Here is a 54,572-nt window from a genome sequence, read left to right on the forward strand (position 1 = left end):
CGCCCTCTGAGCATCCGAGAACCTCAAAACTCACCGAAACAGTCCTGAGTGCCCAGAGCTATCAGCAACAGGGCCTGACGACCTACCGGCGCACTCATCGCTTTCTCAACACGCGCACAGGAGTGCACTTTTACACGTCATCAGACACTGAGAGGCAACACATACAAGCCACGTTGCCGCATTTCAAATATGAAGGTACAGCCTACAGAGTGATGGTCGGCCCGGCCGACTTTGCAGTCCCGGTCTATCGGTTCTACAACCGTGTTTCCGGCACTCATCTCTACACGGCCAGCGAGTCAGAGAAAAACAAGGTCATTCGAGAGCTGAGTGATGTCTACACTTTTGAAGGCGGCGCATGGTTCGCACGTCCCGATCCATATCCAGGCTGGGTGCCGGTCTATCGCTTCTTCAATCGCCAGACGGGCACCCATTTCTATACGCACAACGAAGTCGAGCGCGCCCATGTGCTGGCGACCCTGCCCCACTATGCGCTAGAAGGCGTTGCGTATTGGGTGCGCAGCGATGCTGCCGTAGACCCGCAGACCTGGCAACCGCCCGCCGGGGCAACTCCTGATGTGGGCAACTATGTGTACTTCGAGAGTCAGGCCGGCGATTTTGTTGGTCTGGGTGAACAACATCTCTGGACAGCCACCAACAGCCGCATCCAGATGATCAACCGCTATGACAAGATCCTTGAGCTCGCAGGCGAGGGTATTGCGAAGGTGGGTGGCTACCTCTTCTTTCCATCTGCACTGAGCGAATGGAAAGTAGGCTTCTACCCCAATGCAACCAGAGCCAACTGGATGTTGAACACGGCCCAGCCGAACCCTGGGCCGGGTCTCGACTTCTCGATGGGCGGCCGCGGCTGCAACGAGACAACCGGCTGGATCTACATCGACAGCGTGTCCCACGACCCGGATGGCACCCTGGCTGCATTCGAGCTGCGTTTCGAGCAACTGTGCCAGTGGAGCACCGATGTGCTTCGAGGCAAGGTCCGGTGGTCCAAGTACGACACGGTTATGCCTCCCGGCCCCGTGGTCCCGGCACCTAGCAACCTCTGGCGCCCGGCGACTGAAGCGGTGCCGAACAGTGGCAGCTTTGTCTACTTTGAGGGTGGCGCGGCCGGCAATGCGCAACAACCGAGCTATGCGCGCCTGATTCGCGGATCGGACACCCCGACCGGGCAACTGGGTTTTTCCGGCAACGGAAATGTGTTCGGTGGCCTGGTCATGCAGACCACTGCAGACGATGAAACGCTTATGTTCGCTTTTCAGTCCATGTGGTTCACACCAAGGTTGGTTCCTGGCCTCTACAGCGACGTCACTCGCACGCCCGAGCCGAATCCAGCTCGCGGGAATCTGGATTTCTTCTACCAGAAGTACAGCAATCCACAAATGTCTTTGTCTTGTGGGACGCAGTGGAGCACCGGCTGGTTTGTGGTCGACGAAGTTAGCTACTCCGGAGACTCAATCTCCAGCATCCAGATTCGTTTCGAGCGCAACTGCCTAAGCTCGCAGCAAGTGACCAGAGGAATGATCCGCTGGCAGGCAGGGGACTAACCGCCGCCGCCCTGCCTTCAGCGGGGCTTGCGCGGCGCCATCGGGCCGCGGCCCTCGATGTGGCGGAAGTTGATGCGGCCCTTGCTCAGGTCGTAGGGCGAGAGTTCGAGCGAGACCCGGTCACCCGCCAGGATGCGGATGTGGTTCTTCTTCATCTTGCCGGCGGAGTAGGCGATCAGCTGGTGACCGTTGTCCAGCGTGACGCGAAAACGGGTGTCGGGCAGCACCTCGTTGACGATGCCCATCATGTCGATCAGTTCTTCCTTGGCCATGGTGTGGTTCTCCTGGAGTCGTGGGATTCGGATCAGTTGGTACGGATCGCGGGGCGCGCGGTCTCGCGCACCCAGTCGATGCCCTGGGCCATGGCGTATCTTGCCGCGGCCTCGTGGGTAGCGAAATCTTCGGTAAAGCGCATCACGCGGTCGGTGCTGGCGCTGCCGGTGCCGCTGGCGATGGATACGAAGGCGGCAAAGCGCCCGTCCGCCAGGGCCCGTGGGCGGGCGCTGATGCGGTAACGCCCCAGGGTCAGGGGGGCGGAGGAACAAGGGGTCCGCACCACAGGGGCGGACGCGGGAAACGTCTGGATCATCAAGAACTTCTATGGGCAGGACCTGCGGCTGGGCCGCCGGCCCGACAAGGCCCGACATACACGGTGGCAGCCCCAGGGTGCCGGGGTGCCCAACTGCGCCAACCCGAAGCACCGCACCGCATCAGCGGCATCGGGGCTTTCTGGTACCAGCCCTCGGCAGAGGCATGGGAAGAGCAGCGGGGAAAAAGTGCCTCGCCGGGGGACCGCGTTGGGTGCGGTGAGGGCTTGGCTCGCGATGGAGGGGCTGGACAGACCGACCCTCTGCCGGGGTGGTGGGCCGCGCCAGGGGCGCTGCAACCGGGTCTGTCGCCCAAGGCGAAGCCGCTAATGTACCACGATGTGGAAAAAATTGCCATGTGGGGCCGGTTCAACGGCCACAGCGCAGGCGGAACTGTTCGTCGCGCGCCTTCTTGCGGTCGCGCCGGACCGAGTCCTGCTCCCTTGGCGGAAGTGGCTGGCGCGCGTAGTCGTCCAGCACAGCCACGAGGTTGTCCAGGCGCCTGCAATCTTCCGCCTTCTTCTGGGCAGCATTCGGGGGGGCGACAGGGCCGACACCGGTCGGCCGCGGCGCAACCCCCTTGGTGGGCCTGGCCAGGGCTTCCCGGTTGCGGGCAAACACGATCTGTTCGGCCAGCGAAAGGTTCGCGGGCACCGTGTGCATGCTGACGATCTCGGCGCCGCGGTGCTGGCAATGCACCACCGACCAGAACCGGCCGGCACCGCGGCAGCGGTAGAGCGTGGTGCCCTGCGCGCCCTCGACGTTCAGCGCGGTCGTGGTGTCGACCGGGTGGCCGCGCATGCCGGCCGGGCAGGGGCCATCGGTGTAGGTCACTTGGCTGGCGTTCTCGCAGCGGTGCACCGACGACGACGGCTCCGCGGTTTGCGCCGGCAGCGACTCGGCCACCGAAGCCGGACCGGCGGCAGCGGGAATGGCGGTTGCCGCAGGGGCGGGTGTCTGTGCGGACGCGGCCTCCACGGCTGGCAGCCCGGCGACCGCGGAGGGACGCGACCAAGGCCAGTTGACCAGCACGTACAGCCCCAGCACCACCACCGCGGCCAGCAACCCGATGGTCAGGCCGCTCATGCCGTCTCGCTCGGGCGGACGGAACGCGGTGTCGGATACCTGGTGCGGCGTTGGCGGCGCCAAAGGCGCGGGCCGGGAAGGCGGGATGCCGGGCGTGGTGTCCGGCCCGTTGTCGGGTTCGGGAGTTGTGTCGGGCGTCGCCATCGCAGCCACCAGGGTCGCTCACTGTTCGACCACGGTCTTGACCACCTGTCCCACCGGTGGGTCGCTGCGCCCCCAGGTGCCGTTGAGCAGCTGCAGGCGCTTTTCGGTCAGGGGCGACTGGCGGGCCAGTTCGGTGAAGCCGCCGCGCGGCAGCGGCACGGTCTGCACCACCCAGGGCCGGGCGGCCTGCTGGTCGGCCGCGGTCATGGCGCGAAAGGACTTCTCGGCCGACACCAGGCCGGGCATGGCACGGTTGCGCGCGGCGGCGTCGGCCGCGAGGTAGAGCATCACGTAGCTGTTGTTCTTCGGGCCGGTGACCACGGTGGCTTCGATTGCCTGGGACTGTCCGTTCTGCGCCTTGCGGACGCCGACGAAATGGGTCGCGGCAAAGCCGTTGATCTGGCCGCGCGTCACCTTGCCCTCGCTGGGTTGCAGGGCGTTGCGGATGATCTCGTCGTGCGTGCTGCCGGCCCGGGGCGGCATGGCGACCATGCGCAGTGCGGCGTCGCCCTGCGGTGCGACGATGGTCAGCGCCTCGGGCTCATTCTGGATGCGCCAGCCGGCCGGCGCCGTCATCGCCAGGCCCAGCCCTGCGTGGTAGAAGTTCTGGCCACGCGTCAGCCCCTGTTCGGGGCTCTCGCCGAAGCGCATGCCCCGGACCACCTGCAGGAAGCGCTGCGCGCCGTCGGAGGCGTAGCTGCCCTGGTACTTCGCGGCGTTCTGGCTGATCTGCTGCAGGCGCTGGTCGTTGCTGGGGTGGGAGGACAGCCAGTTGGCGCCCTCGGGCGCAGGGCGGCCTTCGGCGCGCGCCTCTTCGACGGCGAAGGCCTCCTGCAGCTTGAGCACCCGGATCACGTCGATCATGTTGCGCGGGTCGTAGTTGCTGCGCGCCAGGTACTCGGCGCCCAGGCTGTCGGCCTGCAGCTCCTGCTCGCGGCTGTACTTCGCGACGTACCCGGCCGCCACGCCCTGCGCCATCTGCCCGAACATCTCGGTGCCGCCCGAGACCCCGACCTTGCTCTCCAGCACCGCGCCCAGCACCGTCGCCGCCAGCACTCCCAGGCCCGCGGTCTGCTGGCGCGTGGCGCGCTGCGCGCCGTGTCGGGCGGTGACGTGGCCGATCTCGTGGCCGATCACGCCGGCCATGTCGGCCTCGCTTTCCATGTAGGCCAGGATGCCGCGCGTGATGTAGACGTAGCCGCCGGGCAGCGCGAAGGCGTTGATCTCCGGGCTGTCGAGCACGGTGAAGGTCCAGGGGATGTTGGCGCGGTGCGACTGCTTCGCCAGCTTCTGGCCGACCTCGTTCACATAGGCCTGCAGGCGCTCGTCCTTGTAGACGCCGTACTCCTTGAGCACCTCGTCGTGGGCCTTCTTGCCCTCAGCCAGTTCGGTGCGCTCGTCCATGACCGTGCGCTCGGACTGGCCGGTGACGGGGTTGACCACGGTGGTGCCGCAGCCGGCCAGCAGGGTCGCGGCCAGCAGCAGGGCGCTGGCGAGAAGTCTCGGCATTGTGGTGGGCTCCTGTCCGCGGCCTTCGCCGCCATGGAAGCCATGATAGTCAGCTCAGCGGTGCGAGGGCGCGCAGCTGCGCCAGAAAAACCGGTGGCACGTCGGCCGGCTTGCGCGTGGCGGGGTCGATGAAGACGATGCCGATCTTGCCGCGCGCGACCTCGCGGCCGGTGTCCACGCAGTCCATGCAGTAGGCCAGGTCGAGGCCGCAGCGGCTGAAATCCTGCGGCAGCATGCGCACCCGCATGGTCTCGCCGTGGAAGCCCTCGGACTTGTACTGAGCCACCAGGTCGCCCACCACGATGGGACAGCCCGCCACATTGGACTCGCGGTAACCGAGGGACTTGAAGAAGCGCACCCGCGCCTCGGACACCAGGGTCAGCAGCTGGGCGTTGTCCAGGTGCCCGCCCTGGTTGACGTGGCTGATGTAGATCTGGATCTGCGTCGAGAAGACGAAGTGCCCGGGCAGGTCGAACTGGATGCGGCTCAAGGGACTACCCGCCCGTGTTCACTTGCGGTCCGGCAGCTCGATCTTGACTTCCAGCACCTCCAGGTCGTCCTGGCGCTCCAGGTGGACCTTGATGTCGTCCTGGTTGATCTGGATGTACTTGCTGATCACGGCCACCAGCTCGCGCTGAAGGGCCGGCAGGTAGTCGGGCGTGGAGGCGTTGCGGCCGGCGCGCTCGTGCGCCAGGATGATCTGCAGGCGTTCCTTGGCGACGCTGGCGGTCTTCTTCTTCTCGCCCAGCAGAAAAGAGAGGAAGGACATGCTCATTTGCTCCCGAACAGGCGCTTGAAGAAGCCGGGCTTCTCGGCGTCGATGAAGCGCAGCGGCTTGTCCGCCCCCAGGAAGCGGTCGATGACGTCGCTGTAGGCCTCGGCCACGTCGGTGCCCTTGAGGTGGATCGCCGGTGTGCCCTGGTTGGAGGCCTGCAGCACGTTCTCGCTCTCGGGGATCACGCCGATCAGCTGGATGCGCAGGATGTCCTGGATGTCCTCCAGGCTGAGCATCTGGCCGTCGGCCACGCGGTTGGGGTTGTAACGGGTGATCAGCAGGTGTTCCTTGATCGGCTCCTTGCCCTCGATGGCGCGCTTGGTCTTGCTGCCCAGCATGCCCAGGATGCGGTCGGAGTCGCGCACGGAAGACACCTCGGGATTGGTCACCACCAGGGCCTCGTCGGCGTAGTGCATGGCCAACAGGGCACCGGTCTCGATGCCGGCCGGCGAGTCGCAGACGATGTAGTCGAAACCCATGCCGGTCAGGTCGTTCAGCACCTTCTCGACGCCTTCCTGCGTCAGGGCGTCCTTGTCGCGGGTCTGGCTGGCGGCCAGGATGAACAGGTTGTCGCAGGTCTTGTCCTTGATCAGGGCCTGGTTCAGATTGGCCTCGCCGTGGATGACGTTGACCAGGTCATAGACCACACGCCGCTCGCAACCCATGATGAGGTCGAGGTTGCGCAGGCCGACGTCGAAGTCGATGACGGCGGTCTTGTGGCCGCGCAGGGCCAGGCCGGCGGCGAAGCTGGCGCTGGTCGTGGTCTTGCCCACGCCGCCTTTGCCGGAAGTGACGACAACGATCTTGGTCATGGTGAGGGTTCCTCGGGTTCAGGGATTCAGGGATTCGATGACGAGCTTGTCGCCCTCGGGGCCGGAGACCAGGCGCACCTGCCCGGGTTTGCCGAGCACCTCGGCCGGCAGCGGGGTGTCGCTGGTGCGGTAGATACCAGCGATGGAAATCAGCTCGGGGTCCATGGACATCGCGAAGATGCGGGCCTCGGCGTTGCCGCGCGCGCCGGCAATGGCCTTGCCGCGCAGCGGCGCGTAGACGTGGATGTGGCCGTCGGCGATGACCTCGGCACCGGGGTTGACCATGGCCAGAACGACCAGGTCGCGGCCCCGCGCATAGACCTGCTGGCCGGAGCGCAGCGGCTTGTCGATGACCAGGGCGCTCGGCGGTGTGGTGGGAACAGGGGCCGGCGCGGCGGGGGCGGCCTGCTGGACGGGCGCCTCGGGCGTGCGCGCGGCGGCGCTGCGCTGCACGGTGGCGTCCTGGGCCGGCATCAGGCCGGCCAGCTCGGCGGCGGCGGTCTGGGCGTCGTTGCCACCGCGCACCGCCACCGGCTCCAGCCGGAACCGGCGCAACAGCGAGACCAGCGCGGGGAAATCGACCGGGCTGTCGGCCTGTTCGCCCGCCTGCAGCGGACCCAGGTCGACCAGCAGCGGGTCGTGGTCGAAGAAATCGGGGATGTCGCCGTAGCGCTGGGTCATTTCCTCGGCCAGCTGGCCGAGGTCGGCGGTCTTGAGCAGCAAAGCCACCAGCGGCAGCTGGGCGCTCTTGATTTCGAAACTGGTCGGGGCGCTGGCGCTGAGGACAGTGGACATGAATCCGGCGGGGAACAGATGGCCGGAAAGGGTCCGGCCAGGTCGGCGGGCAGTTTACCAGCCGACCACCGGCGGACTGGCGGCGCTGCGTGTCCACATGTGTCAGGCACACTGCGCGCCATGGACGCGCGCGATACCCCCCCTGGTTCCTCCAGCTGGCGCCCCGGGCTCTGGTGGCGCATGACCCGGCCGGCCTTCCTGCTGCTGACCGTGGTGGCCTGCGCCCTGGGCACGGCGACGGCCTCGGCCTGCGGCTGCGGGCTGGACCTCCCGCTGGCCATCGGCACCACGGCGCTGGCGGTGATGGCGCACGCCGCCGGCAACGTGCTCAACGACCTGCACGACGCGCGCAGCGGCGCCGACGCCGGCAACACCGGCGGCCTCTTTCCCTTCACCGGCGGCTCGCGCCTGATCCAAAACGGCGAAACCAGCGAGCGCGAGACCGCCGATCTGGCCAGGGCCCTGTTGCTGCTGCTGGTGCCCGGCGGCCTGCTGCTGGCGGTGAAGGCGGGGGGCGGTGTGATCGGGCTGGGGCTGGCCGGCCTGCTGCTCGTCTGGGCCTATTCGGCGCCGCCGCTGAAGCTGATGTCGCGCGGCCTGGGCGAACTCACCGTGGCGCTGGCCTGGTTCCTGGTGGTGCTGGGTGCCGATTTCGTCCAGCGGCGCCAGTTCTTCGTGATCCCGGCCAGCGTGGCCCTGAACTTCGCGGCCATGGTGGCGGCCTTGCTGCTGATCAACGGGGTGCCGGACGCCGCCGCCGACGCCCGGGTCGGCAAGCGCACGCTGGCGGTCCGGCTGGGCCCCACCGGCGCCTGGGCGCTGTACACCGCGCTCACGCTCGGGGCACACGCGTGGCTGGCGGCATCGGTGTGGCTGCTGATTCCGCCAGTGCCTGCGCTGGGGGGGCTGGTCTCGCTGCCGCTGTCGTTGTTCGCCTCGGGCTGGCTGTTCCACCACCGGCACCAGACCGTCCGTCTGCGCCCGGCCCTTGCCACGACGGTGGCGGCCACCTTGCTGCACGGCCTGGGCATGGCGGCTGGTTTTGCCTGGCTGGGCTGGAACCACTGAGAAGTTTTCAACAACTCTGTTGATAACTTTTTAAGAACACCATGGTTATCCACAATCGAAGCGGCTGTCGCCAAGTTGTTCCTTTTTCGACTGAACAGCGTCAGAACTTTTCGAACAGCGTTTTCAGGCCTCCAGTGTTTTGATTTCAAAGGAAAAAACAGGCTTGTCCACACCAGATGCCGCCCTCTACTACTACAACGAATTAGAGATATTGGAATAGTTAAACAAGATAGGGACAAAAAAAGCGCCGCCGGAAGGGGTTCCGGGGCGCTTTTTGACGGGTGTTCAGCCGCGCTGGTGGCCGTTCAGAGGGTGTGGGTGACGAGCTTGAAGTCCGGGTCTTCCGCGAAGGGCTTGATCTGGAAGCCCAGGCCCTTCATGAGCTTGAGCATGCCGGGGTTGTTGGCCAGCACCAGGCCCTCGATTTCGGCCAGCCCCTTGTCCCGGGCCTCTTCCATGATGCTGAGCATCAGGCGCGATCCCAGGCCCTTGCCGTTGAAGTCGTCGGCCACCACCAGCGAGAACTCGCAGCTCGATTTGTCCGGGTTGGTGATGTAGCGCGAGACACCCACGACGCGCTCGGTCTCGACGATCTCGCCGTCCTCGCCCGCCTTGCGCTCGCGGTGGATGGCCACCAGGGCCATCTCGCGGTCGTAGTCGATCAGGGTCAGGCGCGAGAGCATGGACGGCGGCAGCTCGGTCATGCTGGAGACGAAGCGGTAGTAGCGGCTCTCGGGCGAGAGGTTCTGCACCAGGTCCTGCAGCATCTGGGCGTCGTCCGGGTGGATCGGGCGGATGGTGTACTCGCCGCCGCCGCGCAGCGGCCAGACCTGCTCGTAGCGCGCCGGGTAGGGCAGGATGGCCAGGTGGGCGTAGTTGCGCGCCGTGGCCGGCGCGCTCTCGATCACGATGCGGGCGTCCACCGCCACCGCGCCGTCCTCGTCGACGATGATGGGGTTGATGTCCATCTCGCGCAGCTGGGGCAGCTCGCAGACCATCTCGGAGACGCGCAGCAGCACGTGTTCCAGCGCGTCCATGTCGACCGCCGAGGCGCCGCGCCACTCGCCCAGGGTGTCGGCCACGCGCGAGCGCTCGATCAGGCGGCGCGCCAGGAACTGGTTGAGCGGCGGCAGCTCCATGGCCTGGTCGCCGATCAGCTCGATCATGGTGCCTCCGGCGCCGAAGGCGACCACCGGGCCAAAGGGGTCGTCGGTCTTGAGGCCGATGTAGAGCTCGCGGCCGCGCTTGCTGCGCGCCATCTTCTGGATCGTCACGCCGTTGATCCGGGCGCCGGGCTGCAGCCTGGCCACGCTCTGGATCATGGTGTTGTAGACGTCGCGCACCGCGGTCGCGTTCATCACGTTGAGTGCCACGCCGTTGACGTCGCTCTTGTGGCTGATGTCGGGCGAGTCGATCTTCAGCGCCACCGGGTAGCCCAGCTGGGTCGCGATCATCATGGCCTCGTTGGGCGAGCGCGCCAGGATGGTCTGGGTGACCGGGATGTGGAAGGCCGAGAGCAGGGCCTTGGACTCCATCTCCGTCAGCACCTTGCGGCGCTCGGTCAGCACGTTCTCGATGATCAGGCGTGCGCCCTCGATGTCGGGGTTGGCCAGGGTGGAGAGCGGCGGCGGCGTCTGCTGCAGCAGCTGCTGGTTCTGATAGAAGCTGGCGATGTTGCCGAAGGCGCCCACCGCTGCCTCGGGCGTGCGGAAGCTTGGAATGGCGGCCTTGCCCAGCACCTCGCGCGCCTCGCCGACGGACGCATCGCCCATCCAGCAGCACAGCAGGGGCTTGTTCATGCGCGCCTTGGCCTCGGCCATCACGCGCGCCACGTCGGTGGCGTCGACGCCGGCCTTGGGCGAGTGCACCACCAGCACGCCGTCGACCGAGCGGTCCTGACCGGCGGCGTGGAGGGCGGCCAGGTAGTGTTCGGCGACGGCTTCTTCGGACAGGTCGACCAGGTCGCTCAGCGAAGCCAGCGGGGGCAGCTTGGGCTTCAGTTCGGCCATGGTCTCGGGCGAGAGCTTGCCCAGCTGCAGCGCGATCTCGCTGACCCAGTCGGCCGCCAGCACGCCGGGGCCGCCGCCGTTGGTGATGATGGCCAGCCGCTTGCCCACCGGGCGGTAGCGCGAGGCCAGGCACTTGGCGGCCGAAAACAGTTCGACGAAGGAGCGCACCCGCACCGCACCCGCACGGCGCAGGGCGGCGTCGAACACGTCGTCGCTGCCGACGATGGCACCGCTGTGAGTCTGGGCGGCTTCGTTGCCGGCGGTCTTGCGGCCGGCCTTGAGCACCACCACCGGCTTGGCGTTGGCGGCGGCGCGCAGCGCGCTCATGAAGCGGCGCGCGTTGGAGATGCCTTCAAGATAGACGACGATGCTGTGCGTTTGTGCGTCGGACGCCAGGAAATCGAGCACCTGGGCGATGTCGACCGAGGTCTTGGGGCCCAATGAGACCACGGTGGAGAAGCCGACGCCGTTCTGGGTGGCCCAGTCCAGGATGGACGAGGTCAGGGCGCCCGACTGCGACACCAGGGCCAGCGGACCGACCGCCGCCAGCGGGCCGGCGACGCTGGCGTTCAGGCCGCTGCGCGGGCGCTGGAAGCCTAGGCTGTTGGGGCCGAGCAGGTGCATGCCGTGGCGCCGCGCCACCTGGTGCATCTCGCCCGCGATCTCGGCGTTGGCACCGCTGCCCACCACCAGGGCGGCCTTGCACTTGATGCGGCCGGCCACTTCCAGCGCCGACAGGGCCTCGGCCGGCGGCAGCGCGATGATGGCCAGGTCGGCCCGGGTCTGGGCCAGGTCGGCCAGGGTGCCGCTGGTGTGGATGTCCAGGAAGACCAGTGTGCCCGAGAAGCGCTGGCCGGTCAGCGCGGCGCAGAGGGTGCGCGCGTGGGCGATCTGGCTGTCCGGGTCTTCGTGGTTGCCGGCGAAGACGGCGATGGACTCGGGCTGGAAGAGGGGGGTGAGGTAGTGTTTGTCCATATTTCTTTCAGTCGGCCCCGATGAGGACCCTGACATGTGCGGCCACGCTGCGGGCCAGGGGGCTGAGCACGTAGCCACCTTCGAGGCAGGAGATGACACGGCCGTGGCAGTGTTTTTCGGCGACTTTCATCAGTTGTTGTGTCACCCAGGCGTAGTCGGCCTCGACCAGGCCGAGGTTGCCCATGTCGTCCTCGCGGTGGGCGTCGAAGCCGGCGGAGATGTAGATCAGCTGGGGCCGGAAGGCCTCGAGTGCGGGAAGCCAGTGCTCGGTGACCGCGGCGCGGAAGGCGTCGCTGCCGGAGCGGCTGGGCAGCCCGACGTTGACCATGTTGGGGCCGGTCGCGTTCTCGCCGTTGAAGGGGTAGAGCCCCTTCTCGAAGATCGAGCACATCAGCACACGCTCGTCGCCGCGGAAGATGTCTTCGCTGCCATTGCCGTGGTGCACGTCGAAGTCGATCAGCGCCACGCGCTCCAGGTGGTGCACGTCCAGCGCGTGCCGGATGCCGACGGCCACGTTGTTGAAGAAGCAGAAGCCCATGGCGGCCGAGCGTTCGGCGTGGTGGCCGGGCGGGCGGATGTTGCAGAAGGCGGTGGGTGCTTCGCCGGCCAGCACCAGGTCGGTGGCCTGCACGGCCGCACCGGCGGCGCGCAGCGCGGCCTGCAGGGTGTGGGGGCACATGTTGGTGTCGGGGTCGACCGCGCGCAGGCCTTCGGTGGGTGCGGCATCGAAGATTTCCTTGACGTAGAGCGAGGCGTGGGCGCGGCCAAGCTGTTCCTCGGTGGCCAGCGGCGCGTCGTAGGGGACCATGTAGTCCAGCAGCCCCTTGACCAGCAGGTGGTCATTGATGGCACCCAGGCGCTCCGGGCACTCGGGGTGGTGCGCGCCCATGTCGTGGCGGGCGCAGTCGGCGTGGCTGATGAAGGCGGACAGCATGGTTCGGGTCTCCTCGGGCGGCGGATGCCTGCCGGGCGACTGCGCGCCCGTGCAGATTGACTTGTGTCAATCTAGACCCGAAGCCTGACGGCTGCCTTGACGCAACGCAACCAGAACAAGCAGGAACCCCTTGGCCCCTTTCCAGAATGCGGCGGAACTGGCTTCGCCAGGCCGCTCGCATTGCCCCCTGGGGGGTGACGCCGAAGGCGGCGCGGGGGGGGTTAACGGAGCCCGGTGAGAGAGGCTGCGACCGCCCGTTTGAACGGCGTGAAACGCTCCCCGAGTTCCACCATGCCGCGGCGCAGCCAGCGCGCGGGCACGTGTTCGCGCGTGTAGAGGGTCGCCACGGCGTGGGTGGCCATGTAGAGGCCGCGCGCCGCGCGCTGGTGGACCAGCTGGTAGCGCTCCAGCAGCTGGGGCGATGCGATGTCCTGCCCGTTCTGGTGGGCGCTGATCAAGGCTTTTGAGAGCGTGTCGATGCTGCGCAGGCCGAGATTGAAGCCGTGTGCGGTGACGGGGTGCATGCCGACCGCGGCGTCGCCCACGACGGCGAAGCGCTGGGCCACGAAGCGCCGGGCCCACACCCCCACCAGCGGGTAGGCGTGGCGTGTGCTGACCAGGCGCATGTCGCCCAACTGGCCGTCGAAGCGGCGCGTCATCTCCTGGTTGAAGGCGACGTCGTCCAGGCCCAGCAGCGGCTGGATGGCCTGGTGCGGCAGGGTCAGCACCACCGAGGAACGTGGACGGCCGCTGACCGGGTCGGGGTTCATCGGCAGCAGGGCCAGGGTCTGGCCGTGGTCGAACCACTCCCAGGCGGTTTCTTCGTGCGGCCGCTCGTGGGTCATGTTGCAGACCAGCATGGTGCGGCCGTAGTCGTGCATGTCGGCGGCGATGCCCATGGCGCGGCGGGTGCTGGAGTGGCGGCTGTCGGCGGCCACGACCAGGCGGGCCGACAGGGTCTCTCCGCCGGCCAGGGTCAGGCGGGCCGACTGCGCGTCGGTCTGGATGCCGGTGACCTGCTGGCCGCAGCGCAGCTGGGGTGCCGGTCCCTCGCCGTCGCCCATCGCGGCCTCGAACGCGGCGCGGCGGATGTGGTGGTTGGCAACCAGGAAGCCCAGCTCGGATTTCGGGCTGAGGTCGTGGCCGATGCGCATGCGCGATTGCGCCCCGCCCACGCCGCCGTCGAGCACCAGCGCGTCCTTCAACGGCGCGATGTTCTCGTCGCCGAGCCGTGGCCACAGGCCCAGCTGGCGCAGCAGCTCGGCGCTGTGCTGGGTCAGCGCGATCTCGCGGCCGTCAAAAGCGGGTTTCTGCAGCGATTCGAGGGGGCTCTGTTCGATCAGGGTGGTGCGCAGGCCGCTGCCGCGCAGCGCCCGGGCCAGGCTCAGGCCGGCCGGCCCGGCGCCCACGATGAGGAGGTCGTGTTCCATGGCGCGGCAGCTTACGTGTGTGCCACGGCCACGGGATTGACTCAGGTCAACGGGCACAAAAAAGCCCCGGCGAACCGGGGCTGTGAGGGCTGAGGAGAACCGTTCAATGAAGGCTGTGACGCATCAACTGGCCTTGGCACCGGGGCCGTCGCAGCCCATGCCGCCGCCCATGGCGCCCATGCCGCCGTGGCCGCCTTTGCCGCCCATGCGGTGTTCACCCTTCATGCCGGCGCGGTGGAAACCGCCGTGGGCCTGGGTGTCGAACACCTTCTGCTGCTCAGGCGTGAGCGCGGCGTAGAAAGTCTTGACCGCCTCGATGCGCTTGGCCATCGCGGCATCGCGCTCGGCGCGCAGCGCCTGCATCTTGTCCAGGCGCTGCGGCGTGGTCAGCTGGCTCCAGTCTTCCCGGGCCATACCGGGCGCGCCGGCCGGCGGGTTCGGCGCGGTGCCGGCGACGTAAGCGTTCCAGGCGGCTTCCTGCGAGGCGGTGATCTTCAGGGCCGACTTGAGCTGCGCCTGGTGCTCGGCGTGGCGCTTGGTCATCTGCTCCAGGCGCTGGGCGCGGCGCTCTTCCCACTGCTTGCTGTCGGCTCCGGCCTGGGTCCCCTGGCCGCGCTGGCCCATGTGCTGGGCGTGCATCTGCGGGTCCATGCCGTGGTGCTGGCCCATGCCCTGGGCGATGGCGGTGGCCGAGACGCCTGCGATGCCGGCGAGGATGGCGGCGACGACGAGGCTGCGTTTGGCGAAGGGTTTCATGCGTAGGCTCCTTGAGGTTGAGGGGGCGGACACCGGGGCGGGATGCCGGGGTGCCATGGGTTCAGTGTCATACCCCCGTGTGTACCGTTGTCTGCCCTTGTGATGCTGTCCGGTAAAGATTTGTTCCAGTACCGGCGCGCTGGGGAGCAGGGGGTTTGATCCTCGTCAAGGATGGGCCAGGTCGTCCAGGATCGGGCAGTCGGGCCGCTCGTCGCCGGGGCAGTGGCACAGCAGGGTGTGCAGGCTGCGCTGCATGGCCTGCAGCGCCTCGATGCGCTGGGCCAGGTCGTCGTGGTGCTTCTGGGCAATGCGCTTGACGCTGGCGCTGCTGCGCCGCCGGTTTTGCCACAGGCCGACCAGCTCGGTGATGGCATCCAGCCCGAAGCCCATGTCGCGCGCGCGGCGGATGAAGCGCAGCGTGTGCACGTCGGCCAGGCTGTACTGGCGGTAGTTACTGCCGGTGCGCGCCACCGCGCCCAGCAGCCCCAGCGACTCGTAGTGGCGCAGCATCTTGGGCGAGATGCCCGAGAGCTGCGCGGCGGTGCCGATGCTGACCGGCCAGCGGATGGCCGCGTCCTGAACGGCGTCGCTGTCCGAGACCGGAGTGCCGGCCGGATCGGATTTCATGCGGCGACCTGGTATCCCTCTTCCCGGATCGCGGCCGCCACCGCTTCGCGCGGCTGGGCGGTGTTCACCTCGACGAGGTTCTGCGCGCGGTCGATCTTGACCTCGGCCTGCGGGTCGAGGGTCTTGATGGCCGTCTGCACGGCGCGTTCGCAGTGGCCGCAGGTCATGCCCTGCACGGTGAAGGTCTGTTGGCTCATGGAGTGGCTCCAGTGGATTGAAAACAGCGCAATGATGCACCTTGACATGGTGTCAAGGTCAAGTGGCCTCGGTGGATACACCTTGTGGCTTGACCTTCCCATGGGGGTAAACCTTATGCTCACCCCATGAACTCAGTCACGATGGAATTGAACGACGACACCTGCCAGATCGACCTGGGCATCGGTGGCATGACCTGCGCCTCCTGCGTCTCGCGCGTGGAGAAGGCCCTGCGCAAACACCCGGGCGTGGAGGCGGCGACGGTGAACCTGGCGACCGAGTCGGCGCGCATCGTCTACCGCGGCAGCGACGCCACCCACGCCGCGGCACTGATGCGGCGCGCGGTGCGCGACGCGGGCTACGAGCCGCGCGCGATGGACGCGCCCGAGGTGGAACAGGAGCGTCTGTGGGGCCTGCCGCTGGACCTCTGGCCGGTGGTGATCGGTGCATTGCTGTCGGCGCCGCTGGCCCTGCCCATGGTGGGCGACCTGTTCGGAAAACACTGGATGCTGCCGGCCTGGATCCAGTTCCTGCTGGCGACGCCGGTGCAGTTCTGGCTGGGCGCGCGCTTCTACAAGGCCGGCTGGCACGCGCTCAAGGCCCTGACCGGCAACATGGAGCTGCTGGTGGCCATCGGCACCACGGCGGCCTGGGCGCTGTCCACCTGGCTGTGGTTCAAGGCCGAACCTGGCGAGATGGTGCACCTCTACTACGAGGGCGGTGCGGTGGTGATCACCCTGGTGCTGCTGGGCAAGTGGCTGGAGGCGCGCGCCAAGCGCCAGACCACCGACGCGATTCGCGCGCTGCACGCGCTGCGGCCGGAAAGGGCCCACCTGGTGCCCGATGGCGTCAGGCGCACCGAGATGAGCGAAGTGCCGGTGGACGAACTGCTGGCGGGCGACATCGTGCGCGTGCTGCCCGGCGAACGTTTTCCGGCCGACGGCGAGCTGCTGCTGGGCGAGACCCAGGCGGACGAATCCATGCTGACCGGCGAGGCGATGCCCGTGCCCAAGCGCCCGGGCGACCGCATCACCGGCGGCTCGCTCAACGGCGAGGGCTCGGTCGAGATCCGGGTGAAGGCGGTCGGCGCGCAGAGCGTGCTGGCCCACATCATTGCCCTGGTGCAGGACGCGCAGGCCGGCAAGGCGCCGGTGCAGCGCATGGTGGACCAGGTCGCGGCGGTGTTCGTGCCGGTGGTGCTGGTGATCGCGCTGGTCACGCTGGCGGCCTGGCTCTGGACCGGCGCGCCGATGGAGGACGCCCTGCTGCACGCGGTGGCGGTGCTGGTGATCGCCTGCCCCTGTGCGCTGGGCCTGGCGACGCCCGCGGCCATCATGGCGGGCACCGGCGTGGCGGCGCGCCACGGCATCCTGATCAAGGACGCACAGGCGCTGGAGATCGCGCACAAGGTGGACACCGTGGCCTTCGACAAGACCGGCACGCTGACGGTGGGAAAACCGCGCCTGCTGCTGATCGAGGCCGTGTCCGGGGCCGACGAGGAGGCGGTGCTGGGCGCGGCGGCGGCGCTGCAGGCGCAGAGTGCCCACCCGCTGGCGCATGCGGTGCTGGAGGCGGCCACGGCGCGCGGCCTGGTGGTGGCCGCCGACGCGGCCCGGGAGGTGCAGGCGGTGACCGGCCGCGGCACGCTGGGGCAGATCAAGGGCGTGACCCTGGCGCTGGGCAGCCTGCGCTGGATGGACGAACTGGGTGTGCCGCTGGGGCCGCTGGCGCTGTCGGTGCACCGGCACCAGGCCGATGGCGCCACGGTGTCGCTGCTGGCCAGCCGTGCGGGCGAGGACCAGCCCTGGTCGGCCCTGGCCCTGCTGGCCTTCGGCGACGAGCCCAAGCCCGGTGCGGCCGGGGCGCTGGCGGCGCTCAAGGCCCAGGGGTTGAAGACCTACATGGTCTCGGGCGACAACCGCGGCGCGGCCGAGGCCATGGCGCGGCGGCTGGGCATGGACGTGGACGGCGGTGCGGTGATCGCCGAGGTGCTGCCGGGCGACAAGGCGGATATCGTCAAACGCCTGCGCGAAGAAGCGGGGGCCGGTCACACACACACCGTGGCCATGGTGGGCGATGGCGTCAACGACGCGCCGGCCCTGGCCGCCGCCGACGTGGGCATCGCCATGGGCAGTCGCGAAGGCGGGTCCGACGTGGCCATGCACGCGGCCGGCATCACCCTGATGCGCGGCGACCCGGCGATGGTGCCGGCGGCGCTGGACATCTCGCGCCGCACGGTGAGCAAGATCCGGCAGAACCTGTTCTGGGCCTTCGCCTACAACGCGGCCGGCATCCCGCTGGCGGCGCTGGGCTACCTGAGCCCGGTGCTGGCCGGCGCGGCGATGGCGCTCAGCTCGGTCAGCGTGGTGAGCAACGCGCTGCTGCTCAAGCGCTGGAAGCCCGGGCGCTGAGGCCGCGTTGGCCGCGGGTCACTGCCGCACGGCGTCGGCCGTGCGTTCGGCCACCGGACTGGGCGGGGGCGGTGCCTCCACCAGAGGCTGCGCGGGCCGGTAGCCGTCGAGCGCCTGCCGGGTGTCCAGTTCGCGCATCTGGCGGAAGCCGTTCTGGAACAGGATCTTCTGCCCGTCGTTGCGCAGCTGGGCGTGGGTGACCTCGCCCAGCGCGGCGCGGTGCTCCAGCAGGTAGTTCTGTGACGACTCGGCGATGCGGTCGATCTGGTCGCCGCTGAACCGGCCATCCGTGCGCAGGCCGTCGACCATGCGCTGCAGGGAGGCCGAGCTGGTGGCGTCCAGCGCCGGCGCAATGCCCAGCGCCTGCAGGGTGGGGTGGTCGCCAAAGCCGGTCGGGGCCAGCCGGTTCTCGCGCTGGAACTCGGTGAGCAGGCGCTCGGTGCCCGCGCCGAAATCGCTGTCGTCCTTGAGGGACTTGCCGTTGCGCTGCAAGGCCTGCTGCAGCAGCCGAACGTCGTTGCCCTGGTCCCCGCGGTCGAGCACCGAGGGGTCGTTGACATCGCGCCGGTACGCGGCCAGCGCGGTCTGGATCTCGGGGATGTGGCGCTCCTCGGAAGGGCGGTAGCGGTCGCTGGCGACCTGGCGGTGCGCGGCCTCCATGGCGAGGGCGTTGCCGGGCTTCTGGAAGTTCTCCTGGTACTGGCGGGCGAGTTCGCCGGCTTTGTCCGCGTCGTAGTTGGGCACCGAACCGTTCAGTTCGGCCACTTTGTTCATGAACCTCTCATAGTCCGCTCCCCCCTTCAACGAACCGACCAGTTCCCGGTACGAGGCAGGGTGCTGGTTGGCGTTCTTTGCGAGGATGCACAGCACCTCGAAGCGGCGCTGTTCCGGAATGTGTTGGCCATGCTGGTCGATGACCTCCTTGGCTGCGTCGGCCACCGCCTGGACCTGTGGAAAGTCGATGTTTCTGTGAATCCACTGCTTTCCTGCATCTGAACCCGCCCAGGCGTTGAAGGTGTCCCGGTGCTCGGCGGAGATGAACCGAATGGAAGGTCGGTTCCGCTGGCCGTTGCCATGACTGAGCAGATCGCTTCTCAGTTCAGCGAGGCCGGCCCTGTCGTCGGGGAAGGGCAGCTGGTGGGTACGGGCATAGGCCGAAGTCTGGGTGATCACCGCATCCACATAGGTGGTCTCTCCGGGCAGGAGAGACCTGCCGTTCACGGCTCCCAATGGCCAGGTGCCACGCTGCCCGAGGTCGACCTGGATGGACCCGAGCGAATAACCACTGTTCGCTGCTACGGCAGAGACGGTTCCCCATTCCTGGGGGCCCACCCCGGCGACGCTCAAGCGGTACGAGGCAGGGCCTCCTTCGGTGCCTCGTCCCACGACGAAGTACACCGCTCCGGCACGTTGTGCCGCGTCATTGATATCGATGTGTTTCATTGTCTTTCCCCCTGAATCGGTCTCTCTGGACCGTGGTGCTTATTTGCCGAGCCTGGTGATGGTCAGGTGGCGTTGCAGCTGCTGGCGACGCTGTGCGGTCCAGCGGATTTCGTTCTCGTCGACTCCCATGTCCAGTCCCTGCGGGTCGTAGACGCTCTGTGCCAGGGTGCCTTCCTGTTCGATGAACGTCTTCCATGCGTTCTGGGACTTCGTCAGCTCGGCCCGCTGCGACTCGTTCAGCTGTCTGGCCAGGGCTTCGTACAACTGGTTCAGCTGATCCTTCTGCCAGGCCAGCTCTTTCTGGATGCACGGCGCCTGCTCCACGCGCCCGTTGGCCTTCTTCATACAGTCCAGGTAGGTCTTGCTTTCCAGCTGCCCGAGCGGGGGCGGGGCTTCCGGGGTTTCGCTGGCGGTGGTGGCGCAGCTGGCGGCGCCCAGGGACAGGGCGAGGAGGGCGATTCGGATGGGTTTCATGGTGGGTGGTGTGACAGCGGTGGACAGAACCAGGCAAGGCCCGGGAACCCCAAAAATGCTAGCACTTTGGTATGCAACGACTTGTAAGACCCACCCCCTTCGGCGGGTGCCGCCCCGCGAGGCTTGACATGTATCAAACCCCCTGGCACCCGGTTCCGCCATATTCGGGGAACCATTCGCCGACCGGACGGTCGGCTATGCACAGCCGGAGACAACACCCATGACCCACGAAGCCCTGCGCGTCATTCGCGAAGAACACGCCACCCTGGCAGCCATGCTGCAGTCGCTGATGCAGCTGGTGCGGCGCGGGCCCGAGGTCAACGGTCTGGACGATTCCGGTCGCTTTTTCGATGTGCTGCGCGCGATGCTGTTCTACATCGACGAGTTCCCCGAGCGGCACCACCACCCCAAGGAGTCGGACCTGCTGTTCCCGCGCGTGGTCAAGGCCGCACCGCACACCATGGCCACCATCGACCAACTGGAGCGCGACCACCTGCGCGGCGAGCCCCGGGTGCGCGAACTCATGCACATGCTGGTGGCCTGGGAACTGCTGGGCGACGGGCGCCGGGCGGCCTTCGTCGACGAGGTCACGCGCTATGTCGACTTCTATCTGGAGCACATGCGGCTGGAAGAGACCGTGATCCTGCCGGAGGCCGAGCGCCACCTCACCGAAACCGACTGGCACGCGCTCAACGCCGCCTTCGCGACCAACCAGGACCCGCTGAACGGCCGCATTCCGCGCGACCCGCAGTTCGACCGCCTGTTCACCCGCATCGTGATGAAGGCGCCGGCGCCGGTCGGTCTCGGCGGCTGAAGGAGGGCCCCACGCTCCGCCGCTGCGCGGGTCGCGGTTGCCTTGACGCGCCACAATGGGCGGATGCCCCTTTCCTCGCCGCACGACCCCATTCCCTACGGGCGCCTGGCCCTGGCGCTCTCGCTCGGTGCGGCGGTGTCGCTGGGCATCACACGCTTTGCCTACGGGCTGCTGCTGCCACCGATGCGCGAGGACCTGGGCTGGAGCTATGCGCTGGCCGGGTCGATGAACACGGCCAACGCCGTGGGCTACCTGCTCGGCGCGATGGCCATGGCCCGGCTGCTGCAGCGCACGTCGCCCAGCCGGCTGTTCGTGGTCGGGGCCGTGCTGGCCACGCTGTTCATGGCGGCCAGCGGCTTTTTCACCAGTGCCGCGGCGCTGCTGCTGCAGCGGCTGCTGGCGGGTGTGGCCAGCGGCCTGGTGTTCAGCACCGGTGGCCTGCTGGCGGCGCGGCTGGGGACGCGGCAGCCACAGCGCAGCGGCCTGCTGCTGGGCCTGTACTACGGGGGCACGGGCATCGGCATCGCGCTGTCGGCGCTGGGGGTGCCGCTGGTGCTGGACATGGCGCAGGGACGGCCGCACGCCTGGTCCTGGGGCTGGTGGGCGATGGCGCTGCTGTGCGCGGGCGCCACGGCGCTGATGGTCTGGCCGGCCCGGGTGCTGGACCGGCTGGAGGCCGCGCCGCCCGTGGCCGCCAGCGGTGCCGCCGGGCTCACGGAGGCTCCGCGCCGCTTCCGCTGGCGCGACTTCGCCTTCGGCCTGCTGGGTTACATGGGCTTCGGCATCGGCTACATCGGCTACATGACTTTCGTGATCGCGCTGCTGCGCGAGCAGGGCGCCAGCGCGGCGGCGGTGTCCACCTTCTACGCGCTGCTGGGCCTGGCGGTGATCGCGTCCTCGCGCATCTGGGCGGGCCTGCTGGACCGCCACCGCGACGGCCAGCCGCTGGCGCGCCTGAACGCGCTGCTGGGGGTGGCCGCCATCGTGCCGGCGCTGACCACCGCCTGGCCGCTGCTGCTGGCCTCGGGCCTGCTGTTCGGCGCGGTGTTCCTGTCGGTGGTGGCCAGCACCACCGCCCTGGTGCGCCACAACCTGCCGCCGACGCAGTGGGCGGCCGGCATCAGCGCGTTCACCGTGACCTTCGCAGCCGGGCAGATCGTTGGCCCCACGGTGGTGGGTTTCATCGCCGACGGCCCCGGCGGCCTGGCGCGCGGCCTGGTGTTCTCGGCCGGCGCGCTGTGGCTGGGCGCACTGCTGGCCTTGCGACAGCGTGCCCTCTGAGGTTTATTTGGCCAGACCCTCGGCCTTGAGGGCTGCCTGCACGGCAGGGCGCGCGCCGACGCGTGCGCGGTAGGCATTCAGGTTGGCCAGGCCGCTGATGTCCACGCCGACGAAGGCGGCCCAGTTGGTGACGGTGAACAGGTAGGCGTCGGCCACGCTGAAGGCGTCACCCAGCAGGTATTGCTTGCCGGCCAGCTCGCCGTCGACCCAGGCCAGGCGCTGCTCCAGGCGGTCCTTGAAGGACTGCTTGGCTTCGGCGGGCATGGCCGGGTTGAACAGGGGCGAGAAGCTCTTGTGCAGCTCGGTGCCGATGAAGGTCAGCCACTCCATCAGGCGGTAGCGGCCCAGGGTGCCGTAGGCCGGGGCGAGGTTCTTCTCGGGCGCCTGGTCGGCGATGTACTGGACGATGACCGGGCCTTCGCGCAGCTTCTCGCCGTCGGCCATCACCAGCAGCGGCACATAGCCCAGCGGGTTGATGGTGTAGTAGTCGGTGCCGTCGGGCAGCTGGTGGGTCTTGGTCGGGGCCGGGATGGCCTCGAAGGGCAGACCGGATTCGTGCAGCACGATGTGGGGCGAAAGCGAGCAGGCGCCGGGCGAGTAGTAGAGCTTGAGCATGGGGGTCTCCTTGGTGTGAACGACGAAAGCGGGTGATGCTATCGGGCCGCCGGGTTTTCTGCTGACAGCGGGTCTGGCCCGGCTCGCGGGGCTTCAAGTGGTCCTGTCGAATGGCTTGCTTCGAAGTATCTTTCAGGCCACTTGGGCCCCGGCGGCCCGTCACTTCCTACGATCCATGGCCACCGGTCAATTCGCTTTCGCCCTCAACACCAACCGCTTCCTGGCCTGCGCGCCGCTGGCGGACCAGCCGTTCGCCATCTCGGGCGTGCCCTACGACGGCGTGGTGACCAACCGCCCTGGCGCGCGCTTCGGGCCGCAGGCGATCCGCGCCGCCAGCCTGATGCTGTGCGACGGCATCCACCCGGTGTTCGACGTCTCGCCGCTGGAGCTGCTGGGCGATGCGCTGGACATGCGCCTGCCCAACGCCTCGCCGCTGCCCGAGGTGCGCGCGCACATCGAGAGACAGGCGGCCGAGCTGATGGCGAAACACCACTGTGTGTTCCTTGGCGGCGACCACTCGGTCACGCTGTCGCTGCTGCGCGCCGCCCGTGCGAAGCATGGAGAGGCCCTGGCCTGCGTGCATTTCGACGCCCACTGCGACACCTGGACCGACCATTTCGGCGAGCCCTCGGGCCACGGCACCTGGACCTATGAAGCGATCCAGGAAGGCCTGATCAGCGCCGAGCACACGGTGCAGATCGGCATCCGTTCGCCCGGCGTGCGCGCCGCGCGCGAGTACGTGGCCGACCAGGGCGGGCAGATCTTCACGGCGCGGGCGCTGCGTGGTCTGGACGGCGCGGCGCTGGGTCCCGTGCTGGCAGCGATCCGCGAGCGCATCGGCGACCGGCCCTGTTACCTCACGCTGGACATCGACGTGCTGGACCCGGCCTTTGCGCCAGGCACCGGCACACCCGAACCGGGCGGCCTGACCAGCGCCCAGGTGCTGACCTTCATCGAGGAACTGGCCGGGCTGAACTGGGTGGGCATGGACTGCGTCGAGGTGGCGCCGGCCTACGACCACGCCGAACTGACGACCAATGCGGCCGCCACCTTTGTCTGGGCCTATCTCTGCGGCCAGGTCGCCAAGCGCACGACGGCCTGACCATGTTCGCGCGATCCCTCACCGGCTCCGACACCCAGCTCAACCAGAAGAGCTACTACGAGGCCAGCGTGGTCCGGCCGGCGGCCTGTGCGCCGCTGGAAGGGGCGGTCGAGGCCGACGTGGTGGTGGTGGGCGGCGGGTTCGCCGGGCTGTCGGCGGCGCTGGGGTTGCGGCAGAAGGGGTTGAGCGTGGTGCTGCTGGAGGCCGACCGCATCGGCTCGGGCGCCAGCGGCCGCAACGGTGGCCAGGCCATCGTCGGCTACGCCAGCGGCCAGGGACCGTTCGAGGCGCAGCTGGGCGCGGCGGACGCGCAGCGCGCCTGGGACCTGTCGGTGGAGGCGGTGGAACTGATCGAGCAGCGCATCGCGGCGCACGGCATCGATTGCGACTGGCGGCGCGGCTACACCTACGTCGCCGATTCGCCAAAGAAGGCGCGGGCCCTGCACGAAGAATTCGAGGACCACAGCCGGCGCGGCGTGGCCTGCGACTGGGCCGAGGGCGCGGACGTGGCGCGCTTCATCCGCAGCCCGCGCTACGTGGCGGCCTTCCGCGAAAACACCTCGGGCCACCTGCACCCGCTCAAGTACGCGCTGGGCCTGGCCCAGGCGGCGCGGGCGGCGGGCGTGCGCATCCACGAGCACTCGCCCGTGACGGGGCTGGACCGCGGCCGCACGCTGGTGGCGCGCACCGCCCGAGGCCAGGTGACGGCGCGCTTTGGCGTGCTGGCGGGCAACTGCATGCTGCCGGAGTTCGGGCCGGCGGTGGCGCCCGAGATCGCGCCGCGCATCATGCCGGTGGGCACCTACATCGTCGGCACGGCGCCGCTGGACCCTTCGCTGTGCGAGCGCCTGATCCCCGGCCGCGCGGCGGTCTGCGACAACAACTTCGTGCTCGACTACTTCCGCTTCAGCGCCGACCACCGGATGCTGTTCGGTGGCCGCGTGAGCTACACCACCATGACCCCGCCCGACCTGAAGGGCGTGATGGCGCGGCGCATGGGCGCCGTGTTCCCCGAGCTGAAAGCTGCGCCGGTGGAGTACGTCTGGGGCGGTTTCGTCGACATCAGCATGAACCGCGCGCCCGACTTCGGGCGGCTTGGCGACAACCTCTACTACCTGCAGGGCTTCAGCGGCCACGGCGTGGCGCTGACCGGCCTGGCCGGCCAGATGGTGGCCGAGGCGGTGGCAGGGCAGGCCGGCCGCTTCGACCTGTTCGCGCGCCTGAAGCACCACGCGTTTCCGGGCGGCCCGCTGCTGCGCACGCCCACGCTGGCGCTGGGCATGCTCTGGCACCGCATGAAGGATGTGATCGGCTGATGCGCCGGCGGCTCAGGCCTTGAGCGCCTGCTGCACCGCGGCGGCCAGCAGCGGCCCGCCGCGCGCGATGCCCGCCAGTGGCGCGTAGCCGTAGCCGATCACCAGGCCCTTGAGGTCCTGGCGCGCCAGGCAGTAGGCCGAGAGCGGGCGCACCGTCAGACCCTGCTGGGCGATGCGCTGGGCCAGCGCACGGTCGTCGGTCTGGGCCGGCAGGCGCAGGCACAGGTGCAGGCCCTGTTCGGCGCCGCTGATGAAGGGGCCCTCCTGGCCGGCGGGGGCGAGCACCGGTTTGAGCGCCTCCAGCAGGCACTGGCGGCGCTCGCCGTAGGTCTGGCGCGCGCGGCGCAGCGCGCTGCTGAAGTGGCCCATCTCCATGAACTCGGCCAGCGCCGCCTGCAGCGGCATCTGGCCCGGCCGGTTGAGGTCGTAGTGGGCCTGGCGGAACGCCGCCACCAGCGGCTTGGGCACCACCAGGTAGCCCAGCTTGATGCCGGGGTAGAGCACCTTGGAAAAGGTGCCCATGTAGAGCACGCGGCCGTCGGTGTCCAGGCCTTCGAGGCTGCTGATCGGCGGGCCGGAGAAGCGGTACTCGCTGTCGTAGTCGTCCTCCAGCACCCAGGCGTTGTGCGTGCGTGCGGTGGACAGCAGCTGGTGGCGCCGCGGCAGGCTCATCACCGCGCCGCTGGGGTACTGGTGCGAGGGCGTCAGGTAGATCAGGCGCGGCGGCTTGGCGTCGTCGGCCGCCGACGGCCGGATGCCCTCGTCGTCCACCGGCACCGGGTGCAGGTCCAGGCCGGTGGCCATGAAGGCCTTGACCGCGCCCCAGTAGGCCGGGTCTTCCACCCAGACGGTGTCGCCGTGGTCGGCCAGCAGGCGGGCGCAGAGTTCGAGCGACTGCTGCGTGCCGGTGGTGACGATGACCTGGTCGGCGTCCAGCTGCACGCTGCGGAACACGCGCAGGTAGTCGGCGATGGCCCGGCGCAGCGGCGCGTAGCCGCCCGAGCTGTTGTAGTCCAGCATGTCCGGGTAGGTCATGCGCCAGTGCTTGTTCTGCAGCCGCTGCCAGAGTGTGAGCGGGAAGGCGTTGAAGTCGGCGATGCCGGGCGTGAAGGGCTGGACCTCCAGTTCGGTGGCGCAGAAGCGGGTGGCCAGGGCCTGGCCGCGCGCCGACATGCGGGGCGCCGGGGCGGGGCTGCGCACGCCCGTGAGGCCCGGGTGGCGGCCCGGCGTGGCGCGTGGCACGCTGTCGTTCACATAGGTGCCGCTGCCGACCCGGCTGACCAGGTAGCCCTCCACCGAGAGCTGGTTGATGGCCGCCACCACGGTGTTGCGCGAGAGGTCCAGGTCCTGCGCCAGGTCGCGGCTGGAGGGCAGGCGCTCGCCCGGGCCGAGCTTGCCGTCGAGCATGGCGCGCCGCAGCGCCTCGTAGAGCTGGCGGTGCAGCGGCAGCGCGTCCTGCGCGCCCAGGCGGTGCATTTCGGCGAGGAGGAATTCGGACAGCATGCGGGTGTGGGCGGGCCATGACAGCGGTCAAATGGCACCATCTTGTTTTAACAAATGGCCCTGATTGTGATCCAATTGCCTCGCCACAATCAAGTCTGGAGCTTCAAAGCCATGAATTCATCACCCTGCATGGTCTGGCTGCCGGCCGACCACCGCCTCATGGGCGACCACGGCCACCAGATGCCCTTCCTGCTGCTGGGCGACAAGTACGCCCGGGCCGTCAAGGTCGGCGCCGAGTGCCAGCCGGTCATGTTCCCGCTGGCCGACGCCGGGCAGATTCCCGAGCTGCTGCCGCTGGTCGACGGCGTGATGCTGACCGGCTCACCCTCCAATGTGCACCCTTCCCATTTTGACGAGGACGTGGCCGATCCCAGCCTGCCGCTGGACCCGGTGCGCGACTCGCTGACGCTGGCGCTGATCAAGGCCTGCGTGCACGAGGGCGTGCCGCTGCTGGGCATCTGCCGCGGCTTCCAGGAGATCAATGTGGCCCTGGGCGGCACGCTGCACCAGCGGGTGCACGAGGTGCCCGGCCGGATGGACCACCGCGAGTCCAAGACCGCGCCGTTCGAGGTGCAGTACGCACCCAGCCACCCGATCCGGCTGGTGCCGGGCAGCGTGTTCGAGACCTGGGCCGGCGGCCCCGAGGTGATGGTCAATTCGCTGCACGGCCAGGGCATCAACAGGCTCGCCCCCGGGCTGGACGCACTGGCCCACGCGCCCGACGGCCAGGTGGAGGCGGTGGCGGTGCAGGGCGCCCGCACGTTTGCCTACGCGGTGCAGTTCCACCCCGAATGGCGCTGCTGGGAAAACCCCTTCTACACCGCCATCTTCCAGGCCTTCGGCAAGGCCTGCCGGCAGCGCCGCAGCCTGCGGCTGCAGGCCGCCGACCTGGCGCGACACACACCGGCCTGACGGTCTCGAGACGGTCCGGCCCGACAGAATCAACACAGAGAGACAGCACTTTATGAACCAGCCGATCACCAGTCCCCAGACCTTCAACGACCTGGAGCAGTGGCTCAACCAGAACCGCGTGACCGAGGTCGAATGCCTCGTGCCCGACCTGACCGGCGTGGCCCGCGGCAAGATCCTGCCGCGCGAGAAGTTCACCGAGGACCGCGGCATGCGGCTGCCGCAGGGCATCGTGGCCATGGGCGTGACGGGCGAGTTCCCGGCCAGCGGCCCCTACTACGACGTGATCGAGCCGACCGACCGCGACATGCAGCTGCGGCCCGACCCGGCCACGGTGCGCATCGTGCCCTGGGCCACCGACCCCACCGCACAGGTGATCCACGACTGCTTCGACCACACCGGCAAGCTGGTGCCGTTTGCTCCGCGCTCGGTGCTGCGCCATGTGTGCGACCTCTACGCCGCCGAGGGCTGGGACCCCGTGCTCGCGCCCGAGCTGGAGTTCTACCTGACCGCGCGCAACACCGACCCCAACACCCTGCTGCGCCCGCCCATCGGCCGCAGCGGCCGCGCCGAAACCTCGCGCCAGGCGTACTCGATCGACGCAGTGAACGAGTTCGACCCGCTGTTCGAGGAAATCTACGACTACTGCGACAAGATGCAGCTGAACGTGGACACGCTGATTCACGAGATCGGCGCCGGCCAGATGGAGATCAACTTCTTCCACGCCCACCCGCTGGGCCTGGCCGACGAGGTGTTCTTCTTCAAGCGCACGGTGCGCGAGGCCGCGCTGCGCCACGACATGTACGCGACCTTCATGGCCAAGCCCATCGCCGGCGAGCCGGGCAGCGCCATGCACATCCACCAGAGCGTGGTGGACAAGCAGACCGGCCGCAACATCTTCAGCAAGGACGACGGCAGCGCGTCCGACGCCTTCCTCCACTACATCGGTGGCCTGCAGCGCTACATCCCGGCCGCCATGGCGCTGGTGGCGCCCTATGTGAACAGCTACCGGCGCCTGTCGCGCCACACGGCCGCGCCCATCAACATCGAGTGGGGCCACGACAACCGCACCGTGGGCATCCGCTCGCCGATCTCCAGCCCGCAGGCGCGGCGCGTGGAGAACCGCGTGATCGGTGCCGACGCCAACCCCTATGTGGCGATGGCGATGACCCTGGCCTGCGGCTACCTGGGCATGAAGAACCAGATCAAGCCCAAGCCGGAGATGCGCGGCGACGCCTACCTCTCGCCCTACGCGCTGCCGCGCAGCCTGGGAGAGGCGCTGGACTGGCTGCGCCGCGAGACCGACCTGCACGAGGTGCTGGGCAAAGAGTTCATCACCATCTACACCGAGATCAAGGAGCTGGAGTTCGAGGAGTTCATGAAAGTCATTTCTCCCTGGGAACGCGAACATTTGTTGCTGCACGTCTGATCTGAAAGAAAGCGATACGCCATGAATACCTCCACACTCATCGCCCCACCCGCCCTGGTCCGCCGCGCCGAGCAGCAGGACACCAAGGCCATCCAGGCACTGGACAGCGCGCACTACATCCACCCCTTCACCGACCACGACGACCTGGCCACGCGCGGCGCGCGCGTGATGACCCACGCCGACAACATCTACGTCTGGGACTCCGAGGGCAAGAAGGTGCTCGACGGCATGAGCGGGCTGTGGTGCGTCAACGCCGGCTACGGCCGCAAGGAACTGGCGGACGCGGCCTACCAGCAGATGATGACGCTGCCCTTCTACAACAGCTTCTTCCAGACCACCAACGTGCCCGCGGTGCAGCTGGCCGCCAAGCTGGCGGCGCTGGCGCCCAAGGTGGGCGACCGCAGCTTCAACCACGTGTTCTTCAGCAGCAGCGGCAGCGAGAGCAACGACACCAACGTGCGCATGGCGCGCCGCTACTGGGACCTGATGGGCCAGCCCCAGCGCAAGGTCATCATCAGCCGCCACAACGCCTACCACGGCAGCACCATGGCCGGCGCATCGCTCGGCGGCATGAGCGGCATGCACGCGCAGGGCGACCTGCCGATCCCCAACATCACCCACATCGAGCAGCCGCACTACTGGGAGAACGCGCGCGCCGGCGAAACCCCGGCCGAGTTCGGTGTGCGCGCGGCCCGCTGGCTGGAAGAGAAGATCCTGGCCATCGGCCCGGACAAGGTGGCGGCCTTCATCGGCGAGCCGGTGCAGGGCGCCGGCGGCGTGATCATCCCGCCCGAGACCTACTGGCCCGAGATCCAGCGCATCGTCGACAAGTACGGCATCCTGCTGATCGCCGACGAGGTGATCTGCGCCTTCGGCCGCCTGGGCCACTGGTTCGCCTACGAGAAGTTCGGCATGAAGCCCGACCTGGTGACCTTCGCCAAGGGCGTGACCAGCGGCTACATCCCCCTGGGCGGCGTGATGGTGGGCAACCGCGTGGCGGACGTGCTGATCGCCAAGGGCGGCGAGTTCAACCACGGCTACACCTACAGCGGTCACCCGGTGGCCTGCGCGGTGGCGCTGGCCAACCTGGAGCTGATGGAGCGCGAGGGCCTGGTGGACCGGGTCAAGAACGACACCGGCCCCTACCTGGCCCAGCGCTTCGCCGAGCTCAAGGACCACCCGCTGGTGGGCGATGCCGAGACCTGCGGCTTCGTGGCCGGGCTGGTGCTGGTCAAGGACAAAGTCAAACGCACCATGTTCGACCCCGACCTGGCGGTGGGCATGATCTGCCGCGGCCACTGCTTCAGGAACGGCCTGATCATGCGCGCCGTCGGCGACCGCATGATCATCGCGCCGCCGCTGGTGATGACCCGGGCGCAGATCGACGAGATGATGGGTCTGATCCGCCTCTGCCTGGACGCGACGCTGGACGATTTGCGCTCGCAGGGCCTGCTCGGCTGACCGTGCGCACGCGATTGTTTGTTACAGTAAAAGACGCCCCGGATTGGGGATAAAGTTGGTCTGCTATTTGCTTGCTCAACGCAAGTGTTGAAGCAGGGTGTCTGTACATCAACCGTTGGGAATTATTCCCCTCAAACCTGGAGCGTTCCTCATCATGAAGAAGCAAGTCCTGGCCCTGGCCATCACAGCCGTCCTGCTGGCCGCCTGCGGCAAGAAGGAAGAGCCCGCGCCCGCGCCGGCCGCCCCGGTCGCCGCCACCCCGGCGCCCGCCGCCGAGCCCGCCAAGCCCGCCGGCCCGCCGGCCCGGTGTTCGACGACGAGAAAGTCCTGAACATCTACAACTGGCCCGACTACATCCCCGAGGGCATGATCGCCACCTTCGAGAAGGAAACCGGCATCAAGGTCAACTACGACACCTTCGAGACCAACGAGGCCCTGCATGCCAAGCTGGTGGCCGGCAACTCCGGCTATGACATCGTCGTGCCCGGCACCGTGTTCGCCAAGCCGCAGATCGAGGGCGGTCTGCTGCAGCCGCTGAAGAAGGACCAGATCCCCAACCTGGCCAACCTGGACGGCGAGTTCATGAAGACGCTGACCAAGGCCGACCCGGACAACCAGCACCTGGTGCCGTGGGGCTGGGGCTTCACCACCGTGGGCATCAACAAGACCAAGCTCGAGAAGGCCCTGGGCGGCATGCCCATGCCCGAAAACGCCTGGGACCTGGTGTTCAAGCCCGAGTACACCAGCAAGCTCAAGTCCTGCGGCATCGCCTACCTGGATTCGCCCACCGAGATCATCCCGGTGGCCCTGCACTACATCGGCAAGGACGCCTACTCGAACGACCCGGCCGACTACAAGGCCGCCAACGAGATGCTGGCCAAGGTCCGCAAGGACATCCGCCTGTTCAGCTCGACCATGATCGACGACATCGCCGGCGGCAAGGCCTGCGCGGCCATCGGCTGGTCCGGCGACATCAACCAGGCCGCTGCCCGCGTGAAGGAAAACGGTGGCAAGGACGTGATCGAGGCCCTGCTGCCGAGCTCCGGTGCGCTGCTGTTTGTCGATGCCATGGCCATCACCAAGGACGCCAAGCACCCGAACAACGCAATGGCCTTCATCGACTACTTCCTGCGTCCCGAGAACGCGGCCGCCATGGCCAACGAGATGGGCTACCCCACCGGCAACAAGGCAGGCATGGACAAGGTCAACCCCGAGATCGCCGGCAACAAGACGATCTTCGTGGAATCGGACTACATGGCCAAGATGATCCCGCCCAGCAGCTTCACCAACGAGGCGCGCGAGGCGATGTCCAACGCTTACAACAGCTTCAAGAAGGGCAAGTAAGCACCACCGGCACCCAGGCATAGCCTGCACGGGCTGTTCGTACCCTGCGTATGAACAGCCCTTTCTGTTTCTGAATCACCAACAACGAGGGGTCACCATGGCAGCAGCCGGCACGCAAGAAGGCTATCTGGTCACGGAAAAACTGGTCAAGCGGTTCGACGAGGCGGTGGCTGTCGACGAGGTCTCGCTGTCCATCGGCAAGGGCGAGATCTTCGCCCTGCTGGGCAGTTCGGGCTGCGGCAAGTCCACGCTGCTGCGCATGCTGGCCGGCTTCGAGACGCCGACCAAGGGCCGCATCCTGCTCGGTGGTCAGGACGTGGCCAACATGCCTCCCTACGAGCGGCCGGTGAACATGATGTTCCAGAGTTACGCGCTGTTCCCGCACCTGAACATCTGGGAGAACGTGGCGTTCGGCCTCAAGCGCGAGGGCCTGCCCAAGGACGAGGTGGCCCGGCGCACCGACGAGATGCTGGCGCTGGTGCAGCTCACGCCCTATGCCAAGCGCAAGCCGCACCAGCTTTCGGGGGGGCAGCAGCAGCGCGTGGCGCTGGCGCGCAGCCTGGCCAAGAAGCCCAAGCTGCTGCTGCTGGACGAGCCGCTGGGCGCGCTGGACAAGAAGCTGCGCGAGCAGACGCAGTTCGAGCTGGTCAACATCATCGAGAAGGTGGGCGTGACCGTGGTGATGGTGACGCACGACCAGGAAGAGGCCATGACCATGGCCAGCCGCATCGCCGTCATGAGCAAGGGCCGCGTGCTGCAGGTGGGCACGCCGCAGCAGATCTACGAGTACCCGGGCAACCGCTTCGTGGCCGACTTCATCGGCAACGTCAACCTGTTCGACGGCAAGCTGACGCTGGACGAGCCCGACCGCTGCGCGGTGGGCACGGCGATCGGCGAGGTGCACGTGGGGCACGGCATCAGCGGCACCCTCGACATGCCGGTGGCGGTGGCGGTGCGGCCCGAGAAGATCGAGATCGCCAAGGAGCGCCCATCCCACATCGACCACAACCTGTTTGCCGGACGGGTCAAGGAAATCGGCTACTTCGGGTCGTACAACAACTACATCGTGGTCACGCCACAGGGCACCAAGGTGAAGATCACCGAGCCCAACGGCTCGCGCCACGAACTGCTGGACATCACCTGGGAGGACGACGTGTTCTTCTGGTGGGACGACCTCGACGCCGTGGTGCTGCGCGACTGAACCCGAACCGAGGAGCACCACCATGGCGTCACCCCTTCCGGTTCCAGGCAAGCGCTTCGTCATCGGCGTGCCCTATGTCTGGCTGTTTTTCTTCTTCCTGCTGCCCTTCCTGATCCTGCTGTACATCAGCTTTGTCGACCAGGGCGAGAGCATCAACCCCTTCAAGCCGATCTGGGACCCGGTGACGGGCATCCTGAGCCTGAAGTACGAGAACTACTGGACCATCTTCCGCGACGATGAGGGCGGCGCGCTGTTCCAGACCATCTACATCGAGGCCTACCTGCGCTCGATCTGGTACGCGCTGCTGACCGCGCTGCTGTGCCTGCTGATCGGCTACCCCTTCGCCTACTTCATCGCGCGCTCGTCGCCGGCGGTGCGGCCGGCCCTGCTGATGATGGTGATGCTGCCATTCTGGACCTCGTTCCTGCTGCGCGTCTACGCCTGGAAAGGCATCCTGGCCGACCAGGGTGTGGTCAACAAAGTGCTGATGGCGGTGGGCCTCACCAGCGAGCCGATCCAGATGCTCTACACCAATGTGTCGATGCTGGTGGGCATGACCTACGTCTACCTGCCCTTCATGGTCCTGCCGCTCTACGCCAACCTGGTGAAGATGGATTTCCGCCTGCTGGAGGCCGCCTACGACCTGGGCACCACGCCGTTCAAGGCGTTCTGGCTGGTGACGGTGCCGCTGTCCAAGGCCGGCATCATCGCCGGCTTCATGCTGGTGTTCATCCCGGCGGTGGGCGAGTTCGTGATCCCCTCGCTGCTGGGCGGGCCGGAGAACATCATGATCGGCCGTGTGGTCTGGGACGAGATGTTCACCAGCAACAACTGGCCGCGCGCCTCGGCGCTGGCGGTGGTGATGATCCTGCTGATCATCGTGCCGCTGGCCGTGTACTACCACTACACCGGTGACCGAACCGAAGGGGGCAAGGCATGAAACGCCTTCTGGAAAAACACTTTGGCAAGGCCTGGATGGCGCTGGTCTACCTGTTCCTGTACCTGCCGCTGTTCTTCATGATCGTGTTCAGCTTCAACAGCACCCGGCAGGACGCGAACTTCACCGGCTTCTCGCTGCGCTGGTACGAGGCGCTCACGCGCGACACCAAGATCGTCGAGGGCTTCTGGCTGTCGGTGAAGGTGGCGGCGGTCACGGGCCTGCTCTCGGCCGTGCTGGGCACCTTCGCCGCCTTCGTGCTGGTGCGCTACCGCAAGTTCCTGGGGCGCACCATCTTCTCGGGCATGGTGAATGCGCCGCTGGTGATGCCCGAGGTGGTGATTGGCCTGTCGCTGCTGCTGCTGATGGTGGGCGCGCAGAACGTGTTCGGCTGGCCCGAGCGCGGCATGCTGACCATCATCCTGGGCCACACGTTGCTGGGCATGGCCTATGGCATGGTGGTGATCCAGAGCCGGCTGATGGAGATGAACCGCAGCATCGAGGAGGCCGCGATGGACCTCGGAGCGCGCCCGCACCAGGTGTTCTTCCTGATCACCCTGCCCAACATCTTCCAGGGCATCCTGGCGGCCTTCCTGCTCTCCTTCACGCTCTCGTTCGACGACGTGGTGATCTCCGAATTCCTCTCCGGCCCCGGCGTTTCCACGCTGCCGCAGGTGATCTTCGGCTACGCCCGCCGCGGCATCAACCCGACCATCTACGCCGCCGCCACGCTGCTGATCACCACGGTGACCATCGTGATCATCGGCTACAGCGTCTGGGTGGCGCGCCAGACGCGCAAGCGCGAGCGCGAGATCCAGGCCGCCACACGGGCCGAGCTGTCGGCGCTGTCGGCGCGCTGAGCGCCTTGCGAGACCTGGTCGGCCGCACCGTGTTGCTTCGAGACAGCCGCCTCTGGCTGCTGCTTCTCTGCGCCCTGCACGCCGTGGTCCACCAGGCCGGCTTTCACGCCGTCTGGCTGGACCCGGACCAGCTGGTGGTGGCCGACCAGGCCGCCTGGATGGCGCGCGGCGAGTTCCATGAACCCTTTTTCTACGGCCAGGCCTACCTGCTGCCGTTCGAGGCCTACCTCGCCGTGCCCGCGGTCTGGCTGGGCCTGGACCCGCTGGTGGGGGTCAAGGCGGTGGCGGCGCTGAGCTTCTACATGCCCTGGGTGCTGACCACCTGGTGGCTGGGCCGCGAACGGCCCTGGGCGGCGCTGGGCGTGACCGTGCTGTTCTTCGCGCTGCCGCTGGAGTACACGCTGGCCGCGGCGCTGCCGCGCGGCTTCATCACCGGCATCGCGCTGGCCTGGCTGGGCCTGGCCCTGCTGCTGCGCCCGGCGCCTGCCCCGGCGGGAGCACAGATCGGCTGGGCGGCGCTTGTGGGCTTCTGCACTGGCTCGTACATGAGCAATGTGCTGATGCTGCCGGCCCTGGTGTTCCTGCCCGACCGGCGGCGCTGGCTGCTGGCCGGGGCCGGGCTGCTGCTGGGCTATGCGCTGTTCAAGGCGCTGGGCCTGTTCTACGTGTGGAACCCCGACCATGTGGTGCATCGGTTTCCCGACCTGGCATTCACTCCGGGCTACCTGCTGGGCAACCTGCAGAACCCCGACGTGGTGGTGGCACTCGGCGGCCTGCTGCTGCTGGGCCTGGGCGCCGGGGCGCTGGTGATGAGGGCCGAACGGCGCGACCCGGCGTCGCTGGCGGGCACAGACGGCTGGCGCTGGACGCTGGGCGCCGCAGGTCTGGCGCTGCTCATCGTACTGATGGTGGGCAACAACAAGTTCGCCGAGTACAACGCCGGCTCGCCCTTCTTCTCGCTCTACCGGATGATGCTGCCGCTGCCCTTGCTGGCGCTGCTGGTGATCGCGCGCTGGGCGCCCACCGGGCAGGCCTGGCGGGTGCCGCTGTGGGGCGGGCTGGTACTGGCGGTGGCGCTGGCCGGGGTGCAGCTGGGGCGCTTCGTCTTGGGCCAGGAGCGCTTCATCGAGGCCGCGACCACGCTCGAACCCGTGACCCGCGACAAGCTGCGCCGCGTCTGCAAGCGGCTGGCGCAGGACTGGCGCCGCAGCGGCGAGCCGTATGTGGTGCTGCCGCACCGCGACGACCTGCGGGCCTACGGTTGCCATGCGCTGTACGGGGTGCCGGTGGTGCAGAGCGACTACGAGCGGCGCACCTGGTTGCGGCGGCGGTTCGAGCGGGACGCGGCGCAGTGAACGGGCTTCCCACGCGCCACCGCTGAGTCCACTCGGCCCTTCCGGGCGTTGGAAGTGGACGCAACATTTCACGGGATGTTGTCTTAGCATGGTGCCAATTCAATGTGGAGACCCGTGCCCATGTCCGACACCACCATCCCTTCCTTCGACGGCCGCGCCCTCATCAACGGTGAGCGCGTCGCCGCCCGCGACGGCCAGCTGTTCGACTGCCTCTCGCCGGTCGACGGCCGCGTGCTGACCCAGGTGGCCCGCTGCGGCCAGGCCGACATCGACGCCGCCGTGGCCGCCGCCCGCGCCGCTTTTGAAGACCGCCGCTGGGCCGGCAAGGCGCCCGCGCAGCGCAAGCGCGTGATGCTCAGGTTCGCCGAGCTGATCCAGGCCAACGGCGACCTGCTGGCGCTCACCGAGTCGCTCGACATGGGCAAGCCGGTGAAGTACGCCAAGGGCGTGGACGTGAACAGCGCGGCCAACTGCATCCGCTGGTACGGCGAGGCGGTGGACAAGGTCTACGACGAGATCGCGCCCACGCCCGACACGGCGCTGGCCCTGATCACCCGCGAGCCGGTGGGCGTGGTCGGCGTCATCGTGCCCTGGAACTACCCGATGATCATGGCGGCCTGGAAGATCGCGCCGGCCCTGGCCGCGGGCAACTCGGTGGTGCTCAAGCCGTCCGAGAAAAGCCCTCTGACCGCGCTCAAGCTGGCCGAGCTGGCGCTGGAAGCCGGCATCCCTGCGGGCGTGTTCAACGTGGTGACCGGCTACGGCCCTGAGGCCGGTTCGCCGCTGGCGCTGCACATGGACGTGGACTGCATCGCCTTCACCGGCAGCACCCGCGTGGGCAAGCAGATCCACGTGATGGCCGGGCAGAGCAACCTCAAGCGCGCCTGGACCGAGCTGGGCGGCAAGTCGCCCAACATCGTGTTCGCCGACTGCCCGGACCTGGACAAGGCGGTGGAGGCCTCGGTGGGCAGCATCTTCTTCAACCAGGGCGAGAGCTGCAACGCGCCCTCGCGCCTGTTCGTCGAGGCCTCGATCAAGGACGCCTTCCTGGAGAAGGCGCTCAAGCTGGTGCCGCAGTACCAGCCGGCCAACCCGCTGGACAAGAACACCGTCATGGGCGCCATCGTCGACCAGGTGCAGCTGGACAACGTGATGCGCTACATCGGCCTGGGCCAGAGCGAAGGTGCCAAGCTGCTGGCCGGTGGCGAGCGCGTGGCGCCGGTGGCCGGCGGCTGCTACGTGCAGCCCACCATCTTCGACGGCGTGACCAACAGCATGACCATCGCGCGCGAAGAGATCTTCGGCCCGGTGCTGTCGGTGCTCTCGTTCACCGACGCGGCCGACGTGGTGAAGCAGGCCAACAACAACATCTACGGCCTGCAGGCCGCGGTGTGGACGCGCGACATCAACAAGGCGCATGGCGTGGCCCGCGCGCTGCGCGCGGGCACGGTGCACGTGAACTCCTACGACGAGGACGACATCACGGTGCCCTTCGGTGGCTTCAAGCAGAGCGGGGTGGGGCGCGACAAGTCGCTGCACGCGTTCGACAAGTACACCGAGACCAAAACCACCTGGATCCGCATCGACAGCCCGGTCTGAAGATGCTGGCGCAGCGCATCGAGGCCCTGCGCGAGCAGGGCATCCACACGGTGATGGCCACCTTCACCGACCTGCACGGCGTGCCCAAGGGCAAGCTGGTGCCGCTCGATGCCCTGCCCGACGCTGTGGCCACGGGGGCCGGCTTTGCGGGCCCCAGCATCTGGGGCACGGGCCTGCCGCGCATGGGCGCGCGCGGCGAGTACCACGGCCGCGTGGTGCCCGAGAGCCTGCGGCCGCTGCCCTGGCTGCCGGGGGTGGCGCACGCGGTGTGCGATGGCTTTGCGGGTGGGCAGCCGCTGGACACCTGCTCGCGCCAGATGCTGCGGCGCCAGCTGGTGCGCCTGCGTGAACGCGGCTGGACCTTCCACGTCGGCATCGAGCCCGAGTTCTTCCTGCTGCGCCGGGGCGCCGACGGCCGCTGGGGCGTGGCCGACGGCGAGGACCGGCTCGGCAAGCCGTCCTACGACCTCAAGGCCATGGTGCGCAACCACGGCTTTCTGGACGACATGCGGCGCCATCTGGGCGCGCTCGGTTTCGAGCTGCAGCAGATGGACCACGAGGACGCGACGGGCCAGTACGAGATCAACTACCGCTTCGACGAGGCCCTGGCCGCGGCCGACCGCTACCAGCTCTTCAAGCTCACCGCGCACGCGGTGGCGCAGCAGCACGGCCAGGTGTTCTCCTGCATGCCCAAGCCGCTGGCGGGTGCGCCGGGCAGCGGCCTGCATTTCCACCTCAGCCTGACGGACGCCGATGGCAAACCCGTGATGGCCGACGCCGGCGGGCCAATGGGTCTGAGTGCCACCGGCCTGCGGTTCGCGGCCGGCCTGCTGGAGCACGGCGATGCCCTGGCCGCGTTGTGTGCACCCACGGTCAACAGCTACAAGCGGCTGGCGGTCAGCGAGAGCGCGTCGGGCACCACCTGGTCGCCGGTGTGGAAAGCGGCGGGCGACAACAACCGCACCTGCCTCGTGCGCACGGTGGCCGGCCGCATCGAGTGGCGCCTGCCCGACCCTTCATGCAATGTGTACGCGGCGCTGGCGGCGACGCTGGCCGCGGGGCTGGACGGCATCGACCGCGAGCTGCCCGCGCCTGAGGCCGTCGACGCCGACCTCTACCAGCGCCACGCAGCCGGCGAGACGCTGCCGCCGCGGCTGCCGCGCGACCTGCACGAGGCCCTGGCCGCGCTGCGCAGCGACGCCATCCTGCGCGACGACCTGGGTGAGGCCTTCTGCGAGCAATTCCTCGCGCTCAAGCGCGCCGAGTGGGACGCGTACGCGCAGCAGGTGAGCGACTGGGAGCTGGCGCGCTACGCGGACGGGTTCTGAGGCGCCTCAGGTCTTGTACGACGGGTCGCTGCGGTCGAGCTTGCGCAGCAGCGCCGGCCAGGCCAGCATCGCGCCCTGCCCGGCGGTCGCGATCTTCATCACCTCGGCCATGCCGGCGAGGATGCGCGGGTCCACCTGGGTGAGCTCACCGCCGCCGGCCAGCGCGTCGATCTGGATGCGGCAGGTGTTCTCGAAGGTGTACATCGAGAGGAAGGCGTCCGGGATCGAGCTGCCCACGGTCAGCAGGCCGTGGTTGCGCAGCACGAGGAAGTTGGCGCGGCCGAGGTCGGCCTGCAGCCGCGGCTTCTCGTCGGGGCGGAAGGCCACGCCTTCGTAAGCGTGGTACGCGAGCGAGGCGAGCACGAAAGTGCTCTGCTGGCTGATGGGCAGGATGCCGGCCTTCTGCGCGCTGACCGCCACGCCCGCGCGGGTGTGGGTGTGCAGCACGCACTGCACCTCGGGCCGCGCCTCGTGCACCGCGCTGTGGATGACGAAGCCGGCCGGGTTGACCGGGAAGGGCGAGTCCAGCAGCTTGTTGCACTGCATGTCGACCTTGACCAGGCTGGACGCCGTGATCTCGTCGAACATGAGTCCGTAGGGATTGATCAGGAACTGGTGTTCGCCGCCGGTGACGCTGTCGGGCAGCTTGGCGCTGATGTGGGTGAACACCAGGTCGGACCAGCCGTAGGCGGCGACGAGCCGGTAGCAGGCCGCGAGGTCGCAGCGGATCTGCCATTCCTCGGCGCTGACCGAGTCCTTGAGCGAGGGGATGTTGAGCATGCCGTGTCTCCTGCGCCGCACCGGGGTGCGCGGCGGTGCGCGACATGGTCGCGCGGACCCGGCATGCGGGCTGTCGCAGGTCCGACAGCCGCGGGGCTTACTTCTTCATCGAGCAGGTGTTGAAGCCGAGCAGGGCATACGGCGGGCACCAGCTCATCAGCCCGGTCAGCAGGGGCACGACGCCGATGTAGCCCCAGAGGCCGATGGTGCCGGTGGCGGCGGCGGCGATGAGGGCGAGGCCGACGACGATGCGGAGGGTGCGGTCAACGCCGCCAACGTTCTTGGTCATGTGAATCTCCTGTGGGTGAAAGAGGGTGCGGACGTATTGGAGCCGCAGCGGCCCCGGTCGGTCTGTGACCGCGGTCACACAGGAAATGCCGGGCCGGGCTCAGCCGGCCTGGCCGGCGGCCAGCGTGCGCAGGCCGGCGCTGTCCTTGATGGCGATGCTCTCGCGCGAGAGCTCGACCAGGCCGTCGCGCTCGAAGCGGTGCAGCAGCCGCGTGACGATCTCGCGCACCGTGCCCAGCTCGTCGGCCAGCGCCTGGTGGGTGGTCTTGAGCGTCTGGCCGTGGCCGAGCAGGGCGGCGGCGAGGCGGCTGTCCAGGCGCTGGAAGGCGATGGCCTCGATCAGGCCGGTGAGGTCGGCCATGCGCGCTGCGAACAGGCCCAGCACGTACTCGCGGAACCCGGCATCCGCCAGCGCGGCCTGGAAGTCCTGCGGCGGCAGCAGGCACAGCGTGGTCTGGCTGGTGGCCACGCCGCGCGCGGTCAGCGGCTGGTGGGCGAACAGGCCGGCCGAGGACACCAGGCACATCTCGCCGGGGGCGACGCGGTAGAGCTCCAGCTCGCGGCCGTTGGCCGCGCTGCGCGAGACCCGCACCTCGCCGGACAGCACCAGCGGAAAGCCCTGGCAGGGGTCGTTCTCGCGGAACAGCCGGGTGCCGGCGGGCACGGTCATGGGGGATAGTCGGGCCACCAGCGCCGGCAGTCCGGCCAGCGCGGGGTACAGCGTCAGCAGGTCGGGCGGGGTGGTCTGGGACATGCGGCGCATTGTAGGGGCGGGGGCTTGTCCGAGGGAGGGAGATGCGAACGCACGGTCAAAGTTCATTCGAAATTTTTGAATTCAGGCTTCAAGCGCTTTTGACCCGGGCGGCGCGGCCCATCCCTACACTGCCGCCATGGTTACCACCTCCGTCACCCCCTACCACCCGCTGGCCCGGACCCTGCACTGGGCGCTGGCCCTGCTCATCGTGGGCAATTTCGCGCTGGGCCTCTACATGGCGGACCTGCCGTTCTCGCCCGCCCGGCTGCAGTACTACAGCTGGCACAAGTGGGCTGGTGTGCTGGTGCTCGCTTTCTCCGCAGTCCGCCTGCTCACCCGCATCCTGAAATCGCCGCCCGCGCTGCCCCCGGCCATCGAGGCCGCCATGCCCGGCTGGCAGAAGCTGGCCCACCACGCCACCCACATCGGCCTGTACGCCCTGTTTTTTGCCGTGCCGCTCAGCGGTTGGGCCTTCAGCTCGGCCGCCGGTTTCCCGGTGGTGCTGTTCGGCGTGCTGCCGCTGCCCGACTTCGTGCCGGTGAGCGAAGGCCTGGCCGATGCGCTGAAGGAAGCCCACAAGATCGCAGCCCTGTCCATGGCGGGCCTGGTGCTGTTGCACGTGGCCGGGGCGCTCAAGCACCACTTTGTCGACCGCGACGGCCTGATGTCCAGAATGACTTGACCCCCCCCTGCGCCGCTTCGCGTCTTCCCCCAGGGGGACGCCGCCAGTGGCCCGGCAGAGCCGGTTCCACGGCAGCCTTGGAGGCTGGCGCGACTCGAACCTTTTTGGCTTGTTGGAGTATTGAAATGAAAACCCGTTTGTTGTCCCTGGCGCTGGTCGCCGCAAGCCTCTCGCCGCTGGCCGTGCAGGCGCAGCAGGCCATCGTGCCCGCCCAGAGCGAGGTCGCCTTCACCAGCCGCCAGATGGGCGTGCCGGTGGACGGCAAGTTCAAGAGCTTCAGCGCCCAGGTGGCGTTCGACCCGGCCAAGCTGGCCACCAGCAGCATCGCTTTCACCGTGGACACCGGCAGCGCCGACATCAGCCGCGAAGCCAACGCCGAGTTGCCCAAGGCCACCTGGTTCAACGTGGCCCAGTTCCCCAAGGCCACCTTCCAGTCCAGCGCCATCAAGCGCATCGACGCCACTAAGTACGAAGTGGCCGGCAAGCTGAGCATCAAGGGCGTGAGCAGCGACGTGGTCGTGCCCGTCACGCTGGCGCAGAACGGCGCCACCACCGTGGCCAGCGGCGCCTTCCCCATCAAGCGCCTGACCTTCCGCATCGGCGAGAAGGAGTGGGCCGACACCTCGATGGTCGCCGACGAGGTGCAGGTGAAATTCAAGATCGCCCTGACCGGCGTGCCCAAGCTCTGATTTCGCGTTTTCCTTTCCAACCTCAATCCAGGAGTTCAACCATGCGCAAGTCCCTCTCCCTGCTGGCCGCCGCGGCCGTGCTCTCGACCGCCGGCATCGCCCAGGCCGCCGACTACGCGATCGACCCGACCCACACCTTCGCCACCTTCGAGATCGGCCACTTCGGCACCACGACCAACCGTGCCCGCTTTGACAAGAAGGAAGGCAAGGTCAGCTTCGACAAGGCCGCCAAGACCGGCAAGGTCGACATCAGCATCGACATCGCCTCGGTGAACTCCGGCACCGCCATGTTCGACAAGCACCTGGCCAGCGCCGAGATCCTGAACGCCGAGAAGTTTCCCAAGGCCCAGTTCGTCTCCAGCAAGTTCGTGTTCACCGGCGACAAGGTCTCGGCCGTGGAAGGCAACCTGACCATCGCCGGCAAGACCCAGCCTGTCACGCTCAAGGCCACGCAGTTCAACTGCTACGACAGCCCCATGCTCAAGCGCGAAGTCTGCGGCGGCGACTTCGAAGCCACCATCGACCGCACCGCCTTCGGCGTGAACTACGGCATCGACTGGGGCTTCCCCAAGAACGTGCGCCTGGTGCTGCAAGTGGAAGCTGTGAAGCAGTAATTCCTGCGCCACCGTTCCCGAACAAAGGCCCGCTGCTGCGGGCCTTTTGCTTTGCGGGCTGCGGTACAAACGGGCGATGAACACAGGGACCACGAACACCATCCTCTGGACGCCGCGGCGCGTGCCGGTGCCCGGGCTGGGCGATCTGTTCAGCGAGGCCTGCGGGCCGGCCGACGGGCCGCCGGTGCTGCTGGTGATGGGGGCGATGAACCCGGCGCATTTCTGGCCACCGGGCTTCGTGGCGGCGCTGGTGCAGGCCGGCTGCCGGGTGCTGCGCTACGACCACCGCGACACCGGCCGTTCCTTTGTCCACCCGCTGCACGCGCCGCCGTATGCGCTGGCCGACCTGGTGGCCGATGCGCTGCGCGTGCTCGACGCCTGGGACATGGCGCGGGCGGCGGTGGTGGGCTGGTCCATGGGCGGCTACATCGCCCAGCACCTGGCGCACGAACACCCGCAGCGCGTGAGCCGCCTGGTGCTGCTGGGCAGCTCGCCCGACCACCGGCCCTACATGGCCGCCACGCTGGGGCGGCCGGTGCCCACCGACGGGTTGCCCGGGCCGGCGCCGGGCTTTCTGCAGGCCTTGCTGGAGACCTCGGTGCGCGCGCGCGGCCTGCCGCCGGACGAGGCGGCCCTGCAGGGCTGGTCGGTGTTCCACGGCGGCTCGCACCCGTTTCCGGCCGACACCGTGCGCGAACAGGCGCGCGCCGCGATGGCGGCGGGGCACCAGCCGCTGGCCGCGATGCAGCACGCGCTGGCGGTGGACCGCGCGGCACCGCGCACCGGCTGGCTGCCGCAGCTGCGCGTGCCGACCCTGGTGCTGCACGGCGCCGAAGACCCCTGCCTGCCGCTGGCACATGGCCAGGTGCTGGCGCGGCTGATTCCCGGTGCCCGCCTGACGGTGTTGGACATGGGGCACCTGCTGCCGGACGCGCTGGCGGCGCCGGTGGGTGCCCAGGTGGCCGACTTCATCCGCGCGAAAGAGGCTGCGTAGCCTGCTCCAGCCGCTGCAGAAAATGCAGCGCGTGTTCGCGGGTGTCGCCGCACATCTCGGCGCTGGGCGGCAGTGAGCCGCACACCGCCGGCCGCTCGGGCCGGCCGAACAGGCGGCAGCGCAGGGCCTCGTCCAGGTGGGGGCAGGGCACGCCCGCGGGCTTGCCGTCCGGCAGGCCGGGCATCGGGCTGCTGATCGAGGGCGCGATGCAGCACGCCGCACAAGCGGCGCGGCAGGGCGGCGGGGTGCTCGAAGCCATGGCACCATTGTCGCCTTTCGGGCGGCTGGGCTCCCCGGTTTCAAGGTCTGCATGTCGTCCCCACGGTTCTCCTCCAAATGGTTGCTGTCAGCGCCCGAGCTGCTGACCGCGCGTCTGACGCGCTGGCGTTTCTGGCTCCGCCTCGGCGTGGGGCTGCTGCTGTTCGGGCTGGTGGCCGAGGCGGTGCTGCGCGTGCTGAACGGGTTCAGCTACGGTGCAGTGATGGCCGCCGCCAAGGACACCCCGGCGGGGGATCTGCTGGCCGCCATGGCGGCCACGGCGCTGAGCTTCCTGGCGCTCACCTTCTACGACCGCTCGGCCCTGCAGTACGCCGGCGCGCGACTGCCCTACCGCGTGGTGGCACAGACCTCGTTCATCGCCTACGCGCTGTCCAACACGGTGGGGCTGGGCGTGTTCACCGGCGGTGCGGTGCGGCTGCGCCTGTACGGCGCGGCGGGGCTGGAGGCGGGGCAGATCTCGCGCGCCATCGCGTTCAACGCCCTGGGCTTCACGGTCGGCATCGCGGTGGTCGGCGCTGCGGCGCTGGTCTGGGGCGCCGAGTCGGTGGCCTCGCTGCTGCGCGCGCCGCCCGAGCTGCTGCGCGCCGCCGGGGTGGCGGTGCTGGTGGTGACGGCCGCGGCGCTGGGCGCCTGCCGGCGCGGCGGTGAGTGGTCCCTGGCGGGCTGGACCTTCCGCCTGCCCAGCGCCTCGCTGGCCGGCCAGCAGCTGCTGATTTCCGCGCTCGACGTGGTGGCCGCCGCCGCCGTGCTGTGGGTGCTGCTGCCCGCGGGTGCGGTCGGTTTCCCGGCCTTTGTCGGCTTCTATTCGCTGGCCATCGCCATCGGTGTCATCAGCCACGTGCCCGGCGGCCTGGGCGTGTTCGAGGCCGTGCTGCTGCTGGCGCTGGGCCCGCAGGTGCCGGCGGACCGGCTGGTGGGCGCGCTGGTGCTGTACCGGGTGATCTACCACCTGCTGCCGCTGGCCCTGGCGCTGCTGCTGCTGGTGGGCTCGTCGTGGCGGCGCGGCGTGTCCACGCCGCTGGTGCGGGCGGCGTCCGCGCTCGCGCCCCTGCTGCTGTCGGCCTTCACTTTTGTCAGCGGCGTGGTGCTGCTGGTCTCGGGCGCCACGCCCGCCACCGAAGACGCCACCGCGCACCTGCGGCAGTTCGTGCCGCTGCCGGCGGTGGAGGCGGCGCACTTCCTGGCCAGCGTGATCGGGCTGGCGCTGCTGTTCGTGGCGCGCGGCATGTTGCTGCGGCTGGACGTGGCTTGGTGGGCCGGGCTGGTGCTGGCGCTGGCCAGCCTGCTGCTGTGCCTGCCCAAGGGCATCGCTGTGTCCGAGGCGGTGCTGCTGGGCCTGCTGGCGCTGTCCCTGGCGCTCTCGCACCGCCACTTCAACCGGCGCGCGGCCCTGCTGTCGCTGGCCTTCTCGCGTGGCTGGCTGGCGGCGGTGCTGGCCGTGGTGGCGGCGGTGGCGGCGGTGCTGGTGTTCGTCTACCAGGACACAGCCTATGTGGACATGGTGTGGTGGCGCTTCGAGTTCGACGGCCACGCGCCGCGCTCGCTGCGCGCCATGGTGGCCGTGGCCCTGCTGACGCTGTGCGTGGCGCTGGCCCACCTGCTGCACCGCGCGCCACCTTCACTGCCGCGGCCCGACGCGGCCGAGCTGGCCCGGGCGCAGGCGGTGGTGATGGCGCAGGACAGCGCCGGCGCGGGCCTGGCGCTGATGGGCGACAAGTGCCTGATGTTCTCCGAGTCGGGCCGGGCCTTCCTGATGTTCTCGCGCAAGGGCCGCTCCTGGGTGGCGCTGTACGACCCGGTGGGACCGCGCGAGGAATGGCCGGAGCTGGTGTGGCGCTTCGTCGAGCTGGCGGGCGAGTCGGGCGGGCGCGCGGCCTTCTACCAGGTGCGGCCGCAGGCGCTGCCGGTGTACCTGGACGCCGGCCTGCGGGTCTACAAGCTGGGCGAGTGTGCGACGGTGGAGCTGGCCGGCTTCAGCCTGGAAGGCAAGAGGCGCGCCAACCTGCGCCATGGCGTGGCGCGGGCCCAGCGCGATGGCCTGGTCTTCGAGTGGCTGCCCGCCGGAGCAGCCGAGGCGGAGTTCGACGCCCTGCAGGCGGTGTCCGACGACTGGCTGGGCCGCCAGGACACGGCGGAAAAAGCATTTTCGCTGGGCGCCTTCAGCCGCGAGTACGTGATGCGCCAGCCGGTGGCGCTGGTGAGGCACGAGGGCCGCATCGTCGCCTTCGCCACCATGCTGGTCACCGACCAGTCCGCCGAGGCCGCGGTGGACCTGATGCGCCAGCGCGGCGACGCCCCCAAGACCACCATGGACTTCCTGTTCACGCAGATCATCCTGCACCTGCGCGCGCAGGGCGTGGCTCGCTTCAACCTGGGCATGGTGCCGCTCTCGGGCATGGCCAGCCACCGGCTGGCGCCGCGCTGGCAGCGCCTGGGGCGCCTGCTGTTCAACCACGGCGAAAACTTCTACAACTTCCAGGGCCTGCGCTCGTTCAAGGAAAAATTCGACCCCGTCTGGGAGCCCCGCTACCTGGCGGCCCCGGGCGGCCTGTCCCCCTTGCTGGTGCTGTCGGACACCGCCGCGCTGATCGCGGGTGGCTGGCGGCGCGTGATCACCAAATGAAAACCCTGCTGCTTTCCCTCATGCTCGGCGCCGCCCTGGTGCCCGCCACCGCCCAGGAAACCGTCTCGCACGGCCGCTTCAAGGACGTGCGGCTCTACCGCCCCAAGGGCGAGGTCAAGACCGTGGCCCTGCTGTTCTCGGGCCATAGCGGCTGGGGCGCGGGCGGCCCCGGTGCCGCGGCCCAGGTGCTGCTGGACACCGGCGCGGTGGTGGCGGCCATCGACACACCCTCGCTGCTGGCCAACTTCAACCAGGACGGCGGCAGCTGCGTGGTGCCCGAGGGCGATGTGGAAAACCTCTCGCGCTTCCTGCAGGGCTACGCCCGGCTGCCGGCCTACTTCCCGCCGCTGGCGGTGGGCGTCGGTTCCGGCGGTGCGCTGGCCTACGCCATGGCGGCGCAGGCGCCCGAGGGCACCTTCTCCGGCGCGGTGTCGCTCGGCTTCTGCCCCAGCCTGCCGCTGACCAAGCCGCTGTGCAAGGGCGAGGGCTCGGTGTTCCGGGTCAACAAGGATAAGTCAGCCCTCACTCTTCTGCCAGATACGGCCATGCGGACCCCGTGGCTGGCGCTGCAGGGCGCGCAGGACCGCAGCTGCCCAGTGGCGGCGACGCAGGCCTTCGTGGCCAAGGTGCCGAGCAGCCACTGGGTGGGCGTGCCGGGCGTGGGGGAGGACCTGCTGGGCACGGCGGCGGGCCTGTCGGCCTACGAGGTGTCGTACCGGCGCATGGCGACCGAGGTGTCGACCAGCCGGCTCAGCGCCGAGGCCGGCGCAGAGGTGGGTGACCTGCCGCTGGTGGAGGTGCCGTCCAGCGTGGCCTCGGACACGCTGGCGGTGCTGGTCTCGGGCGACGGCGGCTGGGCCGGGCTGGACAAGCGGGTGGCCGCGGTGATGGCGGCCCGGGGCGTGCCGGTGGTCGGCTGGGACTCGCTGCGCTACTTCTGGTCGGCGCGCACGCCGCAGGGTTTTGCCGACGACCTTGCGCGCGCCATCCGCGCCTACACCCGGCAGTGGAAGCGCAGCCGGGTGGTGCTGATCGGCTACTCGCAGGGCGCCGACGTGCTGCCGTTCGCCGTCAACCGGCTGCCGGCGGCGACGCGGGTCATGGTGTCGCAGACCGTGCTGCTGGGGCCGGGCGAGCGCGCGTCCTTCGAGTTCAAGCTGACCAACTGGGTCTCGCGCGACGCCAAGGGTGCGCCGGTGGCGCCCGAGCTGGCCGGCTTCACGGCCGCCAGCGCCACCTGCATCTACGGCACCGACGACCGCGACACCATCTGCCCGAAGCTGCCGGCCGAGCAGATGACCACGGTGCCGCTCAAGGGCGACCACCACTTCGGCGGCAACTACGACGGGCTGGCCGAGCAGATCCTGCAGCGCAGCCGCTGACGCGCAAGCCGCTGCGGGGAGGGGCTCAGGCGCCGAAGCGCCGTGCGGCCCAGAGAACCTGCTCGACCACGCCGCGCACGTTCTCGCGCGCGGCCTCGGCCACCAGCTGGCCATCGGGCGTGAAGGCCTCGCCGGCCTTGGACAGGGCGAACTGCTTCGGCGACACCCAGCACTGTAAGTTCATCAGCAGCGGGGCCAGGTGCGAGAGGCTGCGCAGGCCGCCGAGTGCGCCGGGCGAGGCCGAGAGCATGCCGACCACCTTGCCTGCGAAGGGCTTGGTGCCGCTGGACCAGTTGGGGTCGCCCTTGATGGGGCTGGAGACCCAGTCGATGGTGTTCTTCATCAGGCCGGTGTAGCTGCCGTTGTATTCGGGCGAGACCACGACCCAGGCCGGATGGGCGTAGAAGAGTTCCTTCAGGCGCACCACGTCGCGCGGCGTGCCCTTGGCTTCGAGGTCGGCGTTGTAGAGCGGCACGTCGAAGTTGGCCAGCTCGATGTGGGTCACGGCGGCGCCGGCCTCACGACCGAGTTCGGCGGCGACGGTGGCCAGCTTGCGGTTGAAGGACTGGGCGCGCGTGCTGCCCGCGAAGACGAGGAGGGGGGTGGGGGTGCTCATGGGCGGCATTGTGTCAGCCAGCCGGCGCAGGATTTTTGCGTGGGGGTTAGGGTGCGCCCCGCCGCCACAGCGCCATGCCGCCCGCCAGCACCAGCAGCGCCAGTCCGCTGGCGCGGTCGAGGTGGCGCAAGGCGCGCGGACTGCCGAAGCGCCGCGCTCCGCCCGCACCCGCCAGTGCAAAGGCCAGCAGCACCGCGCCATCGATGCCTGCGAACACGGCGGCCAGCAGGGCGTACTGCGGCAATTGCGGGGCGCCGGGGTCGATGAAGGACGGCAGCAGGGCTGAAAAGAACAGGTAGCCCTTGGGGTTGGTCACGGCGACGGTGAAGCTGCGGCGGAACACGGCGGCGGGGCGTTCGCGGTGCGCCGGTGGCGCCGCCGTGGCATGCGCCTGGCCCGAGGCCATGGGGGTGTCGGGCGACCGCAGCAGGCGCCAGCCCAGCCAGGCCAGGTAGGCCACGCCGGTCCAGCGCAGCAGCTCAAAGGCGGCGGCGGAGGTGGCGAGCAGGCTGCCCAGTCCGGCGGCCACGGCGGCGATGAGCACCGCGTCCGACAGCACCGCACCGCCCAAACCGGGCAGGGCCGCCCCCACCCCGTGGCGCGCGCCGTGGTTCAGCGCCAGCAGGGTGGTGGGGCCGGGTGTGGCCACCGTGACGAGGGCAAGAGTCGAAAACAGGAGCATGGAGTCGTTCATGGGCGTGGCTTCTCGGGGAGGGAAGGAGGCTGCAGGCGCAGCACCAAGGTGAACAGGCCGCCCACGAACAGCGCCAGGCTCAGGCCGCTGCGCCACAGGTTGGCCCGGTTCCAGGCGCCGCGCACGTCGGCCCAGTCGGTCGGCAGGGTGGCCGCGGTCCACGATTCGGTGAGGTGGTTGAGGGGCAGGTTGACCTCCCGTGTGAACAGCACGATGCCCAGTGCGTAGGACAGCACGGTCAGCGCCAGCAGCCGCCACCAGGCGGTGGGCCGTTCGGACCAGGCCAGGGCGAGCGACAGCAGACCCAGCGGCACCGGACCGAAGAAGCAGACGAAGAACCCGGCGTGCCGCACGTTCCGGTTGAACGCCGACTGCACCTGTGCATAGGTCGGGCCGTCGAGTTCGAGCGTGGCGAGGTTGACGTTGGCGCTGTAGGTGGCGAAGAAGCCGGCCATCAGGCCCAGCAGCAGCACGGCCAGCAGCTGGGCGACGAGCGAAAGGGCGGTCGGCGGCGATGGCCTCGGGTGGGCGGTTGGGTGCATGGTGGGCGGCGGGTCAGGGCTGGGAGAGCAGCTGCCATTGGGTGATCCGGCCGTCCCAGAACGGGAGAATCTGGCCCCGGGCGGCGCGCGAGATGACGAAGCGGGTGGGGATGCGAACCTCGCCGATGAGCTGGTAGTCGTTGCGGCGGACGTGTTCGCCCGAGCCGTGATAGGGCGTGCCGAGGTCGCCGTCCTCCTCTGCGGCCATCGAGGCGATGCCGCCGTCTGGGCCAAAGCGCACGCGCATGCCCACGGTCTGGCCCCGGTGGCTGATCACGGCCCGCGCACTGTCTGTGTCCACGGGCTCCCAGCGGATCGCCCCGCCGGGCAGCAGGGCCTGCGGGTAGGTCGGGCTTTCGAGCAACCAGCGGCGCAGGGAGATGCGGTCGAGCTGGGGCGAGCCGGTTTCATCGACCACGGTGAGCGCCGAGAGGATGCGGGCCTTCATTTCCATGCGGCCGTCGACGTAAGCGTCCCAGGCGCGGGCCCAGACGCCGGGGGCCATCGGCGTGCGGGCGTCGAACATCAGGGCCGGTACCCGGACGCCGGCGGTCTGGTGGGCGCTGGTCGGGTGGAAGCTCTCCTGGCCGGGGCGGCGGAACTGTCCCTCCATGGTGAGTTGCACGGCGTGTCCAGGCACCGGTCCACCGGGAAAGGCGAACCGGAGATAGCGTTGCACCGGTGCCGGGAGGTCGCCCAGTGCCTCGGGCCAGGGGGCCGACCGTGCCTCGCCCGTTGGCGTGGCGATCTGTGCGGCGGCCAGCACGCGCAGGTGGTGTTGCTGGATCTGCTCTTCGGTGCGCCAGTGCGCAAGTCCCAGCGCGGCGATGGTGCCCACGCTCAGCAGGACCGCCTCAATGAGCAGCCGCCGTGGCCAGAGACGGGCCGGGGAGAGGGGGTTCAGGGACGGCGGCATGGTGTGCTCCTTGGGGGGAGCCACCACTGTGAGCCTGTCGGCGCGGTGCCGCCTTAACCCGGGTTCAGCCGCCGCCGGATGCGCGACAGCGCCACATCGGTGATGCCCAGCCAGGAGGCGAGCTGGCGCAATGGGATGCGGGCGAGCCAGTCCGGGTGTTCGGCCCGCAGGGCCAGGTAGCGTTCGGTGGCGCTGAGTTGGAGGAAGGCGTGTTCGCGCGCCATCTTGTCCTGCAGAAGGGAGGCGAGTACGCGGTGCTCCAGTGCCCGCCAGGGGGCGAAGGCCTCGGTGCTGCGGGCCCAGGCGGCCCAGGGCAGCGGCCAGACCCGGGCCGGTTCCAGCGCCTCGACCCAGAAGTGCACCGGCTGTTCGCGCAGCGCCGGGGTGATCGGCCAGACCAGGGCACCGTCCAGATAGAAGTTCTTGTTGGCGGCCTGGCCGTCGCGGTCGAGGTAATACAGGCGCAAGGCCCCGCGCTCCAGCCACCAGAGGTGTTGCCAGTGCCCGCCTTCGTGCAGCAGGTCCTGGCCCCTGGACAGGTTCAGGGGCTGTGCGTCCCGGCACAAGTTGGCGGCGGAAGGGGGCAGGGCGCCCAGCGTGTGCGTGAGGTGGTCCAGGAGGGCGTGGTTCATGGCCGCATCGCTTCCTGTGCGGCGTCCAGTTCGAGCAGCAGGCGGGTGCGCTCCGCCCGTGCAACCTTGCGCCAGTCCTGCCCGGTCAGCGCACCCTCCATCGCCCAGAGCAGGTTGAGGCTGGCGTTCTGTCCGGCGGCCTTGACCCGCAGGTAGGCGCGCACCGAGCCCAGCGCCTCCAGGTCGGCGCGGCCATGGATGCCGGCGGCGGCGAGCATGTCCATCGACTTGGGGCCGAGGCCGGGGAGATCGTGGGGTGTGGGCATGGCTGCGCGGAAAAAGGCTTGATGGGACAATACCGGGTTTCCGAGCGGCCAGGGCAGGCCGCCGAAGCGTGTTTCACGTGAAACATCGCCAGGAACCATCGGCCGGACTGGGCCGCTCCCTTACGCGCTCTATATATATGTTGTACCCCCAGGAATTCGATGTGATCGTCGTTGGCGGTGGCCATGCCGGCACCGAGGCCGCGCTCGCGGCCGCGCGCATGGGCTGCGCCACGCTGCTGCTCACCCACAACATCGAGACGCTGGGCCAGATGAGCTGCAACCCCAGCATCGGCGGCATCGGCAAGGGCCACCTGGTCAAGGAGGTGGACGCGCTGGGCGGGGCGATGGCGCTGGCCACGGACGAGGGCGGCATCCAGTTCCGCATCCTCAACAGCAGCAAGGGGCCGGCCGTGCGCGCCACCCGCGCCCAGGCCGATCGCATCCTGTACAAGGCCGCCATCCGCCGCATGCTGGAGAACCAGCCCAACCTGTGGCTGTTCCAGCAGGCGGTAGACGACCTGATGGTGGAAGGCGACCGGGTCGTCGGCGCGGTGACGCAGGTGGGCATCCGCTTCCGCAGCCGCACCGTGGTGCTGACGGCGGGCACCTTCCTGGACGGCAAGATCCACGTTGGCCTGAACAACTACGCTGCCGGCCGGGCGGGCGACCCGCCCGCCGTGTCGCTGAGCGCGCGGCTGAAGGAGCTGAAGCTGCCGCAGGGTCGGTTGAAAACCGGCACGCCACCGCGCATCGACGGGCGGACGATTGACTGGTCGAAGTGCACCGAGCAGCCGGGCGACGGCGTGCCCGGCGGCATGAACCCCGACCTGCCAGTGCCGGTGTTCAGCTTCATGGGCAACACGGCCATGCACCCGCGCCAGATCCCTTGCTGGATCACCCACACCAACCAGCGCACGCACGAGATCATCCGCAGCGGCTTCGACCGCAGCCCCATGTTCACCGGCAAGATCGAGGGCGTCGGCCCGCGCTACTGCCCCAGCGTGGAAGACAAGATCAACCGCTTCGCCGACAAGGACAGCCACCAGATCTTCCTGGAGCCCGAGGGCCTGACCACGCACGAGGTCTACCCCAACGGCATCAGCACCAGCCTGCCGTTCGATATCCAGTACGCGCTGGTGCGCAGCATGCCGGGGCTGGAAAACGCCCACATCCTGCGGCCGGGCTACGCCATTGAATACGACTACTTCGACCCGCGTTCGCTCAAGAGCAGCTTCGAGACCAAACAGATCCAGGGCCTGTTCTTCGCCGGCCAGATCAATGGCACCACCGGGTACGAAGAGGCGGCGGCCCAGGGCCTGTTTGCCGGGCTGAACGCCGCGCTGCAGTGCCAGGGCAAGGACGCCTGGCTGCCGCGCCGCGACGAGGCCTACCTGGGCGTGCTGGTCGACGACCTAGTGACCCAGGGTGTGACCGAGCCCTACCGCATGTTCACCAGCCGGGCCGAGTTCCGCCTGCAGCTGCGCGAGGACAACGCCGACATGCGCCTGACCGAAATCGGGCGACAGTTGGGCCTGGTTCAGGATGCCCGCTGGGACGCGTTCAGCCGCAAGCGCGACGCGGTTTCACGTGAAACAGAGCGCCTGAAATCCACCTGGGTGAACCCGCGCATTCTCGAAGCCGCCGAGTCCGAGCGGGTGCTGGGCAAGGCCATCGAGCGCGAATACAACCTGTTCGATCTGTTGCGCCGGCCGGGTGTGTCGTATCCGGTCCTGATGGGTATGGGCGAAGGGCGTTGGGCGCCGGTGGCCCAGCCGGACGATCAGGATGCGCGGCCTGTGGTTTCACGTGAAACACTGGGCGAGCTGCACGACGCGGTGGTGGAGCAGGTGGAGATCGCGGCCAAGTACTCGGGCTACATCGACCGGCAGAAGGACGAGGTCGAGCGTGCCGCCCACTACGAGCACCTGAAGCTGCCCCCGGATCTGGACTACGCACAGGTCACGGCGCTGTCGTTCGAGGCGCGGCAGAAACTGGCCAAGCACCGGCCGGAGACGCTGGGCCAGGCCTCGCGCATCTCGGGCATCACGCCGGCCAGCATCTCGCTGCTGATGATCCACCTGAAAAAAGGCGGCTTCAAGGGTTTCGCCCGCACCACGGAAGAGCAGGGCGCATGAGCGCGGCTGCTTTGAAACCGGCGCTCGAAGCCGGATTGCGCGAGCTCGGCCTGACCCTGAGCGACGCCCAGGTGGACCAGCTGCTGGCCTACCAGGACCTGATCGCCAAGTGGAACAAGGTCTACAACCTGACAGCGGTGCGCGACCCGCAGGAGATGCTGACGCACCACCTGCTGGACAGTCTGGCCGCCGTCGCGCCGCTGCTGCGGCAGACGGGCGGTGAGTCTGTGAAGTTGCTGGATGTGGGGTCGGGTGGTGGGCTGCCGGGCGTGGTGATCGCCATCACCTGCCCGCAGATCCAGGTGCACTGTGTGGACACGGTGCTCAAGAAGTCGACCTTCATCCAGCAGGTGGCGGCGTCGCTGAAGCTGCCCAACCTGCGTGGCATTCATGCGCGGGTGGAGTCGCTGAAGGCGGAGGAGGGCGGTGGCTACGACGTGGTTTGTTCGCGCGCATTTGCCTCGCTGGTGGATTTCACGACCTGGTCGCGTTCGGCGCTGAAGCCGGGGGCGGTGTGGATGGCGATGAAGGGCAGGCACCCGGCGGACGAGTTGTCAGCCTTGCCTGCGGATGTGTCGGTGTTTCACGTGGAACAGTTGAAGGTGCCAGGTCTGGATGCGGAGCGGTGCATCGTTTGGCTTCGGCCTGCTGCTTTGGCTTGAGTGCTGTTCCTCGTGGAGACCTCGCGCCAGGCCATTGGCGACATGCGCGTTCTCCGGCCCACCTCGCGGGCGAACATCCGGGTCCGCTGAACCCCTCTCGTCAACCCTGGGCCTGTTCGCCGCCGCGTGGGCAACCGCGAATGGGGCCTGCGCCCGCGCACATCGCCAACGGTCTGTGAGAGGTGATGTGGGCGCACCACCGATGGCTCGCCCTGTTTCGCTGGAGGGGCTGTGGCGTGTGGATGGGCGGCGGGACGATTCGCGGTTGCCAATGAGGAGGCGAACCAGCACGGCGTTGACGAGGCTACGCAAGCGTTCAGACCCGCCAGACCGCGAGCTGGACCAGAGCTCGGCCACGCGACGCAGCCCCCTCAGAACAAC

54 protein-coding genes (1 of these 54 cut by a window edge) are annotated in these 54,572 nt (G+C 68.8%); 26 read left to right on the top strand and 28 right to left on the bottom strand.

All coding sequences use genetic code 11. The features are described 5' to 3' along the window. Positions 1-1,559: the 3' portion of a hypothetical protein gene (locus HPS01S_RS05320; protein WP_066152056.1), read on the top strand. The gene continues 229 nt to the left of window position 1, outside the view; the window shows 1,559 of its 1,788 coding nt (coding positions 230-1,788); its start codon lies beyond the left edge, outside the window; the stop codon is at positions 1,557-1,559. Between the two features lie 17 nt (positions 1,560-1,576). Here the strand turns inward: HPS01S_RS05320 and infA are convergent, their stop codons facing one another. The 8 genes from infA to minC form a co-directional block, all read right to left on the bottom strand. Further along, positions 1,577-1,831 (bottom strand): translation initiation factor IF-1, encoded by a 255-nt coding sequence (gene infA, locus HPS01S_RS05325; protein WP_066152059.1) that lies wholly within the window; start codon positions 1,829-1,831, stop codon positions 1,577-1,579. Positions 1,832-1,863: 32 nt separating this feature from the next. Further along, positions 1,864-2,148, bottom strand: coding sequence for a hypothetical protein (locus HPS01S_RS22140; RefSeq protein ID WP_255284163.1), 285 nt, complete (start codon positions 2,146-2,148; stop codon positions 1,864-1,866). A 367-nt stretch (positions 2,149-2,515) separates the two neighbouring features. Beyond that, on the bottom strand, positions 2,516-3,376 hold the full coding sequence (locus HPS01S_RS05335; protein WP_157576109.1) for a hypothetical protein: 861 nt from the start codon (positions 3,374-3,376) through the stop codon (positions 2,516-2,518). Between the two features lie 18 nt (positions 3,377-3,394). Continuing rightward, entirely contained in the window at positions 3,395-4,885 is a 1,491-nt protein-coding gene (locus HPS01S_RS05340) for a M48 family metalloprotease (RefSeq protein ID WP_066152065.1), read from the bottom strand. A 49-nt stretch (positions 4,886-4,934) separates the two neighbouring features. After that, a complete protein-coding gene (locus HPS01S_RS05345; protein ID WP_066152069.1) occupies positions 4,935-5,375 on the bottom strand; it encodes an acyl-CoA thioesterase in 441 nt (146 codons plus the stop codon). Positions 5,376-5,393: 18 nt separating this feature from the next. Next, complete coding sequence (gene minE / locus HPS01S_RS05350) at positions 5,394-5,654, bottom strand: cell division topological specificity factor MinE (protein WP_066152072.1); 261 nt, start codon at positions 5,652-5,654, stop codon at positions 5,394-5,396. A gap of 2 nt (positions 5,655-5,656) precedes the next feature. Next, a complete protein-coding gene (gene minD, locus HPS01S_RS05355; RefSeq protein ID WP_066152075.1) occupies positions 5,657-6,472 on the bottom strand; it encodes a septum site-determining protein MinD in 816 nt (271 codons plus the stop codon). An 18-nt stretch (positions 6,473-6,490) separates the two neighbouring features. Then, the gene (minC, locus tag HPS01S_RS05360; protein WP_066152078.1) at positions 6,491-7,267 is read right to left on the bottom strand and encodes a septum site-determining protein MinC; all 777 of its coding nucleotides are present in this window, start codon (positions 7,265-7,267) and stop codon (positions 6,491-6,493) included. Positions 7,268-7,387: 120 nt separating this feature from the next. Between minC and HPS01S_RS05365 the strand changes: the two genes are divergently transcribed. Further along, positions 7,388-8,335 (top strand): prenyltransferase, encoded by a 948-nt coding sequence (locus HPS01S_RS05365; protein ID WP_066152081.1) that lies wholly within the window; start codon positions 7,388-7,390, stop codon positions 8,333-8,335. Positions 8,336-8,640: 305 nt separating this feature from the next. Here the strand turns inward: HPS01S_RS05365 and HPS01S_RS05370 are convergent, their stop codons facing one another. From HPS01S_RS05370 to HPS01S_RS05395, 6 genes are all read right to left on the bottom strand, one after another. Next, complete coding sequence (locus tag HPS01S_RS05370) at positions 8,641-11,319, bottom strand: bifunctional acetate--CoA ligase family protein/GNAT family N-acetyltransferase (protein WP_066152084.1); 2,679 nt, start codon at positions 11,317-11,319, stop codon at positions 8,641-8,643. Between the two features lie 7 nt (positions 11,320-11,326). Next, on the bottom strand, positions 11,327-12,253 hold the full coding sequence (locus HPS01S_RS05375) for a histone deacetylase family protein (RefSeq protein ID WP_066152086.1): 927 nt from the start codon (positions 12,251-12,253) through the stop codon (positions 11,327-11,329). Between the two features lie 221 nt (positions 12,254-12,474). Continuing rightward, positions 12,475-13,683 carry a 5-demethoxyubiquinol-8 5-hydroxylase UbiM gene (gene ubiM / locus HPS01S_RS05380; protein WP_066152088.1) on the bottom strand — a complete coding sequence of 403 codons (1,209 nt, stop codon included), beginning with the start codon at positions 13,681-13,683 and terminating at the stop codon, positions 12,475-12,477. A gap of 123 nt (positions 13,684-13,806) precedes the next feature. Further along, positions 13,807-14,439 carry a Spy/CpxP family protein refolding chaperone gene (locus tag HPS01S_RS05385; protein ID WP_066152091.1) on the bottom strand — a complete coding sequence of 211 codons (633 nt, stop codon included), beginning with the start codon at positions 14,437-14,439 and terminating at the stop codon, positions 13,807-13,809. A 165-nt stretch (positions 14,440-14,604) separates the two neighbouring features. Next, a complete protein-coding gene (locus HPS01S_RS05390; protein WP_066152094.1) occupies positions 14,605-15,066 on the bottom strand; it encodes a MerR family DNA-binding protein in 462 nt (153 codons plus the stop codon). Further along, positions 15,063-15,263 carry a heavy-metal-associated domain-containing protein gene (locus HPS01S_RS05395; protein WP_066152097.1) on the bottom strand — a complete coding sequence of 67 codons (201 nt, stop codon included), beginning with the start codon at positions 15,261-15,263 and terminating at the stop codon, positions 15,063-15,065. The genes HPS01S_RS05390 and HPS01S_RS05395 overlap by 4 nt, the downstream gene beginning before the upstream one ends. A gap of 126 nt (positions 15,264-15,389) precedes the next feature. Between HPS01S_RS05395 and HPS01S_RS05400 the strand changes: the two genes are divergently transcribed. Next, positions 15,390-17,672, top strand: a complete 2,283-nt coding sequence (locus HPS01S_RS05400; protein ID WP_066152099.1) for a heavy metal translocating P-type ATPase — start codon at positions 15,390-15,392, stop codon at positions 17,670-17,672. A gap of 18 nt (positions 17,673-17,690) precedes the next feature. Here HPS01S_RS05400 and HPS01S_RS05405 read toward each other — a convergent pair whose 3' ends face one another. Both HPS01S_RS05405 and HPS01S_RS05410 read right to left on the bottom strand, forming a co-directional pair. Then, on the bottom strand, positions 17,691-19,115 hold the full coding sequence (locus HPS01S_RS05405) for a peptidoglycan-binding domain-containing protein (RefSeq protein WP_084397078.1): 1,425 nt from the start codon (positions 19,113-19,115) through the stop codon (positions 17,691-17,693). Between the two features lie 39 nt (positions 19,116-19,154). Continuing rightward, complete coding sequence (locus tag HPS01S_RS05410; protein WP_066152103.1) at positions 19,155-19,589, bottom strand: lysozyme inhibitor LprI family protein; 435 nt, start codon at positions 19,587-19,589, stop codon at positions 19,155-19,157. 220 nt (positions 19,590-19,809) lie between these two features. Between HPS01S_RS05410 and HPS01S_RS05415 the strand changes: the two genes are divergently transcribed. Next, on the top strand, positions 19,810-20,403 hold the full coding sequence (locus HPS01S_RS05415) for a hemerythrin domain-containing protein (protein ID WP_066152108.1): 594 nt from the start codon (positions 19,810-19,812) through the stop codon (positions 20,401-20,403). A 63-nt stretch (positions 20,404-20,466) separates the two neighbouring features. Continuing rightward, positions 20,467-21,684: a YbfB/YjiJ family MFS transporter gene (locus HPS01S_RS05420; protein ID WP_066152112.1), complete on the top strand. Its 1,218-nt coding sequence runs from the start codon at positions 20,467-20,469 to the stop codon at positions 21,682-21,684. Positions 21,685-21,687: 3 nt separating this feature from the next. On the opposite strand, the gene gstA is transcribed toward HPS01S_RS05420, so the two are convergent. Beyond that, on the bottom strand, positions 21,688-22,299 hold the full coding sequence (gene gstA, locus HPS01S_RS05425; RefSeq protein WP_066152115.1) for a glutathione transferase GstA: 612 nt from the start codon (positions 22,297-22,299) through the stop codon (positions 21,688-21,690). A 175-nt stretch (positions 22,300-22,474) separates the two neighbouring features. On the opposite strand from gstA, the gene speB reads away from it, so the two are divergent. Together speB and HPS01S_RS05435 are read left to right on the top strand one after the other, a co-directional pair. Continuing rightward, the gene (gene speB, locus HPS01S_RS05430; protein ID WP_066152117.1) at positions 22,475-23,401 is read left to right on the top strand and encodes an agmatinase; all 927 of its coding nucleotides are present in this window, start codon (positions 22,475-22,477) and stop codon (positions 23,399-23,401) included. A 2-nt stretch (positions 23,402-23,403) separates the two neighbouring features. Continuing rightward, entirely contained in the window at positions 23,404-24,717 is a 1,314-nt protein-coding gene (locus tag HPS01S_RS05435; protein WP_066152120.1) for an NAD(P)/FAD-dependent oxidoreductase, read from the top strand. Positions 24,718-24,729: 12 nt separating this feature from the next. On the opposite strand, the gene pdxR is transcribed toward HPS01S_RS05435, so the two are convergent. Beyond that, complete coding sequence (gene pdxR / locus HPS01S_RS05440; protein ID WP_066152123.1) at positions 24,730-26,220, bottom strand: MocR-like pyridoxine biosynthesis transcription factor PdxR; 1,491 nt, start codon at positions 26,218-26,220, stop codon at positions 24,730-24,732. Between the two features lie 111 nt (positions 26,221-26,331). On the opposite strand from pdxR, the gene HPS01S_RS05445 reads away from it, so the two are divergent. The 11 genes from HPS01S_RS05445 (at position 26,332) to HPS01S_RS05490 (ending at position 38,643) form a co-directional block, all read left to right on the top strand. Next, positions 26,332-27,132: a gamma-glutamyl-gamma-aminobutyrate hydrolase family protein gene (locus HPS01S_RS05445; protein WP_066152548.1), complete on the top strand. Its 801-nt coding sequence runs from the start codon at positions 26,332-26,334 to the stop codon at positions 27,130-27,132. Between the two features lie 52 nt (positions 27,133-27,184). After that, positions 27,185-28,558, top strand: a complete 1,374-nt coding sequence (locus HPS01S_RS05450) for a glutamine synthetase family protein (protein WP_066152126.1) — start codon at positions 27,185-27,187, stop codon at positions 28,556-28,558. A gap of 21 nt (positions 28,559-28,579) precedes the next feature. Beyond that, positions 28,580-30,019: an aspartate aminotransferase family protein gene (locus HPS01S_RS05455; protein ID WP_066152127.1), complete on the top strand. Its 1,440-nt coding sequence runs from the start codon at positions 28,580-28,582 to the stop codon at positions 30,017-30,019. 154 nt (positions 30,020-30,173) lie between these two features. Then, positions 30,174-30,350: a hypothetical protein gene (locus HPS01S_RS22410; protein ID WP_307173088.1), complete on the top strand. Its 177-nt coding sequence runs from the start codon at positions 30,174-30,176 to the stop codon at positions 30,348-30,350. After that, a complete protein-coding gene (locus HPS01S_RS05460) occupies positions 30,326-31,363 on the top strand; it encodes an extracellular solute-binding protein (protein ID WP_066152131.1) in 1,038 nt (345 codons plus the stop codon). Before HPS01S_RS22410 ends, HPS01S_RS05460 begins: the two co-directional genes overlap by 25 nt. 97 nt (positions 31,364-31,460) lie before the next feature. Then, positions 31,461-32,564, top strand: a complete 1,104-nt coding sequence (locus HPS01S_RS05465; protein WP_066152134.1) for an ABC transporter ATP-binding protein — start codon at positions 31,461-31,463, stop codon at positions 32,562-32,564. A 22-nt stretch (positions 32,565-32,586) separates the two neighbouring features. Beyond that, on the top strand, positions 32,587-33,504 hold the full coding sequence (locus tag HPS01S_RS05470) for an ABC transporter permease (protein ID WP_066152136.1): 918 nt from the start codon (positions 32,587-32,589) through the stop codon (positions 33,502-33,504). Continuing rightward, on the top strand, positions 33,501-34,361 hold the full coding sequence (locus tag HPS01S_RS05475) for an ABC transporter permease (RefSeq protein ID WP_066152139.1): 861 nt from the start codon (positions 33,501-33,503) through the stop codon (positions 34,359-34,361). Before HPS01S_RS05470 ends, HPS01S_RS05475 begins: the two co-directional genes overlap by 4 nt. Before the next feature lie 5 nt (positions 34,362-34,366). Beyond that, complete coding sequence (locus HPS01S_RS05480; protein WP_066152144.1) at positions 34,367-35,716, top strand: hypothetical protein; 1,350 nt, start codon at positions 34,367-34,369, stop codon at positions 35,714-35,716. A 120-nt stretch (positions 35,717-35,836) separates the two neighbouring features. Then, positions 35,837-37,315, top strand: a complete 1,479-nt coding sequence (locus HPS01S_RS05485) for an aldehyde dehydrogenase (RefSeq protein ID WP_066152146.1) — start codon at positions 35,837-35,839, stop codon at positions 37,313-37,315. Positions 37,316-37,317: 2 nt separating this feature from the next. Next, on the top strand, positions 37,318-38,643 hold the full coding sequence (locus HPS01S_RS05490; protein ID WP_066152148.1) for a glutamine synthetase family protein: 1,326 nt from the start codon (positions 37,318-37,320) through the stop codon (positions 38,641-38,643). 6 nt (positions 38,644-38,649) lie between these two features. On the opposite strand, the gene HPS01S_RS05495 is transcribed toward HPS01S_RS05490, so the two are convergent. The 3 genes from HPS01S_RS05495 to HPS01S_RS05505 form a co-directional block, all read right to left on the bottom strand. Then, complete coding sequence (locus HPS01S_RS05495; protein ID WP_066152152.1) at positions 38,650-39,423, bottom strand: class II aldolase/adducin family protein; 774 nt, start codon at positions 39,421-39,423, stop codon at positions 38,650-38,652. A 97-nt stretch (positions 39,424-39,520) separates the two neighbouring features. Then, positions 39,521-39,712: a YgaP family membrane protein gene (locus tag HPS01S_RS05500; protein ID WP_066152154.1), complete on the bottom strand. Its 192-nt coding sequence runs from the start codon at positions 39,710-39,712 to the stop codon at positions 39,521-39,523. Positions 39,713-39,811: 99 nt separating this feature from the next. Beyond that, positions 39,812-40,465 (bottom strand): Crp/Fnr family transcriptional regulator, encoded by a 654-nt coding sequence (locus HPS01S_RS05505; protein WP_066152550.1) that lies wholly within the window; start codon positions 40,463-40,465, stop codon positions 39,812-39,814. A 136-nt stretch (positions 40,466-40,601) separates the two neighbouring features. Here HPS01S_RS05505 and HPS01S_RS05510 point away from each other — a divergent pair, with 136 nt between their 5' ends. The 4 genes from HPS01S_RS05510 to HPS01S_RS05525 all read left to right on the top strand — a co-directional run bounded on the left by HPS01S_RS05510 (position 40,602) and on the right by HPS01S_RS05525 (position 43,444). Further along, complete coding sequence (locus tag HPS01S_RS05510; RefSeq protein WP_066152159.1) at positions 40,602-41,147, top strand: cytochrome b; 546 nt, start codon at positions 40,602-40,604, stop codon at positions 41,145-41,147. 125 nt (positions 41,148-41,272) lie between these two features. Next, positions 41,273-41,836, top strand: a complete 564-nt coding sequence (locus HPS01S_RS05515) for a YceI family protein (protein WP_084397081.1) — start codon at positions 41,273-41,275, stop codon at positions 41,834-41,836. Positions 41,837-41,877: 41 nt separating this feature from the next. Further along, the gene (locus HPS01S_RS05520) at positions 41,878-42,450 is read left to right on the top strand and encodes a YceI family protein (RefSeq protein ID WP_066152161.1); all 573 of its coding nucleotides are present in this window, start codon (positions 41,878-41,880) and stop codon (positions 42,448-42,450) included. A 76-nt stretch (positions 42,451-42,526) separates the two neighbouring features. After that, on the top strand, positions 42,527-43,444 hold the full coding sequence (locus HPS01S_RS05525; protein WP_066152164.1) for an alpha/beta fold hydrolase: 918 nt from the start codon (positions 42,527-42,529) through the stop codon (positions 43,442-43,444). On the opposite strand, the gene HPS01S_RS05530 is transcribed toward HPS01S_RS05525, so the two are convergent. After that, complete coding sequence (locus HPS01S_RS05530; RefSeq protein ID WP_066152167.1) at positions 43,419-43,703, bottom strand: YkgJ family cysteine cluster protein; 285 nt, start codon at positions 43,701-43,703, stop codon at positions 43,419-43,421. The two genes, HPS01S_RS05525 and HPS01S_RS05530, sit on opposite strands and share 26 nt — an antisense overlap. A 51-nt stretch (positions 43,704-43,754) precedes the next feature. Here HPS01S_RS05530 and mprF point away from each other — a divergent pair, with 51 nt between their 5' ends. Then, positions 43,755-46,346: a bifunctional lysylphosphatidylglycerol flippase/synthetase MprF gene (gene mprF / locus HPS01S_RS05535; RefSeq protein ID WP_084397083.1), complete on the top strand. Its 2,592-nt coding sequence runs from the start codon at positions 43,755-43,757 to the stop codon at positions 46,344-46,346. Beyond that, complete coding sequence (locus HPS01S_RS05540; RefSeq protein WP_066152170.1) at positions 46,343-47,728, top strand: virulence factor family protein; 1,386 nt, start codon at positions 46,343-46,345, stop codon at positions 47,726-47,728. Before mprF ends, HPS01S_RS05540 begins: the two co-directional genes overlap by 4 nt. Positions 47,729-47,753: 25 nt before the next feature. Here HPS01S_RS05540 and HPS01S_RS05545 read toward each other — a convergent pair whose 3' ends face one another. The 6 genes from HPS01S_RS05545 to HPS01S_RS05570 are packed head-to-tail and all read right to left on the bottom strand — an operon-like array spanning position 47,754 to position 51,394. Then, on the bottom strand, positions 47,754-48,344 hold the full coding sequence (locus tag HPS01S_RS05545) for an NADPH-dependent FMN reductase (RefSeq protein ID WP_066152562.1): 591 nt from the start codon (positions 48,342-48,344) through the stop codon (positions 47,754-47,756). 46 nt (positions 48,345-48,390) lie between these two features. After that, on the bottom strand, positions 48,391-49,038 hold the full coding sequence (locus tag HPS01S_RS05550) for a LysE family translocator (protein ID WP_066152173.1): 648 nt from the start codon (positions 49,036-49,038) through the stop codon (positions 48,391-48,393). Then, complete coding sequence (locus tag HPS01S_RS05555) at positions 49,035-49,580, bottom strand: anthrone oxygenase family protein (protein WP_066152175.1); 546 nt, start codon at positions 49,578-49,580, stop codon at positions 49,035-49,037. Before HPS01S_RS05555 ends, HPS01S_RS05550 begins: the two co-directional genes overlap by 4 nt. A 13-nt stretch (positions 49,581-49,593) precedes the next feature. Further along, positions 49,594-50,496 carry a DUF6920 family protein gene (locus tag HPS01S_RS05560; RefSeq protein WP_066152178.1) on the bottom strand — a complete coding sequence of 301 codons (903 nt, stop codon included), beginning with the start codon at positions 50,494-50,496 and terminating at the stop codon, positions 49,594-49,596. Between the two features lie 53 nt (positions 50,497-50,549). Beyond that, a complete protein-coding gene (locus HPS01S_RS21720; RefSeq protein WP_133155448.1) occupies positions 50,550-51,128 on the bottom strand; it encodes a Crp/Fnr family transcriptional regulator in 579 nt (192 codons plus the stop codon). Next, on the bottom strand, positions 51,125-51,394 hold the full coding sequence (locus HPS01S_RS05570; RefSeq protein ID WP_066152564.1) for a TfoX/Sxy family protein: 270 nt from the start codon (positions 51,392-51,394) through the stop codon (positions 51,125-51,127). Before HPS01S_RS05570 ends, HPS01S_RS21720 begins: the two co-directional genes overlap by 4 nt. Before the next feature lie 137 nt (positions 51,395-51,531). On the opposite strand from HPS01S_RS05570, the gene mnmG reads away from it, so the two are divergent. Further along, positions 51,532-53,529 carry a tRNA uridine-5-carboxymethylaminomethyl(34) synthesis enzyme MnmG gene (gene mnmG / locus HPS01S_RS05575; protein ID WP_066152181.1) on the top strand — a complete coding sequence of 666 codons (1,998 nt, stop codon included), beginning with the start codon at positions 51,532-51,534 and terminating at the stop codon, positions 53,527-53,529. Next, positions 53,526-54,191, top strand: coding sequence for a 16S rRNA (guanine(527)-N(7))-methyltransferase RsmG (gene rsmG / locus HPS01S_RS05580; RefSeq protein ID WP_066152185.1), 666 nt, complete (start codon positions 53,526-53,528; stop codon positions 54,189-54,191). Before mnmG ends, rsmG begins: the two co-directional genes overlap by 4 nt. Positions 54,192-54,572 lie beyond the last annotated feature (381 nt).

This window comes from Hydrogenophaga pseudoflava NBRC 102511 (assembly GCF_001592285.1).
Taxonomy (GTDB): domain Bacteria; phylum Pseudomonadota; class Gammaproteobacteria; order Burkholderiales; family Burkholderiaceae_C; genus Hydrogenophaga; species Hydrogenophaga pseudoflava.

Bases quoted from the DNA above. Each gene is read 5' to 3' on its own strand.
- HPS01S_RS05545 (WP_066152562.1), bottom strand. From the start codon at position 48,344: ATGAGCACCCCCACCCCCCTCCTCGTCTTCGCGGGCAGCACGCGCGCC.
- HPS01S_RS05470 (WP_066152136.1), top strand. From the start codon at position 32,587: ATGGCGTCACCCCTTCCGGTTCCAGGCAAGCGCTTCGTCATCGGCGTG.
- HPS01S_RS05530 (WP_066152167.1), bottom strand. From the start codon at position 43,703: ATGGCTTCGAGCACCCCGCCGCCCTGCCGCGCCGCTTGTGCGGCGTGC.
- HPS01S_RS05370 (WP_066152084.1), bottom strand. From the start codon at position 11,319: ATGGACAAACACTACCTCACCCCCCTCTTCCAGCCCGAGTCCATCGCC.
- minC (WP_066152078.1), bottom strand. From the start codon at position 7,267: ATGTCCACTGTCCTCAGCGCCAGCGCCCCGACCAGTTTCGAAATCAAG.
- rsmG (WP_066152185.1), top strand. From the start codon at position 53,526: ATGAGCGCGGCTGCTTTGAAACCGGCGCTCGAAGCCGGATTGCGCGAG.
- HPS01S_RS05435 (WP_066152120.1), top strand. From the start codon at position 23,404: ATGTTCGCGCGATCCCTCACCGGCTCCGACACCCAGCTCAACCAGAAG.
- HPS01S_RS05445 (WP_066152548.1), top strand. From the start codon at position 26,332: ATGAATTCATCACCCTGCATGGTCTGGCTGCCGGCCGACCACCGCCTC.
- HPS01S_RS05485 (WP_066152146.1), top strand. From the start codon at position 35,837: ATGTCCGACACCACCATCCCTTCCTTCGACGGCCGCGCCCTCATCAAC.
- HPS01S_RS05475 (WP_066152139.1), top strand. From the start codon at position 33,501: ATGAAACGCCTTCTGGAAAAACACTTTGGCAAGGCCTGGATGGCGCTG.
- HPS01S_RS05550 (WP_066152173.1), bottom strand. From the start codon at position 49,038: ATGAACGACTCCATGCTCCTGTTTTCGACTCTTGCCCTCGTCACGGTG.
- HPS01S_RS05410 (WP_066152103.1), bottom strand. From the start codon at position 19,589: ATGAAACCCATCCGAATCGCCCTCCTCGCCCTGTCCCTGGGCGCCGCC.
- speB (WP_066152117.1), top strand. From the start codon at position 22,475: ATGGCCACCGGTCAATTCGCTTTCGCCCTCAACACCAACCGCTTCCTG.
- HPS01S_RS05540 (WP_066152170.1), top strand. From the start codon at position 46,343: ATGAAAACCCTGCTGCTTTCCCTCATGCTCGGCGCCGCCCTGGTGCCC.
- HPS01S_RS22410 (WP_307173088.1), top strand. From the start codon at position 30,174: ATGAAGAAGCAAGTCCTGGCCCTGGCCATCACAGCCGTCCTGCTGGCC.
- HPS01S_RS05500 (WP_066152154.1), bottom strand. From the start codon at position 39,712: ATGACCAAGAACGTTGGCGGCGTTGACCGCACCCTCCGCATCGTCGTC.
- HPS01S_RS05465 (WP_066152134.1), top strand. From the start codon at position 31,461: ATGGCAGCAGCCGGCACGCAAGAAGGCTATCTGGTCACGGAAAAACTG.
- HPS01S_RS05555 (WP_066152175.1), bottom strand. From the start codon at position 49,580: ATGCACCCAACCGCCCACCCGAGGCCATCGCCGCCGACCGCCCTTTCG.
- gstA (WP_066152115.1), bottom strand. From the start codon at position 22,299: ATGCTCAAGCTCTACTACTCGCCCGGCGCCTGCTCGCTTTCGCCCCAC.
- HPS01S_RS05395 (WP_066152097.1), bottom strand. From the start codon at position 15,263: ATGAGCCAACAGACCTTCACCGTGCAGGGCATGACCTGCGGCCACTGC.
- infA (WP_066152059.1), bottom strand. From the start codon at position 1,831: ATGGCCAAGGAAGAACTGATCGACATGATGGGCATCGTCAACGAGGTG.
- HPS01S_RS05490 (WP_066152148.1), top strand. From the start codon at position 37,318: ATGCTGGCGCAGCGCATCGAGGCCCTGCGCGAGCAGGGCATCCACACG.
- HPS01S_RS05520 (WP_066152161.1), top strand. From the start codon at position 41,878: ATGCGCAAGTCCCTCTCCCTGCTGGCCGCCGCGGCCGTGCTCTCGACC.
- HPS01S_RS05385 (WP_066152091.1), bottom strand. From the start codon at position 14,439: ATGAAACCCTTCGCCAAACGCAGCCTCGTCGTCGCCGCCATCCTCGCC.
- HPS01S_RS05400 (WP_066152099.1), top strand. From the start codon at position 15,390: ATGAACTCAGTCACGATGGAATTGAACGACGACACCTGCCAGATCGAC.
- HPS01S_RS05450 (WP_066152126.1), top strand. From the start codon at position 27,185: ATGAACCAGCCGATCACCAGTCCCCAGACCTTCAACGACCTGGAGCAG.
- HPS01S_RS05515 (WP_084397081.1), top strand. From the start codon at position 41,273: ATGAAAACCCGTTTGTTGTCCCTGGCGCTGGTCGCCGCAAGCCTCTCG.
- HPS01S_RS05455 (WP_066152127.1), top strand. From the start codon at position 28,580: ATGAATACCTCCACACTCATCGCCCCACCCGCCCTGGTCCGCCGCGCC.
- HPS01S_RS05495 (WP_066152152.1), bottom strand. From the start codon at position 39,423: ATGCTCAACATCCCCTCGCTCAAGGACTCGGTCAGCGCCGAGGAATGG.
- HPS01S_RS05510 (WP_066152159.1), top strand. From the start codon at position 40,602: ATGGTTACCACCTCCGTCACCCCCTACCACCCGCTGGCCCGGACCCTG.
- HPS01S_RS05570 (WP_066152564.1), bottom strand. From the start codon at position 51,394: ATGCCCACACCCCACGATCTCCCCGGCCTCGGCCCCAAGTCGATGGAC.
- HPS01S_RS05505 (WP_066152550.1), bottom strand. From the start codon at position 40,465: ATGTCCCAGACCACCCCGCCCGACCTGCTGACGCTGTACCCCGCGCTG.
- HPS01S_RS05420 (WP_066152112.1), top strand. From the start codon at position 20,467: ATGCCCCTTTCCTCGCCGCACGACCCCATTCCCTACGGGCGCCTGGCC.
- HPS01S_RS22140 (WP_255284163.1), bottom strand. From the start codon at position 2,148: ATGATCCAGACGTTTCCCGCGTCCGCCCCTGTGGTGCGGACCCCTTGT.
- HPS01S_RS05415 (WP_066152108.1), top strand. From the start codon at position 19,810: ATGACCCACGAAGCCCTGCGCGTCATTCGCGAAGAACACGCCACCCTG.
- HPS01S_RS05335 (WP_157576109.1), bottom strand. From the start codon at position 3,376: ATGGCGACGCCCGACACAACTCCCGAACCCGACAACGGGCCGGACACC.
- HPS01S_RS05525 (WP_066152164.1), top strand. From the start codon at position 42,527: ATGAACACAGGGACCACGAACACCATCCTCTGGACGCCGCGGCGCGTG.
- HPS01S_RS05340 (WP_066152065.1), bottom strand. From the start codon at position 4,885: ATGCCGAGACTTCTCGCCAGCGCCCTGCTGCTGGCCGCGACCCTGCTG.
- HPS01S_RS05375 (WP_066152086.1), bottom strand. From the start codon at position 12,253: ATGCTGTCCGCCTTCATCAGCCACGCCGACTGCGCCCGCCACGACATG.
- minD (WP_066152075.1), bottom strand. From the start codon at position 6,472: ATGACCAAGATCGTTGTCGTCACTTCCGGCAAAGGCGGCGTGGGCAAG.
- pdxR (WP_066152123.1), bottom strand. From the start codon at position 26,220: ATGCTGTCCGAATTCCTCCTCGCCGAAATGCACCGCCTGGGCGCGCAG.
- HPS01S_RS21720 (WP_133155448.1), bottom strand. From the start codon at position 51,128: ATGAACCACGCCCTCCTGGACCACCTCACGCACACGCTGGGCGCCCTG.
- mnmG (WP_066152181.1), top strand. From the start codon at position 51,532: ATGTTGTACCCCCAGGAATTCGATGTGATCGTCGTTGGCGGTGGCCAT.
- minE (WP_066152072.1), bottom strand. From the start codon at position 5,654: ATGTCCTTCCTCTCTTTTCTGCTGGGCGAGAAGAAGAAGACCGCCAGC.
- HPS01S_RS05390 (WP_066152094.1), bottom strand. From the start codon at position 15,066: ATGAAATCCGATCCGGCCGGCACTCCGGTCTCGGACAGCGACGCCGTT.
- HPS01S_RS05405 (WP_084397078.1), bottom strand. From the start codon at position 19,115: ATGAAACACATCGATATCAATGACGCGGCACAACGTGCCGGAGCGGTG.
- ubiM (WP_066152088.1), bottom strand. From the start codon at position 13,683: ATGGAACACGACCTCCTCATCGTGGGCGCCGGGCCGGCCGGCCTGAGC.
- mprF (WP_084397083.1), top strand. From the start codon at position 43,755: ATGTCGTCCCCACGGTTCTCCTCCAAATGGTTGCTGTCAGCGCCCGAG.
- HPS01S_RS05365 (WP_066152081.1), top strand. From the start codon at position 7,388: ATGGACGCGCGCGATACCCCCCCTGGTTCCTCCAGCTGGCGCCCCGGG.
- HPS01S_RS05560 (WP_066152178.1), bottom strand. From the start codon at position 50,496: ATGCCGCCGTCCCTGAACCCCCTCTCCCCGGCCCGTCTCTGGCCACGG.